We start from the raw sequence: 57,671 nt of genomic DNA, 5'->3' as shown, positions 1-57,671 counted from the left end.
ATGAGGTTTTTTTGTAAACTTTATTGTACGCTGCTTTTTCTGGTTTTTTCACCCACCCCATGCCTTTTTTCCCGTATCCGGGAACGAGGGCTTTTTTTGCTTTTCGCTTTAGCCTGCCAGTTGTTCGAGCTTTTACTGAGCGCTTTATACTTGGTTTTCTCCATCCGAACTTCATTATAATGACCCCCTAGTAGAGTTTCCATCTAAAGATAGATTTAAAGGTTTGAAGGAACTAACTATCTATTATAAATACTAACGGAATCACTTCTTTTTTAATAGTTAAATGAGTACATTTACAGAGAGGCATATAACCAGTATGGTGAAGGATTTTAAATACTAATCATAAAAATTGGAATATTATATTTAATTCTGAATTCAATGTGTTATACTATATTTTAAATTAGTAAATATAGTATACACTAATTGAATGGAGATATCCTCATCAATGATACTAGAAAACGAGAGTGGGTGAGTATTGGGCAGGAAAAAAAGGATATTTATTCTATCAGATTCAGTAGGGGAAACAGCAGAACACGTTGTAAACGCTGTCACTAGTCAATTTTCTTTAACGGATGTCGAGTTTCACCGGAATCCTTATGTGAACGGTGTAAAGGATATTGAGGAAGTGATCATGGAGGCGAAGGAGTACCAATCCATTCTCGCTTATACGATTGTGATTGATGAATTAAAGGAATATTTAGATCGTCGGGCAGCAGAAGAAAATATAAAAACAGTAGATCTGCTAAATCCGTTGACAAATGCGATAAGTCAATCATTTGGTAAGCAACCGGCTCATGAGGCTGGGAGAATCAGAAAACTGGATGATGACTATTTTCAAAGAGTCGCAGCCATTGAGTTTGCCGTGAAATATGATGATGCCAGAGATGCGAGGGGGATATTAAAAGCAGATTTAGTGATCATCGGTGTGTCGAGAACATCTAAGACTCCTCTATCTATGTATTTAGCTCATAAAAGATTCAAGGTGGCGAATATCCCGCTAGTGCCAGAAGTTGCTCCACCAGAGGAGCTTTTTCAGTTGCCTAGTAACCGTTGCGTTGGACTTGTAATCACTCCGGATAAATTAAATGAAATTCGTAAAGAACGACTAAAAGCAATGGGATTAACTTCAGGAGCGACTTATGCAAGACTGGAACGAATTGTTGAAGAACTAGAGTATGCAGATAAAATCATTAAACGGGTTGGATGCCCGGTGATAAATGTTTCTAATAAAGCTGTCGAAGAAACAGCTAACTATATTATGGAAGTACTGAAAATGGAGAGGGGAACCTAGCGATGGATAAGTTAGTTTATATGTTTGATGAAGGTAAAAGTGGTATGAAGGAAACTTTAGGTGGAAAAGGAGCTAACTTAGCGGAGATGACGCGCATTGGTTTACCGGTTCCATACGGATTTACGATTTCGACTCGAGCATGTAACGCTTATCACGACTCTGACAAGAAAGTAACGGATGACTTGGAGCACGAAGTACTTGAATCCCTGCACCATTTAGAGTCAGTGACAGGGAAAAAGCTCGGGGATGTATCGAACCCTTTGCTCGTTTCGGTGAGGTCAGGTTCGGTATTTTCCATGCCAGGGATGATGGATACAGTCTTGAATTTAGGGATGAATGATGACACGGTTGAGGCTATTGCTGGATTAACAAATAATCCTCGATTTGCTTTTGATTCCTACCGCAGGTTTATTCAAATGTTCAGCGATGTCGTGCTGGACGTAGATGCTTACTTTTTCGAGCGATTTCTTGAAGATTTTCGCGAGAAGAAGGATTATGCCACGGATCCGGAATTAACGGCAGGAGACTGGAAAGAAGTCATCGTAGGTTACAAAGAAATTGTCAAAAGACATACGAAGAGATTATTTCCGCAGGATCCAAAAGAACAGCTCTTTCTTGCGATTGAATCCGTGTTTGATTCGTGGAATAACCAAAGGGCAATTATTTATCGAACCTTAAATAAGATTCCTGGTCATCTTGGTACGGCGGTTAACATTCAAAGCATGGTTTTTGGCAATATGGGAGATGATTCCGGCACGGGGGTTGCTTTTACAAGAGATCCTTCTACTGGGGAATCGATTCTTTACGGAGAGTATTTGATAAATGCGCAAGGCGAAGATGTTGTTGCAGGAATTCGAACCCCACAACCGATTCAAACGTTAGAGGAAAATATGCCTGCTGTTTTTCAACAGTTTGTAGAAACATGCAATCGATTGGAAAGTCATTATGGAGATATGCAGGATATTGAATTCACGGTAGAACGAGGGAATTTATTTATCCTACAAACACGGAATGGCAAACGAACAGCGCAATCAGCTATCCGAATTGCTGTCGAGATGGTGAAGGAAGGAATCATTACAAAACAAGAAGCGCTCCTTCGGGTAGATCCCGAACAATTAAATCAGCTCTTACACCGACGGATTGACGAGTCGATCGAAATAAACCAGCTAGCCAAAGGGTTACCCGCATCTCCTGGAGCAGCTACCGGGCAAGTAGTGTTTGATTCCGATGATGCAGAGCTTTTAGCAAAAGAAGGAAAAAAAGTGATTCTTGTTCGTACAGAAACCACGCCCGATGATATCCACGGTATCGTGTCTTCTCAAGCAGTTGTTACGAGTCGTGGCGGGATGACAAGTCACGCCGCTGTCGTAGCGCGCGGGATGGGAAAAGCGTGTATTTGCGGTTGTGATCAGATAAGGATTGATAGTAAGAAAAAAGAATTCTATGTCGGTGATACAGTCGTTCACTACTTAGATACGATCACGATTGATGGTGGAACCGGGGAAATTATGCTGGGCGAAGTTTCGATGATTGATCCTCAATTATCTGAAGAGTTCCAGGAGATACTTTCTTGGGCAGATGACGAGCGAACACTAGGAGTTCGAGCGAATGCGGATAATCCAACGGATGCAAGAAAAGCATTGGAATTTGGTGCTGGCGGAATAGGGCTTTGCCGAACAGAGCACATGTTTATGGATCCAGCAAGAGTGCCAATCGTTCAAGAAATGATTTTGGCCGAGAATTTCGAGGATCGGATGATAGCCTTAACGAAACTTCTGCCGATGCAGCAAGAAGACTTTTCAAATATTTTTGAGGTGATGAATGGTCATCCTGTAACGATTCGATTGTTAGACCCGCCACTTCATGAATTTTTACCTGATAAAGAAGAGCTTATTGTAGAAGTTACGAAACTTCAAATCATGGATCCTCAATCGAAGGAGTTACCAGAGAAAGAACTGTTACTTCGAAAAATTCGTCAGTTAGATGAATTTAACCCGATGCTGGGCCACCGCGGTTGTCGTCTCGGTGTTGTTTATCCGGAAATCTATATGATGCAAGCAAAGGCGATATTTTACGCGGCTGCATCGCAATTAGAAAAAGGATTTGATGTCACCCCTGAAATCATGATTCCACTTGTAGGGCATGTCAATGAATTGAAACTGATGCGGATAGTTGTCGATGAGGCAGCGGAGTTAGTTGCAAATGAAACAGGGAGAAAGGTCGAATACACTGTAGGTACGATGATTGAAATCCCTCGAGCAGCGTTGACTGCCGATCAAATTGCTGAAGAGGCAGACTTCTTCTCCTTTGGAACAAATGATTTAACGCAGACTACGTTTGGATTCAGTCGGGATGATGCAGAAAGTAAATTTCTACAGCACTATATTGATGAACAAACATTACCGGATAACCCATTTATGATATTGGACCAAGATGGAGTTGGAAAGTTAATAGAAACTGGTGTAAATCTTGGTCGGAAAACAAAGCCGGCATTAAAAACAGGGATTTGCGGAGAACATGGCGGAGAAAAGAGTTCCATCGAGTTTTGCTTTGAAAAAGGGCTGGATTACGTAAGCTGCTCGCCATACCGTGTTCCGTTAGCGCGATTAGCTGCTGCACAAGCAACGATTCGCTCTAAGGTATTGATCCACTGAGTTAGTTGACTATATTTTTAAAAATGAAGACTGTTTCTATCAAATCAGTTAAGAATAATGATTTGGTAGAACAGTCTTTTTAGAGATGGTTGTTTTCTTTTAACTGAGAGCACTCGAATCCGCTCTAGGAGGCTCGCTTGATCATCCACGGAAAGCGAGCGGTAATCCTTCCAAACAACCTTCGATGATTATAAAGCAAAAAATAGAAAAAAAGACCCGAAGTATTTTAAGACTGCAATGCAATTATTCTAACTTTGGAGCTTTTCTCTTCATCGTTGCTTGTTCATATGCGTAAGCAAGTTTTAATAGCATTGGTTCAGAATAGGCTTTGCTGGTGAATGTAATTCCAACTGGATGACCTTCAGACGTATAGCCGGCAGGAACTGTTATTGATGGATAGCCAGCTTTAGCAGGAATCGCGGCACCAAGATTGTTAGGATAAACGATCGCATCCAGGTTATTTTCAGCTAATGTTAGATCGATACCTTTTTCTTTTGAATTTGTATAGTCAAAGGTTAATGCATGTAAATAAGCAGGTTCTGTTAACGTACCACTCGATAGCTCAGATTTTTCAAGGATTGTTTGTCCATACTTTAATCGAGTGGAAGGTTCAAGCCGATTGAACTGGATAATATCTGCTAACGTTTTTGGTGAAGTAGTTGATGCATACTCATGCAGATAGCTATTTAATGCTGTTTTGAATTCAAAAAGCATGACATCCATCGACCAAGGTGCATCCATTGTCTTTACAACGACGGAATCGATCACTTCTGCTCCAAGGTCTTTCAACTTCTGAATAGCTTCTTCCATTATAAGCTGTTCTTCCTCTGATATATTTTCAAAAATACCTTCCCGGGCAATTCCAATCCGCGAACCTTGTAAGGTGTCTTTTTCCAGACTGGAGGTGAAATTAAATTCAGTGAGTTCATGATTTGTTTTTGTGACTGGATCAGATGGGTCTTGAGCAACGAGTGCATTTAATAAGAGCGCAGCATCCTTCACCGTTCGTGTAATTGGACCCGCAGTATCTTGTGTAATAGATATCGGAATGATACCTGATCGGCTTAAAAGACCAACTGTCGGTTTCACCCCAACAACGGAGTTTTGACTGGCTGGACTCAGAATGGAACCCGATGTCTCTGTGCCGATGGCAACCATAGCAAGATTCGCTGCAATACCAGCTGCTGATCCTGAGCTTGATCCCCCGCAATCAATACCTGGTCCATAAGGATTTAAGACCTGCCCCCCACGGGAACTATAGCCATTTTTCATATTCTCTGTCATGAAGTTTGCCCACTCGGTCATATTCGCCTTACCAATAATGATCGCCCCAGCTTCGCGAAGTTGTTTCACAAGAAACGAATCCTTCATTGCATAGCTTTCGGCTAAGGCTAAAGAACCAGCACTCGTATGCAATTTATCGGCTGTTGCAAGGTTGTCCTTTATTAATACAGGAATGCCATGTAATGAGCTGCGAAAACCTGATTCTTTCCTTTCCATGTCCAACGCTTCTGCCAGTTGGATTGCCTCCGGATTTATTTCTAAAATAGCATTAACGCCGTTCTCTCCTTTATCAAACTCTGCTATTCGTTTGAGGTACAGCATGATCAACTCTTTTATGGTAATTAACTCTTTTTTAAAAGCGATCCGAATGTCGTCTATCGTCAATTCCTCTAATTGTTCTTCGTAAAACTTCTGTAAGCGTTCATTTAGCATAAGTAAGAATCTCCTTTTGTTATTAGTCTTTGTTAATTATAGCTCTCTTTCCCTGAGCTTTCATCTATTTGAAGTTATGTATTGTAAGGGAAAGCGAAAGCTAAATCTGTCAAAATAAAAAGCTGTCTATGAAGGAGTGAAAATAATTCCTTTCAAGACAGCTGCTATCGTTTTTAGAAATTAACGATCACGTTTTTTACTTTTCTTCGACTTTTTGATTTGTTGAGCATCATTTTCTGCCGCAAACTCAGTTTGTCCATTCCGTTTATCTAAGTAAATATTTTTATCAGTACTACGATTTTTTTTGTTATGCTGTTCGTTGCGTTTCTCATGATTATTCATCACACTCACCTCCACTACATAGTGTTTATGAAAAATCCAAATTTATGTATGAATCATAAGTAAACTCATGAATAAATGGTTCACTTAAACAATCCGAATAATTGTCATTAGCATTAATTGAAACTTAAAAAATTAGTGAGAATACTATTTACTTTAATTCCAATAATAGGATATGATCATAGTGCATTACAACACTAATGCACTATGTCTCGTGGAAGGAGGGGTGGTCTTGTTTTTAAATACAGAGGGCACGAAACCAATTTACGTACAAATTGCTGAATGGATTGAGACGGAAATCTTAAATGGAAACTTCAAGAAGGATGATAAGGTCAATTCCCAATATCAATTGGCAGAAATGTTTAATATTAATCCAGCCACTGCCGGCAAGGGACTGATGATATTAATGGATGAAAACGTCATTTATAAAAAGCGAGGATTAGGGATGTTTGTCTCGATAGATGCGAAAAAAAATATCATTAATAAACGTAAGGAACAGACGTTGAAGAGGTTAGTTCAAGAATTAGTTTTGGAAGCGAAATATTTAGATGTGGATGAAAAAGAACTTCTTGAAATGATTAGACAGGCAAACCTTGAAGGGAAGGGTGAAGAAAAATGACAGTGGTCCATTTTCAGGATGTATCGAAAAAGTTTGGACGTACAAAAGCGTTAAATAATGCGACATTCTCTATTGAGGAAAATAAAATAACGGGCTTGATTGGAAGAAATGGTGCCGGTAAAACAACGATATTAAATATTATATCCGGCTTGATTCAAGCAACTTCAGGAGAGGTAAAGGTATTTTCAGAAAAACCATTTAATAGCCTTTTGGTTTCCGCAAATTCTATCTTAGTCGATGACAAGATGAGTATGCCTTCCTTGAATTTAAACGGAATATTAATAGAAGCGGGAAGATTTTATGAAAAATGGGATGCATCGTTAGCTCAGCGTTTATTTGAATATTTTTCATTTAATGAAAACCAAAGTCATAATACGTTGTCGAAAGGTAAAAAGAGTACATTCAATATGATAATTGGTTTAGCTTCCCGTTGTCCATTAACTGTGTTTGATGAGCCGACGACTGGAATGGATGAAGCGGTACGAAAGGATTTTTACCGAGCTCTGTTAAAAGACTACCTCGCGCATCCGAGAACAATCCTGCTCTCGAGTCACCATTTAAATGAAATGGAAGATCTGCTAGAAGACGTCATGCTGATTAAGGACGGTGAGACTCATTTACACATGCCTATTGAAGATTTAAAAAACTATGCTATAGCCTTCAAAGGGAATGGTGATCAAGTTAAAACGTGGACGAAAGATCATTATATTTTGTATCGGAAATCTCTTGGCCCGGATCAAATGTATATTGTCTCCCGAAATACGTATTCAGATGAAACGATTCAACGAATAAAAAGAAATGGAATTGAGATTTCCAATGTTTCACCAAGTGAGGTTTGCGTTTATTTAACAAGCTCGTCAAAAGGAGGTATTGATGATGTCTTTAGCTAAAATTAACATGGATGATACGATTAAAAAATTATATTTATTTAAACTAAACTCATATTCAGGTGTATTTACCACGTTAATTTTTCTACAGATTATCTCTATTATCTTAGCATTTAATAGTGGTGAGATGAGTGTGGGTTTTGATATTTTTGAAGTGAAAATTAATTACTATTCCGCATCCAGTGTTTTTGTTCTAACTATGTTGTGGGGATTTATTACAGCGTTCTTATTAACTACAAAAGGGTATAGACATGCTGATTTTATGTTTGTAACAAATCGGCTAACCAGTCATTTAGCAAATGGATTATTTCTGCTGACAATGAGCTTTCTTGGCTCGTTAACGGCCTCTCTGTCTCCATTTCTAATCAGAGTAATTATTTTTATCTATCAAGATGAGGGACACATAACTGAGGATTTTCTAATGTCAGCCCAAGCTCATGAATTTATAATTGGATTTGCTGCAGCTTTTCTCTATTTACTAGTCTTTAGTGTACTAGGTTATTTATTTGGGATGCTAATTCAATCTAACAAAGCTCTGCAAGTAATCATTCTGGTTGTATTTTTAGGTGGATTGATGATCAATTCAGGTGAGCAAGGTATGATAATTTCGATAATTAATTTTTTCATGATGGAATCATCATTCGTATTATTTACTTTAAAAATGATAGTCTCGATATTGATGATCTATTTAAGCACGATTCTCCTTACGAATAAGATGGAGGTGATTCGCTAATGGGGATGCTCATTATTTTAGTTATTATTGGACTGATAGTGTATTTTATGAAAAAAGGAATCGATAATAAGATAATAAGAAGTAACTCTAAAGGTCTGAAGTGGTTGTTCTTAGGTTATTTAAGTATTTTAGTACTTTCAGTACCAGTTGCTTTTTTGCTTCCAATCGAAACAGAATCTTTGAAAGGTGAAATTGCTAAGGGCGATGTAGTGTATGAACAAGATATCTATATTGAAGATGCTCTTTTAAAAGGGGAGATCGAAGAGTTAGTAGATAAAAATAAAACGGAGTTATGGGCATTTGACTACGAGAATGATGTTTTGAATATTGAGCAGAAAGCTGAGGAGTTCTACGTTGCTGTTTATCTGGAGGAAACGTCAGAGTATACAGAAATGATAGAAGCTACTTTTTTTTATCCTAGATTAATTGTAGATGAGTGGGATTTTTCTAATGAAGTAAGTCCAATTAGAGTTGAACTGAAAAATAACTCGCTTAATATTTATGAACCTCTGTCGGTTACGATTAATCACGGAGAGTTCGAGATGGGATTTCCTATGAGTCAATTCTATGGAGAATCGAAGATGATGGGCCGCAGTTCATCATCATCGATGGGGGGACAAATCCTTTATCTCAAGGTGCCTGAAGGTTTAGAAATAGGTGATGATACTAATGTTGATATTATTAAAGTGGAATAGTTTTGTTATATATTTACATTTTGGGACAACTCTATTAAACTTGCTAAAGAGGCAGGTGTTTAGATGGCGATTGTAACAGTGGATTTTGACGGAACACTTTATCAAGGTAACTCATTTAAGGCGATGTTTTTAGTAGCTAAAAAAGAGTTTACAAGGAAAGAGTGGTTGTTAGTCAGTGGGGGAATGGTGAAAGCTGTAGGCCTTGGTGTATGGAAAGGGAAGCAGGTGTTCAGACACACTTTTTTTAAAGCTTTTGCCAAGTCGTTTAAAGGGAAAACAAAACAGGAATTAGATGAGTTTTTCAACCACCTCGTTCTAGCGGGATCAGACGAAGTCCATCAAGATTTAGTGCATACAATACGTGAGCATCAGTCAAAAGGAGATCAAGTGATCATATTGTCTGGAGCGCTAACCCCGTTTCTTGAAGCTTTTATTAGAGAGTTACAATTAGATGTGCCAGTGATAAGTACAGAGATCTTATTTGATGATCAAGGTTATTGTACGGGAGAAATAGGTACGATTGTAAACGGTCAAGAGAAGGTAAGAAAAATTGTTGACTGGATTGGAGAGAAGATGTCTCATGATGAGACTTCTCGTTCAGACGGCGATAATTTATGGGCGTATGCAGATAGTGAGAGCGATCTTCCTTTACTGGAGTTTGTCAATAAACCAGTAGTGGTCAATCCTAACTCTACTATGAAGCAAATTGCCGAAAAAAATCAGTGGCCGGTTTTTTGATATAAGAGTTTGTTCAAAAAGGTAGTCTTTTTTACCTTTTTGAACATCCTATTTAAGCTAGTTCTAACAGTAAAAATAGGTTGGAAAGACATGTTGTTGTATGACGGGACGGTTTACAAACAGCCATCCTTCACTTACAATAAAGGCAACAATATGATAACCGATTCGCACTAGGGGCGCTATAAAGCTGAGATTCAGGTGAAATTCCTGTTAACCCTTTGAACCCGAACTAGGTAATACTAGCGTGGGGAAGTGCAGGTAAGCAACATGTAGCCTGTTTTATTATTCTGCATGAAACTTCACTGCATCTTCCTTATGGGAGGTGCAGTTTTTTATATTTTGGGACTCCCTCCCTGTTATTGGTAGACATATTGAAAAAATGATGTAAGAGGAGGATGCAACATGGAAGGGTTAAGTTGTGGAACAAGTCGTATAGTTGGGTGCCGGTTTTCGGTGTATCCAATGACGGATAATTTTGTGGAAGTAATAAAAGGAGCATTAGAGGAAGTGGATACGTCCAAGGTATGGCAGTCTACAGATGATGTGAGCACGTGTATTCGAGGACGGAGTGAACATGTATTTGACGTGGCTAAAGCGATTTTTATCTATGCAGCAAAGACAGGGGTACATGTGGTCTTTAATGGGACTTTCTCTATTGGATGTCCAGGAGACTCTGACGCGGACACCTATATGTCAGAGGATGATGTCCGCTTAAATGAGAGTGGATCAAATAAAGAACGTGTGGAGGCAGCTTCTCAATTTGCGCTTTATCCGATGAACAACCCGGACTATATGCAAATCATCGCTGAACAGTGTGCTGTAGCTCAAGAACAAGGCACGTTTACGAAAGGCGTTCACTATGCCTCTCGACTTGATGGAGATGCGAATGCTGTTTTCAAAACATTAGAAGAAGTATTTGTGAATACTTCAAAATCGAAGGACCAAAGTCATGTGACAATGACGGCGGTTATTTCAGCAAACAGTCCATCTAAGAAAGATAAATAGGAGGGAGCAACCAAACATGTTGAAGCAATGGAAGTTAAAAGAAATCGTCTTAATGTCAATCTTCGGTGTTGTGTTCGCAGTTATTTATCTCATGTTTTATTTTTTCGGGCAAGGCTTACGTAATTTTCTTACGCCGTTTGGTCTGGCACCATTTGGCTATGAAATTATCTTTGGTATATGGTTCATCGTTTCAATCATTGCAGCATATGTGATTCGAAAACCTGGGGCGGCTTTCTGGTCGGAACTAATAGCTGGAACGGTCCAAGTACTCATAGGAAGTCCAGCAGGTCCACAGCTAATCATATCTGCGGCGATTCAAGGATTGGGAGCAGAAGTGGTTTTTGCTGCAACCAGGTACCGAAACTTTTCACTTTCTGTGCTTATTTTAGCAGGGATGTCGGCAGCTATTTTTAGTTATGCTTGGGGCTGGTTCCAATCTGGTTTAGCGGCGTTAACCCCAGAACTTATCGTTGCCACCTTGGCAGTCCGTATCATTAGTGGTGGATTGTTAGCGGGTCTATTAGGAAAATGGATTAGTGATCAGTTAGCTCAAACGGGAGTTCTTCGCGGATATGCATTAGGAAAGGAGTGGCAGGAAAAACGTGAAAAATCAGCTTAACTACCTAGATGGTTTGCGTGAAAATAGTCATCCTCTTATTCATGTAGAAAAGCTTTCGTTCGATTATGAGAGAATCAAAGAAAGATCGTTAATAGATCAGATTACTTTCTCATTAAAAGAAGGGGAAGTTACGCTGCTTATGGGTGCAAGCGGTTCAGGTAAGAGTACTGTAGCTCTATGTTTAAATGGTTTATTTCCAGAAGCTGTGGAAGGGTATGCGGATGGAGAAATCTATTATAAAGGAAAAAAGGTTCAGGGATTTGAACAAGGAGAGCTGAATCAAAAAATTGGGATCGTTTTTCAAGATCCTGAGAGTCAATTTTGCATGATTACTGTTGAAAATGAATTAGCTTTTACGATGGAAAACATTCGCGTTCCACGGGAAGATATGGTTAGGAGGATGGATAATGTTCTGGAGTCAGTAGGTTTAGAAGGATTCAAGGAAAGGTCTATTCACGAGTTATCGGGAGGACAAAAACAAAAAGTTGCTCTCGCGTCCGTTCTCCTTCTCAAACCAGAGCTTCTCATACTAGATGAGCCAACAGCGAACCTAGATCCATTATCTAGCTTGGAATTTATTAATCTTGTAAATAAATTGCATAAAGAAAGAGGAATGGCTGTTCTAATAATTGAACACCAATTAGATGATTGGCTTCCGTTAACGCAACACGTCCTTGCAATAAGTAAAGAAGGAAAGCTAATCGCCGACGATAGGCCGGAGATTGTCTTCAAGAAACAAAAACGTGAACTAGAGAATGAAGGAATTTATTTACCAAAAGTGGCCTCCAAAAATCTGTGGGGAAAGTCCCCCCAGATTTTTGGACCGTCTGAAGAGGTTATTTCTTTGAAAGGAGTCACATTCGAAAAAAAGAAAAAAATGATATTAAAAGATATTAGTCTCTCACTTGGTACGGGAGAATTTGTGGCGATCGTTGGAGAGAATGGCGCTGGTAAATCTACACTACTTCAACTGATGGCTGGAATTCTTTCAACCATGGAGGGGAGTGTTGATTTTCTTAAGAGGCCTTTAAAGGAGTGGAATGAACAACAACTTCGCCAAGAAATGGGCTTTGTTTTTCAAAATCCGGAACACCAATTTATTACTGATACGGTTTACGATGAGCTAGCCTTTGGTATGAAGTTAAACAACATTCCGATGAAAGAAATGGAAGCTAAAATAAAGGAACTCCTTCATCATTTCCAATTAGAACAAAACCAATGGAGTAATCCTTTTTCTCTAAGTGGGGGGCAGAAACGGCGTCTTAGTGTTGCAACGATGTTGGATGAAACACCGAAACTATTACTTTTTGATGAACCTACCTTTGGTCAGGACGCCCAGACAACCGAGGAACTTATGAAAATTATCCTAGATTTGAAGAATAAGGGAACGACGATTGTTTTCGTCACGCATGATATGGATTTGGTGGATAACTATTGTGAAAAGGTCTTTGTATTAGACCAAGGAGAAATCGCTTATCAGGGACACACACAATCATTTTGGGAGAATGAATCTTTGGTTAGAAAAGCTCATCTCAGACTTCCTTTTCGAATTAGGGCTCTAAAGGCTGGTGATGTCTATGATGTCGTCCATTAACCCAAGCGTTAAAGTTGTAGCTATCCTCATTCCCGGAGTTCTTCTTGGATTTAGTTTCGATATATTCACACCGCTTGCTTATTTGATTTTTATTGTTGCGTTCACCTTTCTTTTTAGCCAAATTTCGATCAAAAAATGGCTGCTAATTTTTGCTCCATTTGTATTCTTATCATTAGGGTTCGCCTGGATGACGATGCTTTATACGAGCAATTCCTTTTCAGGGGGGAGGGTTTTATTTGAATTTTGGTGGTTTGAAGTTACCACTGGTGGAGTGATGGTAGGGGTAAGTCTGGCACTCCGATCTTTATGTTTTGTTTCACTATCCCTTTTGTTTATCTTAACGACAGATTCCACGAAGTTTATGCTTAGTTTAATGCAACAATTTAAACTCCCCCCTAAGCTAACCTATGGTATTTTGGCAGGGTATAGGTTCCTGCCTACGTTCAAGCATGAGTTCGAAGTACTTCGTCACGCGCATCGAATAAGAGGAATAGGAAGAGCACAAGGGGTAAAGGGACGAATTCAGCAGTTTCGTCGCTATTCGATTCCCTTAATGGCCAATGCGATTCGTAAAGCAGAACGAGTAGCGATCGCGATGGAGTCAAAAGGATTCACAGGTTCGACAGATCGCACATATTATCACCTTATGACGGTAGGGAAAAAAGATTGGGCTTTTTTTGTCAGTATTGTAGGCATCTTTTTCATAGTAATATTCGCATCTTATCAGTTAGGATATCTTAATATTTTTGGGAGACAATTTTAACAGATTTAAGCTAGAGTTCTCCTTCCTCAAATATCCGGTAGAATTTTAGGTGGGAGATGAATGGCTCAGACCTAGATGATAACGCTGCAAAAACATAATCAAGGGAAAAGGCTACTCACCGAAACGAAAGTAGCATTTTTGTTATTTTGACCGCTACCGCTGGCACAGCGGGGGTAGCTCGATTAATTGGTTGGCTAGTAAAAGCGACTATTTTCCGAGAAGCCCCACTTCAAATTTTGAGAGAAGTGGTGGGCGGTAGTTCACAAACTGCATTATAAGTTGATAAAATTATGTTAATTTGTCACAATGGATGTTATTTTTTCACAGATTAGTGAGATTAGACTAGTTTTGATTGAAGTAATCTACTGCTATTTTCAAAGGATGTCCAAAAAATGGGTAAATAGAATGATTTTTCGTTCAGGAACATGTTCTTAGATGTCTAATGGGACTGTTTTCTTAGGGGGGGATCTAGATTAAAGGCAGTATTGCTAGGATTTATTCCTGTATATTCGAGCGTGTAATATCCATTTAGTTTCAGAAGTTTACTAGTTAAAACACCATTTATTAATAGGCAATGAAAATTTGTGCGAAAGGATTCGTACAAATTGAAATTTACTTATGTATCATAGACTTTATAAAGAATGATAGTGCAATTAGTTAGGATATTACTTTTTTGCATTAACTTATATATTTAAAGTGAATTCTAAAAATTGTTATTACATATTGCAGAATAAGAGTGGTTAGAGAGCTTTCTTTAGGTGTAAAAGCACCTTTATTTGTATATCAGGTGTTGGATAATGTGTAGTTCAATAGATATGACATCTAATGACCTATTTGCAAAATATAGCAAAATTTACGAAAATTCTACAAGGAATTATGTCGTATTATATAGAAAAGACTATATATAGAGACGTCTAAATTTCCGGGGGATAACGTGAATAAGAGAAGCTTGGAACTGATGGATATTGCTAAAAATTATATTTACGACAGTAATTGTAATATAAGTCACGCTTTTGTAAGTGGATCGGTGGCTAGAGGTGAAGCGGATGAATTTAGTGATGTGGATATAACACTTTATTCAAAAGATAGAGGTTTTATTGGATCGAAGAATATTGAATATAGGGATGAAATACTTCAAATAGACAAAAAACCTTTAAACAAGTTGCCAACAAAAAGGATGGTTATGGAGAGCCCGTGGGATTATCGGTTTTTAGTGGAGAGTATAGTTATTATAGATACTAATAATCAATTAAAAAATATACAAACTTGGGTGAAAGATTATTTATTCTCTGAGGAGGGCAGGCAAAAACAATTGGATCAGGTAACGGACATTGTGACATCACGGACAATGTTTGCGAAATCCTGTCTGAAAGAGAAGCGGAATTTTTCTGCGACATGTGCTGCGATGGGAGCTTGGTCGGAAGCGGCCTTGTTATATTTATTCTTTCAAAAGCATTCTGTTTCTAATGACCGAGTCATTCCTCATATTCATCAATTATGTGGACATTATCAAGAGTTTGAATCAGCAGTACCTTTTAATAGCGAAGTTAACGCAGCCGAGTTCCCCGAAAAAATGACAGAATTTCGAAAGTACTTACGAGTGAAAGGACATTCGTTTGAATTTGGCTTATCACCAATTCAAGATAGATTGTGCGGTCAAAAGGCGTTACGATTACTATACAAAGAGGAAACACTTAGTTTAAAGTGGCAATTATACGGAGAAGCGTTTTGGTTATTTATGGAGACCTCAAATGGATTAGCCCTTGAACCTTACTATCGGCGATTACCGCCGTCATTGCAGGATCATATGTCTGACATAGGGTTTCAGGCTTTGTCTGATAAAAAGGTGCTCGTATTGTGTAGTCTTAGCGGAGAATTATTACATTTATCGCAACGGAGACTTTTACAAATAAAGTAAAAGGACCAAAATCCGAAGTAATTGTTGTTGTTCACTATTTTGAACGAAGGTTGGCTCATTCCTGATAGATAGCTATGTTCTATGTTATAAGTAGCGGTATTTTAATCTGCTCTAGGCGGAAGCTTTCCCATGGCAATGCTTCCGCCTGCTCGTGAAGTAACGTTCGTTTCTGCTAATCTGTAGGGAGCCACCCCCTTCGCTTTTTCAAACTTTTCAATCATAAGTCAAACAGCTTTCATTTAAGAATAGATTTTCTCTCCTCAAGTTTCGGTAACAATCCTCTGCCATCTTGACTGCCAATTTTTAGATTTTACTCGTTGATTATAAACAGCAGCAAGATGCTTAGTGCTTTTAAAAAGAGGTGTTGGTCTAACTATAAAATTGATCACATCTTGTATCCCATGTGGTGCTGTAAGCACGACGTTTCCTTGTGTATCCAGTCGGACACCTAATGAAGTAGCTGTTTCGGGGAATTTAGCAATCCCGTCTTCGGCTGACTTATAAGGGGGGAGGTCATTAATGACATGCATTCTGGCTTGGTTTTTCACAGACCAGGGATAGGTAGGGGAGATGCGTCTTAACTCCTGTTCTAATTCCTTTTCTAAGTGCTCATCTGTTTGCATCCCATCAAAGTAGATGACATCGATGTCAGAAAGAGGAGTGCTTTCTTGAAATTCGTGCAAGGTGTCCCATATTTTAGACCTTACAAAACCGGCGCAAACCCACCAGTCAGGTAAATTCAAGAGTTGCACAGCTTTTAGTATTTCCATCATGTCATTATCTTGTTGGATAAGTTGCGCAATATCATGTTCGGATTTTAACATCATATTATCTGGTCGCCCATTCTTCTGCTAACAAACTGTATACAAAAGCATCGGAGTAATGATCATGAAGCCATTCGAACTGCCTGATACATCCTTCTTTCGTGAAGCCTAGGCGCTGTGGTATTGCCTGGCTTTTATAATTTTGGACAGCTGCACGAATTTCTATTCTGTTTAAATGCAAGTCACGAAATGCATACTGTATCATTGCATTGCCGGCTTGTGTCATTAATCCTAAACCTTCAAACTCTTCTCCTAGCCAATAGCCGATACTTGTTGCCCGGTTGTTCCAATTGATTTGATGAAAGCCAATAAGCCCGGCAATTTGACCTCTGTACCATATACTGGCCTGGAAACCGTTATTATCTGCATATTGCTTCATAGCAATGCGGATAAATTGTTGCGTGTCGGTAACTTCCTTCGTTCCTTCCACCCATGGCAACCACTGGTGTAAATTCTTTGATCGTTTTATCAAATTAAAAAGTGGCAAAGCATCATTCATATCTAAAAGTTTCATATAAGCCTCGTTGTTTATCCGATATGTAAACATAACAACACTCCTTTTTTAGTAGAAAATGTCAATAAAATAATACTAACATAATTATATACATGAAAGGAATCCTTCTCCGACAACAATTTAAACAATAAATACTTCAGTTTACCTATCGATAGCACAAAATAGAACCTCACGACTTTAAATAGGTCATGAGGACTTATAGGCTGTTTAGTGATCTACCAAACTAGGAAGACATCCATTGACCACCATTAACATGAAGTGTTTGGCCAGTAACGAATCGTGAATCCTCCGAAGCGAGATATACGTAAGTGGGAGCGAGTTCAAATGGTTGTGCTGCTCGCCCCATAGGGTTTTCACTTGCAAATATAGCTACTTCATCGGCTGAAAAACTGGAGGGAATAAGTGGTGTCCACGTTGCACCTGGCGCAACAGCATTAACCCTAATACCTTGATCAACCAAATTACTCGCTAATGCTCTTGTGAAACCAGTATTCGCTCCTTTTGTAGCAGTGTAGTCAATTAATGTTTTCATGCCTGCATAACTGACGACGGAAGAAGTGTTGATAATGGAGCACCCTTCGGATAAAAAAGGAAGGGCTGCTCTTGTGGTATAAAAATGAGAATAAACATTAACTTTGAAGGTATCATCAAATTGCTCATCTGTAATATCGAGCAAGTTTAATTGTTGCAGTTGAATGCCTACATGATTACAGAGGATTTCAAGGTGTCCGAAAACTTCGATTGTTTGAGTTACAATGTTTATACACTGTTGTTTTTCACGCAAGTCTCCAGGTAGTAACAGGCACTTCTGACCGAGTTGTTCGATCCTTGTTTTCGTTCTGTTCGCATCCTCGTGTTCATCTAAGTAGGAGATTGCGACATCTGCACCTTCTTTAGCGAATGCAATAGCTACAGCTGCCCCAATACCACTGTCTCCCCCTGAAATAAGGGCCACTCTATTTTTTAGCTTTCCAGTGCCTTTATATTGCGCATTTTCTATGATAGGTGGGGGCACCATTAACTTTTCCAATCCAGGCTGCTGAAATTGTCTTTGTTCAGGAAAATTTAAGGGAATTTCTTCGTAACGGGAGATTTTCCCGTAATGAGAGTGTAAAGGATAGTAATCGGTTGATTTTTGACCTTTTTTATTTTTTCGTTTCATGTGTACCTCCTGTCTTAAACTAGGAAGATGTCCACTCGCCACCGTTCACGTGAAGCGTTTGACCAGTAACAAATCGTGAGTCATCCGAAGCAAGATATACATAAGTCGGAGCAAGTTCAAATGGCTGGGCCATCCGTTCCATAGGATTGTCTTTGCCAAATACTGCAACGGCATCTGCAGAGAAGCTTGCTGGAATCAGTGGCGTCCAAGTACGTCCGGGGGCAACTGCGTTCACTCGTATTCCTTTGTCTATCAGATTGTTGGCAAGCGCACGTGTGAAACCGACATTTGCTCCTTTTGTAGCGGTGTAATCAATCATTTGCCCAAAACCTACATAGGCGACAATCGAGGCAGTGTTAATTATGGAACTAGCTGGTTCTAAATAGGGAAGTGCCGCTCGAGTAGTGTAAAAGTGAGAGTAAATATTCACCTTAAATGTGTCATCAAATTGCTCATCAGTAATATCTGTCAGGCTTTCTTGTTGAAATTGAATACCAACGTGATTACAAAGAATATGCAGAGAGCCAAATGTTTCGATTGTTTTTTCAACAATATAGATACACTGCTGCTTTTCACGAAGATCACCAGGCATTAGCAAACAACGTTGACCTAGTTGTTCGATTCTATCTTTTGTTCGGTTTGCATCCTCATGCTCATCTAAATAGGCGATAGCGACATCAGCACCTTCTTTCGCGAAAGCGATGGCAACAGCCGCACCTATCCCACTATCTCCACCGGAAATAAGAGCGACTTTTCCTGACAGTTTACCACTACCCGTATAGTTTGTATTCTCAATGATGGGGGCTGGAACCATCAGTTTTTCCAAACCAGGTTGACGAAGCTGACGTTGTTCAGGAACGTTGATCGGTATGTCTTCGTATTTCGTTATTTTCCCGTAATTTGGGTACATCGGATAGGTATCTTTTTTCGCTTGTGATTGTTCAGACGAATGATTTATTTTATTTTTCTTCATGCGTAACCTCCCAGTTTAGACAGAGCCAATTTAATTTTAATCTATGCTAGGTAGGCATTTGACGTGCAAATTTCAGCGTTGATTCAGAGACATATTAGACGAATGAGTACCTTCTTACAGTAAGCTGAATAGGTTAATGGCAGGGGTAAACAGAGGGGAGGATATCTAGTGGATTATTATTACAATCCAGAGGTAGAGCTACTGTTAGTCGATGCTTCTGAGAAAATGGTAGAGATGTTATATAACGACAATCCGTATACTTGGCCAATGCCAAATATAGGACCAAGACCACCATACTACACCAATCCTCGTTATGAGGAGAATTTCCCGCTAATATAAATAAATAATCACATCGGGGGTTTACCTGGTGTGATTATTTATGATTTAAAAAGTTGAGATTCCACTTGCTTCTTGTAATCGATAGAGCCAATAACGAAAAGAGGAAGCTTCTTCTTTAGACTCACTATATTCTTCCGTGAAATCAATCTCATCATTTTCCCACAAAGTCTTAAGATAGGTTTCTATATCTTCCAGTACAGCCTCCTTTGGACTTCCAGTAATTTTCAGATCCATTTCATAAACGCCATCTTCTAGATTCTTTTTAGTGAAATTTGCCGAACCACCTATCGCTGTAGAACGGTCCTTATCAACACTAAAAAATAGCTTGGTATGAAATTGCTCTCCATTAGCGTTATACCATTTTAAGTTTAGGTTCTCGTTAGACTTTTCAGCCAATTCATGTGCAACTGGCTGATTAGGAATTCCGTTTTTTTCTTTTCCATACGACTCCTTGTTTTTATCCAAAATAATATTAACGCGGGCACCTTTTTCGGATGCATGAAGGAGTCCATTGATAATATCTCGATCTGAGAGATTAAAAGCAGCAAGCCAAAGGGTGGTTTGTTTCCCGGCTCGGCGGCACTCTTCCAAAATGTTGGTTTTGATTTTTTGTTCAGAAAGAACACTCACACTTAAAGGGTGATTATTATGTGAGAGACCTTGGATAATAGTGATTGGCTGAATGAAGGAACCATCACCGCCTGCAAAGGAAATAACTTCTTTTTCTGTCTTCGCTATATCTTTAAGTACGTCCCCTTTGACGTGAAAAGCAATATTGGAGTGGTGAGCACTCGGACCGTGGAGATTTGCAGAAGTAATGATGGCTTCTTTTTCATTCATTACTATTTTTCTGTGATTAGCTGTTAATTTAAAGGCTTCAAGATAGGACCTTGCAGTGACTTTAACTTCCGAGTTTCCATGTTGAAAGGGTATAGGAATCCAACCACCTTCAGGAGTACCCGCCCATTGCAAAAAAGCGCGATAACCACTAGTGTATAACGGGTTACTATCCCTGAGTTTAGCCGTATCGGCAGTGAGAACTTGAATATCAGCAACCTTTAGTTTCTCTAATTCCGGAGAGGGGCGTGAGCCGTAAAGCGTATTAATTTCATCTGTTAAAACTGTGATGGAAATGTGCGGACTTTTTGTTTTTTTATCAATTAGTTTCTTGGTAAAGTTTTTAGCTAGTTCAGGTGTATGAATGATTTCAGGGTATTGATCATTAAACAAAAACATGTCCACTAATATAAATTCTTCGGTACGATCTACTAGTTGTTCTATTTCTTCTATTATTTCTTGGTTTTTCAATCTCTTATTATTCTTGGTATAAGTAATATCACGAAGAAAATAGACCTCGCTTTGATTATTGGTGCTTTCAAAGGAGAGACCTTCGGGAAGTTCTTTTAATTGACCGTACAGTAATGAACCACTGTATATGAAGACAAGAAGAAGGATACATAACCAGAAAACGTTTTTTTTTCGTTTTAAAAATGGTGCTGAGATATCTTTTTTTTTCGATCTCACAAAGCTCACCACTTTCTTACGTTTTACATTTATTTAGGATAAGTTGAATGAAGGAAAATGACTTCGGGTATACTCCCGAAGTCATTCATTAATAAAGACAGATATTTGAATTTACTTGGTGTTTTGTGCTTGTTGAAGCTGTTGAGTCGCTTGCTGCAACTGTTGCTGAACTTGTTGGAATTGTTGCTGTTGGTTCGGTTGTGCACTGCCTTGAGCTTGCTGCAATTGCTGCGTAGCTTGTTGTAAAGCTGTTTGAGCTTGTTGAATCGCCTGTGGATTAGCTTGTTGCTGTTTTTGTTGAATCACTGCTTGAGCCTGTTGAATTGCTTGCTGTGCTTGTTGAACTTGTTGCTGATTCTGCTGATTCTGTTGATTTTGTGGCATGTGGGATCTCCTCCTAATGCGTATTTTGTTACCTCTTATAGAGTGCCAAATAATAAGTAAGTCATACTTACTTTTTAAATTGAATTCAAAGGAAAGTTAGAATTCGCTTTAGTTGGATGTTTTCCGCGGCCAATACTTCAACCTTCTCTGACAAAGAGCGTCCTGCGGAGTCTTCAGTTTTTTCAATAAAACAAAGGAAGGGAACAAAAGGTAATTTCTGTTCCCAAGGCTATTATTCCTCTGCTTTTTTACGTTTGTTATGAAGCTTCATCCAAAAATATATTCCAAAAACAATACTTCCAAAAAAGAGGAAAAACAAAAACAATGAATCGGTTGCTATTTCCCAAAGCATCTTTACACCAAACCTTTCCAGCCAAAAACCTTAAGAGGGATTAATTGGTTCGCTATTGCTGTTTTCATTTGAGTTATCATCAGCGTTTTTCTTATAAAGAAAAACGAGTGGACAGAATCGAGTAATTCCTTCAGCAACTTTCATAGAACCGAGAAAAATCGTGATAAAAGATGTGTTGCTATGCGGTTTGCGATGAAGTCTAGAAGTTCCCCAACTAACCATCATAAGACCACAAGTGATTCGAATTAATGCATTGATTATGCCAATATTAGGCTTTACCATGTTAAATTCCTCCTTAGTTTTCAAATTTGTCACATTTCATTAGTGATGGAATGCACAAATATGATAGAATAGTGAAAGCGGTTACTTGAACTGCGTTTTTTAAAGATAAACTAAAATAATCTCATTGAGAATAAATAAGGTGATATAGATGATAAAAGGATTTTCACATTATTGGACAAAGAAGCAAATTCGTGATCAGCTGGCTGTGGTGCAAGGTAAAAAGGCACCGACAATGGTTGTGACAAATACAACATATTTGAATAGCTATCGGAAAACTTGGATGCAGGGGAATATCTGGATTCATCGTGATCGGATTGTATATGTTGGAGAAGCCATGCCGGCTACACAAAATGATACTGAATTCGTCGACGCAAGTGGAAAATACGTTGTACCAGGTTATATTGAACATCATGCTCATCCGTTTCAGTTATATAATCCCCTTAGCCTTGCAAAATATGCAGCAGAACGTGGGACAACGACATTAATAAATGACAACTTACCTTTCTTTTTTCATTCAACAAATAAGCAAGCGCTTTCATTATTGGATGATATCCAGAAAACGCCGGCTACAATGTTGTGGTGGGTCAGGTACGATGCGCAAACAGAGTTAAAGGATAATAACGATGGTTTTGATTATTCAAACATGAAGAAGTGGTTGGAGCATCCTTTTGTTGTTCAAGGTGGGGAATTGACGGATTGGCCATCTGTATTGAATGGAGATGACAGTATACTTCATTGGATGCAAGCAACAAAGGATGTAAGAAAGCCCATTGAAGGTCATTTTCCCGGTGCCGGTGAAAAAACATTAACACAAGCGGCAATCATTGGGGTTGACGGAGATCATGAATCTATGACAGCAGATGATGTCATAAAAAGACTTGATGTAGGTATGGTGGCATCACTTAGATATTCATCGATCCGACCAGATTTACCAAGGATTCTTAAAGAGCTTCATGAAAAAGACTTTTGTCAGTACGATCACTTAATGATGACAACAGATGGTTCACCACCACATTTTATGAAACATGGGTTTATGGAGCACCTCATTCAAATTGCTATGGATGAAGGTGTACCTATGATAGAAGCTATAAACATGGTGACAGTAAATGTCGCGACACACTTTCATATGGATGATGTGCTTGGGATGGTGGCGCCCGGAAGAATTGCGAACCTCAACTTTTTACAAAGCAAGGACAATCCGATGCCAACTGAAGTGCTTGCGAAAGGCAAGTGGGTTCGAAAAGATGATAAGCCGTGTTTCCCGGAAATACCTTTTGACTGGGGAGAGTATGGTTTAGGAGAAATGGAATTAGATTGGGATTTAACTAGAAATGATTTTCAATTTTCGATGCCTCTTGGAGTGGAGATGACGAATGATGTTATTATGAAACCTTATCAAATCGATAAGGACATAACCATGGAGGAACTTCCGGAAAACTCAGATGAATGTTTTATAATACTGGCCGACCGCTTTGGAAAATGGTTAGTAACAACCGTTGTAAGGGGATTTGCGAAGAACTTATATGGATTCGCGAGTTCTTTTTCCACAACAGGAGACATTTTATTGGTCGGAAAAAGCAAGCAAGGTCTTTTGGACGCATTTCAAGAGTTAAAAAAGATAAAAGGGGGTATTGTACTTTTAGATCGTGATCGGGTAGTGGCCACTGTACCATTAAAAATAGGAGGGGTGCTATCTTCAGCGAACTTGGATGAAGGACTAATTGATCAGGAGGAACAGTTAAGACTGGCATTAAAAGAACGCGGATATCCTCACGGTGATCCCATTTACAGCTTATTATTTTTCTCTTCTACACATCTGCCATACGTGAGAATTACACAAAAAGGGATATTTGATGTGAAGAAGAAAAGGGTACTCTTTCCTTCGTTAATGCGGTAAACTAGAACAAGCATAGAGAAGAGAGGTAGATACCTTTATGAAAGTTTTATATTCATGTTTAGCAATTATATTTGTCCTTATATTGACTGCCTGCAATAATGAGGAGGACTCCTCAGAGGTTGCTGAAACTAAAGATGCTGAGGAAGAAGTGGAAGAAACAGAAAAGGAAACAAATTCTGAACCAGAAAATACAGAAATAGAACCAAGCAATACTTTCCCATTAACTGGTGAGCCTACAGAGGAATCAACAGACCATCGTGCTTTCGGTGTGATGATAGAGAATTCCACTTCATCTAGGCCACACTCTGGATTGTACCAGGCTGATGTTGTATATGAACTTTTAACAGAAGGGCAAATAACACGATTATTAGCAATTTTTCATAGCGATCAACCAGAAAAAATTGGAAATGTACGAAGTGCACGAGAGTATTTTGTCCACTTGAATAATGGTTACGATGCTATTTATTCATCGGCTGGAGGAAGTCCCGGAGCATTTGACTTGATTAAAAGGGAACAAGTACCGTATATTAGTGGTCTTGACTATGATGGTCAATATTTTATGCGCACGTCTGACCGCTCTGCCCCACATAATATGTATACTACATATGAGGATTTAGTAGATGCTGCCAACGACCTTGGATTAACTGTGGAAGACCGTGAACCACCTGAATTACCTTTTTTTAATGAGGCAGACAGTGTGAAGGCTGATGGAACTGCACAAGGACTTGATATTAGTTATAATAGTGTGAATGATGTACGGTTTGATTATGACAAAGAGACCAATAGCTATATCCGCTCAGTCGGTGGAAATCGTGTAGATGACCTGGAGACAGGAGAGCCAGTTGCTTCTAAAAATGTGTTCATTGTAGCATCTGCTCATCAAGTGTTAGATAATCAAGGTCGCCGTTCTATCGATATCGAATCAGGTGGAGAAGCCTTTTTAGTTCAAGGTGGGGAATTCATCGAAGCAGAGTGGCGAAATGTAGATGGTCTTATCCTTCCTTTTAAAGATGACGAAGCACTGTCATTTTTACCAGGGCAAACATGGATTAACTTCGTAGACGGCGGTATTGAAAATAAAGTGTCGTTTGACGAATAATACCGTTATCACTACCTTGAATACGAGAGGATGAATTCATTACATGCAAATTGATAAATTACGAGGGAAAGAGCTAGATCAGCTGTTTAAATCAATATTAAGCTTGAAAGATGTAGAGGAATGCTATACATTCTTTGACGATCTTTGTACAATGAACGAAATTCAATCATTAGCTCAACGTTTAGAAGTAGCTCGTATGTTAATGGACGGTGACACCTATCAACGTATTGAAAAAGATACTGGTGCAAGTACAGCTACAATTTCACGTGTAAAGCGATGTATTAATTATGGAAATGACGGCTACCAATTTGCTTTGGCTCGCGTAGCCAAGGATTCAAAAGAATGATATGGGAAATTAGGAAAGACACTGAAAAAGTCGATTTTTACTTTTTTAGTGTCTTTTTTTTAACAAGATAACTTATAAATTTAAAACTTAGCGCAATCTGTTTTGAATTATTTTATCGGGAGGTATTCACTTGTCTATTAAAAAATCACTGGCTTATTTAGTCTACACTATTTTTTTGCTTGGATTGTTCATATATATTGGGGAACTTATACTGGATATTGAAGCAGAAGTCTCAACCTCTGCGGAACTTACACCGCTGTACTATTTTCCTTTAGTGTATTTTCCGCTTGGTTTACTATTAGGTTTACCTCCATTTATTCAACAATTTAAGCAAAGTGGAGGATGGAAAGTGAATATGGAGAAGTTGTTGTTTGTTGGTATTCCTTCTTTATATTTATGCTGTTATCCGATTTTTTATTTTCATGCACCTGTATTAACCCTTCCATTTGGCAAGTTAAATTTAATTTTACTAAGTCATAGCTTTACACAAATAGCTGGAATCATTTTCGGCTACATGTTGATAACAAGTTTTTATAAAGTTAGTAAGTATCCTGTTATTATAGGGCGGTAAAGAAGATTACCAGATCAACCCTAAGCGGCAGCTTCCCCTGGGCCATGCTTTAGCCTCCCGGGGAAAAAACCATGTCTTTCCTCTTTCAATTTTGGTAGTACAAGCATTTATGTCTTGATAACCGTTAATCCGTAATGACCAAACCTAATAAAGAAGAGAATTGAATGGCCTGGAAGGTAGACACTTTGCAGCCTTTTAAATCGGCTAAAGATATTATTAGTTTTTCAAAAGTTGAAGTACTGATATCTATCCCTTTGAGGGAAGTCTTTTCAAAGTTTGCACTATTGATATTACAACGAATAAATTCAACTTTTTTAAATCTGCAATCGTAAAAATCTGTAGATTCTAATGAATTTTCTTGAAAGTTTACTTTCTCAAATTTTGAATTTCCGAATGAAGCCAAGTTCAACAATGAATTATCAAACTGAACATTACCAAAGCGGGAATCGGTTAAATCAACACCTAGTAATTTGCAGTTTTTAAACATCGTTCTGTGAATGGAAGAACCTTTTAGAATCGCATTCGAGAAATCACAGTTATCAAATGAGACATCTGTAATATCGATATTACTAAAATCAGTATTGTTAAACTTACAACCTTTCATAACCAAATTTGATAGTCGAACCTTATTTAACACTTCATTATCAAATGTAGATTCCTTTATTTCACACATTTCCAATTCTAAATCCTCTTCGTAAAAAATATCGTGAAAATTCTTTGAAGGCAAATCTTTCGGCATCCTTGGTAAATCTATTTTCATCTATATTCCTCTTTTCAATAAGTGATGTCTCTCACTTATGAGTTATTTGTTACTCAAATATAGCAAACCATGATATTTAATAAAAGACTGTTATTTTGGGGAGAGTTGTGTGCAATGCAAGTTTAGTGGAGAGGCAGAAGCAATTCGTAATCATTGTTAATCCTTTAAAATCTCCTGTAAAAACCTTTCTCTATTTTGTAAAAAGTATTTTGTTATTTGATAATGGTCTGTATCCTCATAATCAATCTCTTTAATTGTGCCGTTATCAAAACTTAAAATTGTGGCATTTGGAAAACCTAAAAGAATTGGAGAATGTGTAGCGATAATAAATTGACTGTCACCGGATGAGACTAAATCATGGATGATTTTTAAAAATGAAAGCTGTCGTTGCGGTGATAATGCAACCTCTGGCTCGTCTAATAAATAAATTCCTTTTCCTTTGAATCGATTTAAAAAGAACGAAAAAAAGGATTCTCCATGTGACTGTTCATGCAAAGATCGTCCACCATAGGCATCATGAGCTCCTATTGTATCAATATGTGAAGCGAACTGATAAAAAGATTCTGCTCTAAGAAAGAAGCCATTCGTTACCTTAGGGAGCCAGGAAAGCCTTATATACTCTCCTAGTGCTGATTCGGAAGACTCCACATCATAATAGTTATTTCGCCCTCCGCCAGCTGTATTAAACTCGCATTTATCTGAAATGGCTTCTAAAAGCGTGGATTTTCCAGAACCATTTTCTCCAACAAAAAAAGTTACTTTATTTTGTAAATCCAATTGTCGAAAGTCTTTAATGGATGGAATAGAGAATGGATACGTATTAAAAGATGGAATACGTTCACGCTGAAGTTCAATTCTTTTTAAAAACATGTGACCACCTTTCATTTCGTTTATTAGTAATTGTATCATTTCATTATCGAAACAGTTGAATGAACTTGGTACTAAAAAGGCGTAAAAGTTAGACTAGGTGTAACTACTAGTGGAAGAAAGAATGTTTATTTTGTTAGACAAAATTATGTCCTTATCTAAATAGTCAGTATGTTCAAATTGTATTATACTTGAATGAAGTAACTTTAATGGAGAAAATAGTAAATTGCAGAATAATGAGGAGGTTAATTAAATGGAATCTACTCTCATAACGATAACCTTTTTCTTGGTTATATATTTAACAATTACGGTACTTAAGTTAGAAGGTCGTATAAGAGGTTTGAAATATTCGTTAGATCAATTAAAAAATCAAAAGGGTATGTCAGAAAATCCAGTAGACGGTGAATTGCGTGAATTAATAAAAGAAGGAAAAGATATCAATGCAGTAAAAAAGGCAAGAGAAACACTAGGTCTTTCACTACTAGAAGGAAAGAGATATATTGATAAATTAAAATTATTAGATCATTAATTGGGAGTCCTTTGAAAACTAGTACTTGGTTATTTATACATAGACTCGAAGTTTTGCAGAACAGAAATAGGATATTGATTCTGAGGAGGATTTGTTAGGATGGAAAATCGGATAAAAAATGACGAAGTAGAACTTCATTATATAGACAGTAATCCTCAGGATGATAAAAGTATCCCACTTTTAATTTGTCCAGGATTATCTGAATCAGCTGAGGACTATATTGAAGTAATGTCAGCATTGTTACCAAGAAGATGTATTACATTTTCCTATCGTGGACGGGGAAAAAGCAGTTCTCCCGATCATGGTTATTCATTAGATCATCACGTGAGAGATATTGAAACAGTCGTTAGGCATTTCGGTTTAAAAAACTTTCATCTAATGGGATATTCGAGAGGAGTTTCATATGCTTTGAGTTATGCAATTAACAATGCAGATTATTTAAAAAGCTTAATACTTGCCGAATACCCACCAGAACATAAAGAAATGCCAAAAGGATGGGCAAAGGAATACTTAGAAACATATTGGGGGGATAAATTAGGTTTTGATATTATGAAGCCACATGTAGTAATGGGTATTGAACAAGATTCAACGTTTATTAATTTCCGTCTCAAGTTACATCGAATTAAAAGTCCTGCTTTAATAATGAGAGGGCTGCTTGATGAATCCTTGCTCTCTGAGGAGCAAGCGAAAGCTTATGTAAATGAATTAATTGATGGAAAGGTAGAGGTTTTTGAAAAGTCAGGTCATACCCTGAAGGAATCAGAAACAGAAAAATTTATAGCTACATTAAAGCTGTTCTTAAACAACATAGATTGATTTTTAATGTATAGAAGTTAATACTAGAATTTATCTAAAGATTGAAAGTGTTTAAATCGAATTACAAGGAGAGAATCGTGGAAATCTCAATCATTAGACATGGCAAATCTCAGCTACCTGTAAATAATAAAATATCTTGTTTCGAGTTTAAGAATTGGGTTGAAAAATATGATAATCATGGAGTGTTTGCAGAATCAAGTTTTCCTTCCGAGACCATAGAAAAAGCAAAAACTGCAAATATCATTATTACGAGTGATTTAAATAGATCCGTAGAATCGGCAATGTTATTAAATTCAAAAATGAAAACCATCTCTGACTCATTGTTTCGTGAGACAGATTTGCCTGCATGTTCAATGAAGATTTTCAATATAAAATTAAAGCCAAATAGTTGGGCACTCATTTTTAGGTTACTATGGTTGTGTGGATATTCTAACGAGAGTGAATCTTTGAAAAGCGCTAAATTAAGAGCGGTAAATGGGGCGCAGCAATTAATTGATTATGCAAAGAAATATGGATCGGTAGTATTAGTAGGTCATGGGTTTTTTAATACGTTGATAGCGAGTGAATTGCGGAAAAAAGGTTGGGAAGGTAACAGAAAAGCTGGTGCAAAACATTGGAGTTGTATTACATATTCATTTTATACATAAAGATGGAAATTTCAATTATCTCCTGTTATTATTGATATTCCATTTTTCACAAAAGAAGGAGTAATAAGGAACTATTAATTTTTAAATGGTGAATACCTTGATAGAATGGTATATGGAATATTAAAAGATGAGTGGATAATGAACCATCATTAAATTGGATTTTTCGTCAACTTAAAATGGAATGAAAGGGGTGATGGAAATGGTAAAACCCAAAAGACTTAAAAGAGGTTCAAGAATAGCAATAATCTCCCCTTCAAACGGGTTGCCATTTTTGTTTCCGGAAATATATGAGCTTGGTTTAAAAAACCTTAAAGATATTTTAGGTCTTGAATATGTTGAAATGCCAACAGCGAGAATGGGACCGGAAGAGTTATATAATAACCCGCAGGCTCGAGCAAATGATATTAATAAATGCTTTGAGGACGATCGTATAGATGGGATTATTACTAGTATTGGAGGATACGAAGCCGTAAGAATTTTACTACAGAAATAATCATTCAAAACCCAAAACTAATCATGGGTTTTTTAGATGCGACAACATTTTTATCTTATTTGAATCAGTTAGGATTAATAACTTTTTACGGACCTTCTGTTATGGCAGGCCTAGCACAGATGGAAAGCCTTCCTCCTGCATATATAGCTCACTTAAAAGCAATATTATTATCAAGCCAATACCCTTACACCTATTCTCCTTATGATAAATGGAGCAATGGTTATAAAGATTGGAGTAATTTGGAGACTCTTGGAGAGTGCAAGGAGTTTCATGACAATGAGAATGGATGGACTTTTCTACAGGGGAATTCTGTTGAACAAGGAGAGTTATGGGGAGGGTGTATGGAAGTATTAGAGTTTATGAAATCAACAAAATACTGGCCAAATTAATCTTTCTGGAGTGGGAAAATTTTAATTTTCGAGACGTCAGAAGAGAAACCTTCGCCTATGGAGGTTGGTTACATGCTTCGAAACTATGGTATGCAAGAAATTTTTTCGCGGATAAAAGGAGTAATTTTTGGACGAGCTAAAGATTACTCATCGGAAGAGAAAAAAGAGCTAAATCAAATGATTGTCAAGATCATACGGGATGAGTTTGGACAAGATAGAATACCAATAGTGACAGATGTTGATTTTGGTCACACAGATCCAAAACTTATCATGCCTCTCGGAGGAAAAGTAGAATTAAACCCCCTAACCAATGAAATTAGATTAATAGAAAGTCCATTTCAAAATTAGCAAAATAACACCTGTGTGTAACCAGGTGTTATCTCATAAGACTACTATTATACTATTTGCTCGCTATTAGTCCTTACCTCAGTGTTAGATTTACGAGTGAATACAATCAGAATCAGCAATATCAGCTGCAATCCAGTAAAAATCCATATTGTTATCCCAGTAGAGAAGATATCCATACTCCACCCTGTCAAAAGCGGTAAGAGAGCTCCACCGATTCCTCCAGAGGCAATCATCGTACTAGTGATTTTTTCTGTTTTTCCGATAATACGCGCATTAGCATAAGTAATTGCAATTGCGAATGTACCGGACATAAAGAGACCAATGATCATGATCACAATGAAAAGAAAAATAGTTCCGCTAATAAAAGAAAAAGCAATTAACGTTAAAAGAATAGCGATATTCGACCAGACGAGATATGTAAAATAATTTACTTTTTTGAGCAATTACTCCAGCGAAAATGCGACCGATAGACATTGCAATCCAGAAAAATGTGACACTTAATGAAGCAATGGCTGTACTTGAACCGCTGAGTTCGATAAGGATAGCCGGAAGAAAGTTCGCAATGCTCATTTCGAGACCTACATAAACAGCGAACAGGACTGTAAACAAACTATAAATGAAAACCTGTTTATTTCGTTTAAAGGCAGGATTATCCAACACAGCCTGATCGATCACTTGCTCCCTTTTAGGGGAAGATTCCTTAGAATCACTTATAAATTCCTCTAAATTATTAGTCGACATCCAAACGAAAATCATGATTAATGAAAAGAAAGCTAAAACAAAAAAAGCTAGATGCCAGTATTGAATTACGATAAAAACACTGACAATTAAAGGCATTAGCATGGCACCAATACCGAAGAAAACCTCAACTCTGCTCATGACGATTGCTTTTTTCTCTTTAATCGAGTCGAGTATTAACGCTCCGATTATAGCTTCAATCATTCCGAAGCCAAATCCAGAAAAAGGTGCAGCGCCAACGATCCATTGCCAAGGAAGTAAAAAGCCGTTGATGGTTTGAGAAAGAAACAGCATGGTGAAAGCCATCAACAAAGCATTTCGACGACCCAGCTTGGTGATCCAAAGTGGTGTTGTAATCACACCAATTAGAAATCCACCAAATTGAATAGAAATGAGGAGACCACCCTCACTGTAATCTCGGTTGTAATAGTTTAAGAGTTCAGGGAGTGTTGCTCCAATAATAACGGTAGCCAGGCCAATAAGAAAATAAGAGGCATAAAATAACTTGATTAAACGTTTCATTGAGTTACCTCCAATATCTTAAAGTGCTGCTTCCAATAAATATGTCGAAAAAATACTAATAGAGGATGTTCAAAAAGGTAGTTTTTTTCCTTTTGAACATCCTATGATACTTAAGCTTTTTAGAAGACAACTGTCTTATTATTGTGCGAGATAATTCGATCCTCTAAGTGCCAACCAACTGCTCTTGCTAAAACAGAGCGTTCAATTTGTCCGCCAATGCGTTTTAGATCATCAACACGATGATGATGGTTTACACGATGGATGTCCTGTTCGATGATCGGGCCTTCGTCCAAGTCATTCGTGACATAGTGAGAGGTAGCACCAATTAATTTAACGCCTCTTTCGTAAGCACGTTCATACGGCTTGGCACCAACAAAAGCTGGAAGGAAAGAGTGATGGATGTTAATGATTTTCCCTGGATGCTGAGAAACGAATTCGGGTGAGAGAATTTGCATATAACGTGCTAAGACAATCACATCAACTTTATCTTTTAGTAGAGCAAGTTGTTCGGCTTCCGCTTCTTTTTTCGTATCTTTTGTAACCGGGATATGATAAAAAGGAATGTTAAAAGATTCTACTAATTCGCGATGATCAGGATGATTACTAATTACCATAGGTACCTCGGCAGTTAAATCACCTGATTGCAATTGCCACAGCAGTTCCAGCAAACAATGTTCCTGCTGGGACACGAAGATAGCGACTCTTTTTAACTCATCAGCAAAAGAGATACGCCAATCCATATCAAATTTTTCAGCTATCGTTTTAAAATCTTCTCTTAGATTCTCATCATGTTTAATGTCGAGTACATCGAATGCGACACGCATAAAAAATTGTCCACCCTCTGGATCTGTTGAGTATTGATCAGATTGCACAATATTAGCATGACGATCGAATAAAAACTTCGATACAGCTGCAACGATACCTGGTTGATCCAAGCAAGTGATTAAAAGTCGGGCGTGGTTTTGATTCCGCTCAAAATATGCCTGTAAGCGGTGATTCATTTTCGCGTTCATAATTTCCTCCAATCATATTTAAAAGTGAATCTTTACCGATTCACGTGATTATAAAATTGCACACGGAGGTTATTATACCACGGCTTGAATGAACTAAGCATTAAAAAAAGTCGAATATTTTATGGTGAATTGGGAACATTTGAAAACTAAATGGATAGTCATATTCAGATAAACAGTGATCATCTGGCAAAAACGCATGATATATCCAATTGCGGCTATATCATGCGTTTTTTATATTAATTTAGCGGTGGTCTTGATGGCTAAACGCATGATTCACATTTCATCATTCTAAAATCATCACTCCATAGCCCTCTAAGGCAACAGAACCAGAAAGCGTTTTGTTAGTTAACAACTCTTCTCGAGTCGAATCTAATTCAAACGTTATCTCCTCAGAATTATGGTTCATGACGAATGTGTATGCCTTGCCATCTTTCCATCGTTCAGTAACTTCAACCCCATGAGGGACATCCAATAAAGCTTGAATTCCTTTCTCCTCAGATAAGTTAGATAGAAGATCTTGCAAAAAGGAGGCTTCAGGACTTGTTCCAACATAGACTGCTTTTCCGCTGCCTACTTTATTTGAGGTGACGACTGGCGTTCCCTTGTAGAAATCAGAGCCATACTCTGCGATAACATCGGCACCTTCAGAATGAATAATGTCAAACAGCAAATTACATTCATAGCTTCCTTCAAGTTTTCCAAGCTTATCTTTTACGACGATCTGGTTTTTATGTTCAGGGGCTAATGCATCAATTTCTTCTACCCAAATGCCAAGCATATCCCTAAGTTCACCTGGGTAACCACCTGTAGTCACGAGATCATTTTCGTTTACGATTCCACTGAAAAAAGTCGTGACAAATGTTCCACCATTAGTGGTAAACTCCTCAATCTTTTTTGCATAGCCGGGTTTTACCATGTATAAAACAGGGGCAATGACAATGTCATATTGACTCAAATCCTCGTCCACGCTGATCATATCTGCAGCGATGTTTTGCTGATAGAGAGCATCGTAATATTTGTGGACTTCATTCACGTAATCAGGGGCTACGGAAGGTCCACTTGACAGCTCAATGGCCCAACGATTATCCCAATCAAACACAATGGCGACTTTTGCATGCACTCTTGCGTCGAGAAGTTTATCAGACAGTTGCGCCAGTTCTTGACCAACATGAGCGGACTCCTTGAAAACTCTCGTGTGTTCGTGACCGACGTGTTCAATCACTGCACCGTGGTATTTTTCACAAGCCCCAACGGATCTTCTAAGTTGGAAAAATAGGACTGTATCTGCGCCTCTAGCTACAGCCTGGTAGCTCCATAACCGCATGACGCCTGGTCGTTTCAATGAGTTATAAGGCTGCCAGTTTTGCTGACTAGGTGTTTGCTCCATTAACATAAATGGCAGTCCGCTTTTTAGCCCGCGCATTAGATCATGTCGCATCGCAGTTAAACTATGTGGTGTGTCATAAGCTGGATAGTTATCCCATGAAACAACGTCCATTTCCTTTGCCCATTTAAAATAATCCAGTTCCGGATAGGTACCCATTAGATTCGTCGTAATCGGCAGGTCAGGGGTATGTTTCTTCAAGGCATTGTGTTCTAATTTATAGCATTCCAGTAAACTATCTGACTGGAAGCGGCGGTAATCCAACGAGATCCCTTGAAAACTCGTATTATTAGCCCCCCACTCCTCACTTAGAGCGTTGGGAGGAACAATTTCATCCCACTCATAAAAAGTATGTCCCCAGAATTTCGTACTCCACGTTTTATTTAATACGTCGATCGTTTCGTATTTTTCCTTTAACCATTCTCGGAACCCGGTTGCACAATGATCACAATAGCAATAACCACCATACTCATTGGATACGTGCCAAATTAATACGGCAGGATGATCCTTGTAACGTTCTCCGAGTTTATCGGCAATCCGTTCCGAATACTTGCGGTAGGTTGGACTGTTAGGACATGAATTATGTCTTCCGCCAAATGCGCGTTTCCGGCCTTGGAAATCAACTCGTAAAACATCCGGGTACTTTTTCGCCATCCAAGCGGGGTGTGCTGCAGTACTCGTTGCTAAACATGTATAAATGCCATTTTTGTAAAGTCGATCAATGTGCTCATCAAGCCACACAAAATCATATGTGTCTTCATTAGGTTGATTCGTTGCCCATGAGAACACATTCAGAGTCGCCACATCTATACCAGCAAGCTTGAACATTCTCACATCTTCGTCCCATTCTTCCTCTCCCCATTGTTCAGGATTGTAATCTCCTCCGTACCAAATCTTCGGTAATTTATCATTTATCATCTGTTACCACTCCATTCCTGATATAATTATAGTTACATTGTATACCGTTATAATAGCAGATGAAATATAACAAAATTGACATAGATATAATAATAAAGAAGTAAAACTTGTTTTTTACATTTGAAATGACAGCTATCTTTACGCCACACGTATCAAGGGAAACCCACCTCCTTTCGAGTAGCACCTACACGCACTACGTAGGTGCTACTCGGGGGGGCTAAAAAGATCACGCTGTAATTAATAAAAGACGGCTATGCCGTTTTTCTTAGGAGAAGTGGGAGAATGTTTTATCGAAGAGAATTTCATATTCCTATGCAAGATAGTCAAATGCCGTTATTTACAGAGACGATTGGCTATAACCCTGCACAAGAAAAGATCAGTCGGCCGGATGGGTACTCTGCCTATCATTGGATTCAAACGGTGCGAGGAAAAGGTGTCGTTACCTATCAAAATAAGGAGATCATTCTTCCACCAAATCATGGCGTGTTATTTTTACCTGATGTGCCACATTTTTATGAAAGATCTAAGGATACGGAAAACTGGGAAACAACCTATTTTACTTTCGGAGGATCGATGGTAAGAGAGCTGCTTGGAAACTTGGAAATAAATCGTACAGCTTTTTATAATTGGGAAACGAATACACCATTTTCCTCGTTTATTGAAGATGTGATTAAGCGAGGAGAGTCTTCTGCGGATGTCTTTAGTGTCAAGGCTTCTGCTGATGTATATGAATTTTTAATTTCGCTGTACAAATATGGCAAGGTTCAAAAGAACACCACTGAGGCTAGCCACTTGTCCAAACTTTATCCGCTGCTGGAATGGATGAAACAAAATGTTTCTAATGAAGAGATTGGAATTGAGGAAATGGCAACATACTTAAAGATGTCCAAGAGGCATTTAAATTCTCTTTTTCAACAAACTTTTAATCTCACACCGTACACTTATTTTTTAAATCTAAGAATACAAAAAGCAAAAAAACTTCTGTTAAATGACAGTAGTTCGGAAACAATCAAACAGATAGCAGCAGAAGTAGGGTTCAGATCCCCAAGTCATTTTATTGCGACCTTCCGGAAAAAGGTTGGGGTTTCCCCGGAGAAATATCGTCAATTACATTAAACTTGAACTATTATGGAGGTGAGGATTTTGTGAAAGGGCTAGAAAACTGAGAAGGAATTGCACTTTAAGAATAATTTCCATTATGCTCAGATGATTACTGTCGAGACTGGCCCTTTTTTTTGATATACTATTCCTCAGACAAGAATGTTTAGAATGGTTAGGAGACTGTAAATTATGTTAGCGTATCACGAGTGGAAACACGTTTTTAAATTAGATCCAAACAAGCTAATTTCAGATAAAGCAATTGAGCAACTTTGTGAATCGGGGACGGATGCTATTATTGTAGGCGGCAGCGACGGTGTCACGGAGGAAAATACATTAGATTTATTAATGAGAGTCCGGCGATACAGCGTAGCCTGTGTGCTGGAGGTTAGTAATCTTCATTCTGTTATTCCTGGATTTGACTACTACCTTATCCCATCTGTACTGAATACTCGACATGTGACATGGTTAAACGGGCTGCATCATCGTGCCCTGAAAGAGTTCGGACATTTAATGAATTGGGAGCAGGTTCTTTCTGAAGGTTACTGTGTATTGAATGAAGAGTCAAAAGTAGCTCAGCTCACCGATGCGAAAACAGATCTGGAGAACGATGATATTTTAGCTTATGCCCGAATGACGGATCAACTTTTTCACATGCCAATTTTTTACTTGGAATACAGTGGTACATACGGGGATCCTGCCATCGTAAAAGAAGTGAGTGATATTTTAGAAAAAGCACAATTGTTTTACGGCGGTGGAATCGAGTCGTTAGAACAAGCAAGGGAAATGGCAGAACACGCGGATACCATTGTTATTGGTGATGCGATTTATAAAGATTTGAAGGCCGCATTAAAAACAGTAAAAGCGACGGAAACAGTCAAAAAATAAGTGTACAAGCTTCCTGTAAAGAGGTAATATAGATATAAACAGAACGTACGTTTGGATGGTGGTAGGATGAGTAATGAATTACTTCAGGGGCTCAACCCTGAACAACAAGAAGCGGTGAAACATGCAGAAGGACCTCTCCTTATTATGGCTGGTGCCGGTAGTGGAAAGACGAGGGTTTTAACGCATCGCATTGCATATATGATTGGAGAAAAAGAAGTTCCGCATTGGTCTATTCTTGCGATCACTTTTACAAATAAAGCTGCAAGAGAAATGAAAAACCGTGTCTCCCGAATCATTGGCGGACAAGCGGAGGAAATGTGGATTTCCACGTTCCACTCCATGTGTGTCCGGATTCTTCGACGTGATATTGACAGGATCGGTTTTAACCGTAACTTTACAATCCTTGATTCGACTGATCAAAAAACGGTCATTAAACGTCTTGTAAAGGAAATGAATATCGATCCGAAGAAATTTGATCCAAGGTCGATTCTTGGCTCCATTAGTTCTGCTAAAAATGAGTTGAAAACACCTCAGGATTTCGCAAAAAATGCGTCTGGTTATTATGAAGAAACGGTTCATAAAGTTTATGAAGCATACCAGAAAGAGTTGAGACGTAATCAATCGTTGGATTTTGATGACTTGATTATGACGACGATTAAACTTTTTAAACAAGTACCTGAAGTTTTAGAGTATTACCAGCGCAGGTTTCGTTACGTCATGGTAGATGAGTATCAGGATACAAACAGGGCACAATATTTATTAGTAAAAATGATTGCGGATAAGCATAAAAACATTTGTGTGGTTGGGGACTCAGATCAATCTATTTACAGGTGGCGCGGTGCCGACATAAAAAATATTTTATCCTTCGAGACCGATTATTCAAATGCGACTGTCGTGATGTTAGAGCAAAACTACCGATCTACAAAGCGAATTCTTCAAGCAGCCAATAAAGTCATTGATAACAACGCAGGTCGTAAAGCAAAGAACCTTTGGACAGATAACATTGATGGTGACAAACTCAGTTATTATGAAGCCGATAATGAACACGGGGAAGCCCAATTTGTGATAGGAAAAGTGCAGGAGCATACCAAGTCAGGGAAGTACAAAACGTCTGATATGGCCGTGCTTTACCGGACGAATGCCCAGTCACGGGTTATTGAGGAACTACTGGTCAAGTCAAACCTGCCCTATACGATCGTTGGTGGAACAAAGTTCTATGACAGAAAAGAGATTAAAGATTTATTGGCATATTTAAGACTGGTTGCAAACCCGGACGATGATATCAGTTTTCGGCGCATTGTCAATATTCCTAAACGAGGGATCGGTAATACAACGGTAGACAAGCTTCAGGCTTATGCGAATGAACATGAGCTTTCTCTGTTCAAAACATTATTGGAAATTGATCAAGTCGGATTGAGTGCTCGTTTCACAAAAACGTTACGCGAGTTTGGTGAACAGCTTCGTGGATGGATTCAAATGCAGGAGTACCTGCCAGTGATGGAGCTTGTGGAAGAACTATTAGAAAAAACAGGCTATCGTGACATGCTCAAAAATGATAAAAGTTTAGAAGCAGAAGGCCGTTTAGAGAATATTAACGAATTTCTAACTGTTACTAAAGAGTTTGAAGAGGTAAGTGAGGATAAAACACTTGTGGCCTTTTTAACTGACTTGGCTCTTATTGCTGATATCGATAAAGTGGAAGATGAAGAAGATTCAGAAGAAAAAATTCTGTTAATGACTCTTCACTCTGCAAAAGGTCTGGAATTTCCGATAGTCTTTTTAATAGGATTAGAAGAAGGAGTTTTCCCGCACAGTCGGTCGCTTATGGAAGAGATGGAAATGGAAGAAGAACGACGCTTGGCCTATGTCGGAATTACTCGTGCAGAGAGGCATCTTTATATTAGTCGTGCAAGGATGCGTACGTTATACGGTCGCACGAATATGAACCCGAAATCACGGTTTTTAAATGAAATTCCTGAAGAGTTAATGGAAACGGTTGGTGGAGATAAAACGGAAGCTATGCCACCATGGATGCAAGGATCAAAAGGCAAGCAAGCGGTCGGATCAGGCTCAATGAATCGATCTTCTGGAGGAGCGGCTGCATCTCCGCAGCGAAGAACATCAACCACTAGAACGCAAACAACGACGACGGAAGGTGCATCTTTTGCTTGGGCTGTGGGAGACAAAGCACTGCATAAAAAGTGGGGAACAGGCACCGTCGTAAGTTTAAAAGGGGAAAGCGAAAACGTGGAACTTGATATTGCATTCCCGGAAGTAGGGGTCAAACGTTTAGCTGCTAAATTTGCTCCAATTACGAAAGGATAAGGTGAGGCAACGATGTCAAACAAGCAATTGAAAGAACAAATCGATCAGTTAACCGATCGATTAAATGACTATGCTCATCATTATTACGTCTTAGACACTCCAAAAATCCCTGATTCTGAATATGATAAGCAACTTCATGAACTAATGGAATTAGAAGAGAAGCATCCTGATCTAAAACGAGAAGACTCCCCTACTGAACGAGTAGGCGGAGAAATTCTCGATTATTTCCGCAAGGTTCAACATGATGTACCGATGCTAAGTTTATCAAATGCGTTTGATGATCAAGAGTTGCGCGATTTTGATCGTCGTGTTCAGCAGGGGCTTGGACATGAACCAATATATATGTGTGAACTGAAAATTGACGGACTTGCAGTTAACCTAAAGTATGAAGATGGAAAGTTCGTGCAAGGGGCCACTCGAGGAGATGGAACCACCGGAGAAGATATTACAAGTAACCTACGTACGATCCAATCGATCCCTTTGCGTTTAAAGGAAGAAATCACTATTGAAGTTCGTGGAGAAGCTTTTATGCCTAAAAAATCATTTAATGCCTTGAATGAGGAGAAGGAGAGATCGGAAGAAGCATTATTTGCTAATCCGCGGAATGCGGCAGCCGGATCGCTTCGTCAGTTAAATCCGAAAATTGCTTCGAAACGTCACCTGGATGTTTTCATTTATTCGGTTGGTCAAATTCAAGGTCAAACATTGGACTCACATTCGGAGTCTCTTGAATTTGTACGTAAGCGAGGGTTTAAAACAAATGATCAGACAAAGAAATGCGCTAATATTGAAGAAGTGATTGCGTATTGTAATGGATGGTTGGAAAAGCGGGCGAATCTTCCGTACGAAATTGATGGGATTGTTATTAAAGTGGATAGCTTACAGGATCAAGAGACACTTGGCTTTACAGCGAAGAGTCCAAGGTGGGCAACCGCTTTTAAATTTCCGGCAGAAGAAGTTGTCACACGATTACGCAGTATTGAATTAAGTATCGGTAGAACAGGCGTTGTCACACCAACAGCTATACTCGATCCCGTGTCCGTTGCCGGAACTACGGTTCGACGTGCCTCTCTACATAATGAAGATTTAATCCGCGAGCAGGACGTGAAAATCGGTGACAAAGTAACCATCAAAAAAGCGGGAGATATCATTCCTAAAGTAGTGAATGTACTAGTAGATGAACGAACTGGTGAAGAAGAAGACTTTCATATGCCTACAGAATGTCCGGAGTGCGAAAGTGAACTTGTTCGGATTGAAGGGGAAGTAGCACTTCGTTGTGTGAATCCTAAATGCCCGGCGCAAATTCGTGAAGGGTTGATTCATTTTGTTTCTCGAAACGCTATGAATATCGATGGATTAGGAGAAAAGGTAATTACACAGCTGTTTGCGCATGATTTAATAGAAGACGTAGCAGATATTTATCGATTGGAGAGGGATGAACTCCTGAAGCTTGAAAGAATGGGCGAAAAATCTGTCGATAATTTATTGCAGGCAATTGAAGTAACAAAAACAAATTCTTTGGAAAAGCTGCTGTTTGGTTTAGGCATTCGGTATGTAGGTGCGAAAGCCGCGAAAACTTTAGCAATGAATTTCGAAACGATGGATAAACTGCAAGAGGCATCAGTCGAAGAACTTGAAGCGGTCGATGAGATAGGCACAAAGATGGCTGATGCGATCCATACGTATTTTAACCAAGAACAAGTGCTTGAACTTCTTCATGAATTAGCAGAATTAAAGATAAACATGACATATACAGGGCCTAAACTTCAGGCTATGGAGGAACTAGATTCTGTTTTTGCAGGTAAATCGGTTGTTCTGACTGGTTCAATGGATATAATGTCACGAAGTGATGCAAAGGCTGAAATTGAATCCCGCGGTGGAAAGGTGACTGGAAGCGTGACTACTAAAACAGATTTATTAGTAGCTGGTGAGAAAGCAGGCTCAAAATTAAAAAAAGCAGAAGACCTTGGCATCGAAGTTTGGGATGAAAAACGGTTTCTTGCAGAACTAGGCTAAATCTCACAGGAGAAATTTAGATAAGAGAGGTCTGGACCGCGCCATTGGATTATGAGAAAATGACTAAGGGAGTATGTGAGTTAATTGCTGACTGCTTTTGTTCAAAGGCGAGGGAGAGTGAATGATGAGGAAAAAAATAAGTATTATAGGTCTTGGATTCGTGATACTTCTATCTGGGTGTATGCCATCCGTGGAGCGCTCCGAAGAAGACGTGATTGTTATAGAGGAAACGGAAGAAGAAGAGGAGCAGGAATACATTATTACTCCTACGATCGATACTGCAGAAAACTATTACCGTAATGTTTTAAAAGATGGTGTATACCACCGAAGCGAGGCAAGAGGAATCGTCAATGATGCAATGAACAACAGATTAGACATTAACCAATTTGAATTAGGGTTAATTGAAATAGCAACAGGTATTTTTGACCAGGAAACCTATTATTTCCAAGAGGGTCAATTCCTTGATGGTGAGCTTATTAATAGCTGGTTAAGTCGCTATAAAGAACCTGAGGAAAATGAAGATGGAGACATGGTGGGGGGGAATCTTGAAGGACTTAATCCGGCACTTGCTGAAGTTGATAACAAAGAGGAACAAATGCGTGAGAATCCACTGGTTCTATCTCACGTTATGGAACACAATTATTACTCTGGAAATGAAGAGGACGGTGTGAACTTAGGTGGAGTCGTTATTGGTTTATCTCTAAGAGACGTTTACTACTTTCGGACAGAGGATGAAGATGGCGGTCTCTACTTCCACGAAGAAGATTTAGATGCGGAAGAAACAGTACAAGCGGGAAAAGAAATCGCTCAGGAAATTTTAGTCCGTCTTCGTGAAATGGAAGGATTGGAAGAAGTTCCAATCACATTTGCTCTTTATCAAGAAGAGAAACGCGGTTCTGTGGAACCAGGAACGTTTGTTACCATGACCGAAGTCGGAGAAGGGGAAGCCGACATTCAAGATTGGAATGCTGTCAGTGAGGACTTTATTGTTTTTCCATCTAGCGAGGCAAGTGAAACTCAACCGGAATTATCCAGTGCATTTTCGCAATTTAGAGAAGATGTAGAAGAATTTTTTGATCGAAGTGTTGGAGTAGTTGGAAGAGGTCGTTATAAAGATGAAAGGCTAGAGGAGTTAACAATTGAATTGAACTTGCAATCACATGGGAAAGCTGAAATCGTTGCATTAACACAATTTATCAGTGGTAGATTAGAGTCGACATTTGCGACACAATCGCCCATATATGTCTACTTAAAATCGGTCAACGGAACGGAGTCCATCATTATTCTGTACCCTGATCAAGAACCGTATGTACACATTTATAAGTAACTTTTGAAAGATTAAAACTCTTGGACCTACGTCGGTCTGGGAGTTTATTTTTAGTGTTTTAAGTAGTTGCATAATTTCAATAGGTAATATTAGGTAATACAGCCTAATAAATCGATATTTTCTAGGAAAGCTATAATACTTATCAATTTTTTTTGTGAATATATATGTCCATACAGCGGTATAATAATGGTAATAGATAATATTCACGAATAATTATTCAAAATAAATGAATAAAAACATTATTTAAAATGTTCTGTTAATAATAATATGATATAGTTTTCTTATCGCTATTACCCTCGGGATTTTGTTCAGAATATTGAAAAATTTATAGAGGTGTATTACCTACTACAAACAAGTAATTTTAAAAATCAAAGTTACTTTTTAAAGGAGGTGAACTCAACTTATGGAACATGCATTAACGACCGCAACCTGGTTTTGGTTATTCGTTCCAATGCCGATTTTAGTAATTCTATCAGTAATAACATTTTTTACAGAGAGGAGAGGATAACTAATGGATACTTCAACACTTGTAACGTTTATAATTTATTTAGTAGGGATGCTGGCAATAGGACTCGTTGCTTATAAAATGACTAGTAATTTATCTGATTATGTATTAGGAGGACGCCGATTAGGTGGAGGAGTTGCCGCCCTTAGTGCTGGTGCATCCGACATGAGTAGTTGGCTCTTGCTTGGATTACCGGGAGCAATCTATTTAAACGGGATGACAGAAATTTGGATTGGTATTGGGTTAGCGATTGGTGCTTACTTGAACTGGCAGTTTATTGCAACGAGACTTCGTATGTATACAGAAATTGCTGGTGACTCAATAACATTACCCGACTATTTTGAAAATCGATTCAAGGACACTTCGAAAATATTACGAATTGTTTCCGCATTAGTAATCTTAACATTTTTTGCTTTTTACACTTCCTCCGGACTAGTTGGTGGAGCGATACTTTTTGAGAGTTCATTTGGACTCAGTTATACACAATCGTTATGGATAGGTGCAATTGTAATTATTTCCTATACTTTTTTAGGGGGATTCCTCGCAGTCTCCTGGACAGACTTTGTGCAAGGTATATTAATGTTCTTAGCACTTGTGATTGTGCCGTTTGTTGCTATTAGAGATATGGGCGGCTGGAATGAAACGGTTAACCGAGTGGGAGAGATTGATCCTCTTTATTTGGACGTATTCACAGGAACAACTGCTTTAGGAATTATTTCCCTTTTAGCGTGGGGACTAGGATACTTTGGACAACCACATATTATCGCCCGTTTTATGGCTGTTAAATCCAAGGCTGAGATTCCAAAAGCTCGTTTGGTTGGAATGACTTGGATGGTATTTGCTTTGTTTGGTGCTATATTTACAGGTTTTGTTGGTATCGCATTTTTTGCAGATACACCTCTAGATAATTCGGAAACTGTTTTTATTGAATTTACACAAGTTTTATTTAATCCAGTTGTATCCGGGTTTTTACTTGCAGCGATATTAGCTGCCATTATGAGTACAATTGACTCACAGTTACTCGTTTCTTCAAGTGCTTTAGCAGAGGATTTTTATAAAGCTATTTTCCGTAAAAAAGCTTCGCAAAAAGAACTTGTATTGGTAGGACGTTTAGGAGTAGTCGTCATAGCCTTGTTCGCTATTATGCTTGCTTACAATCCAGAAGCTTCTGTTTTAGAGCTCGTTGGATATGCTTGGGCAGGATTTGGTGCTGCTTTTGGTCCCGTGGTCATCTTATCTCTATTCTGGGATCGAATGACGAAATGGGGAGCACTTGCAGGTATGGTCGTAGGTGGCGTTACTGTCATCCTATGGGCGGAGCTAACGACGGCAGGAATTATTCCGTTTTACTTATATGAAATTGTTCCCGGTTTTATCTTAGCATGGGTAGCAATTTATGTTGTATCCTTGCTTGATAAAGAACCAGTGAAAGAAATTAAAGATGAGTTCCTACGAGTAAAGGATAGTCTGTAAAGTTAATTTTAAAGTTTAATAATGAAAGGAAGCTACCTGGATATCATTGTATCCAGGTAGCTTTTGTTAATATGAACATTGAAAGTTGAATTACTGCCCCGCAGAGCGTTCGTGATGCGGCATAGAAATTAGTCTAATATTTTGAGTTACATCGGCTCTATCGTTGATTGTACTGGGGATCTTTGGTATGATCGTACTATTGTGAAGTCAGGATAGACAAGATTTTCAGATAAAATTCGGAGGTGTAAAAGATGGATAGAATTTCAAAAGATCAAGTGAAACACGTGGCACATTTAGCGAAGCTTGATTTTTCAGAAGAGGAAATCGAGCATTACGGGTATCAGCTCGATCAGATGATTAACTATGCTGAGAAGTTAAACGAGATTGATACAGAGAATGTAGAAGCAACTTCTCATGTTTTAGACGTAAGAAATGTTTTACGTGAAGATGAAGCGCGAGAGTCTTTACCGCGGGAAAAAGCATTGAAGAATGCACCGGATCAGAAGGACGGGCAATTCAAAGTACCGTCTGTGCTTGAATAGGAGGAGAATGCATGAAATTATTTGATCATCAATTAAAAGATATTCATGAGCTTTTACATAAAAAAGAAGTTAGTCCCACCGATCTTGTGGAAGAATCATATAAGAGAATTGCTGAGGTAGATGATAAAGTAGGTGCTTTTCTAAGATTAGATGAAGAAAATGCTCGTAATAAGGCAAAAAGTCTTGAGGAAAAACTCGCAAACGGAAATGCTTCAGCAAGTGAGATTCTTTTCGGCATGCCGGTCGGAATCAAAGATAATATTGTGACAAAAGGGTTACTTACAACTTGTGCAAGTCAGATTCTAGCAAATTTTGATCCGCAGCATAATGCGACAGTTATGGAAAAACTAAATAGCTTAAATACGATAACAATTGGGAAGTTAAATATGGACGAGTTTGCCATGGGCTCTTCTAACGAAAATTCAAGCTATAAAAATGTGAAAAACCCTTGGGATCTTTCAAGAGTTCCTGGTGGATCCAGTGGTGGTTCCGCAGCAACCGTTGCAGCGGGAGAAGTTCCTTTTTCCTTAGGTTCCGATACAGGCGGATCGATTCGACAACCAGCAGCTTTCTGCGGTGTAGTTGGTATGAAGCCTACATACGGTCGTGTTTCCCGATTTGGTTTAGTTGCCTTTGCATCTTCGTTAGATCAAATTGGACCTATTACACGAACAGTGGAAGACAATGCTTACGTACTGCAGAAAATTGCTGGAAAGGATGTTCTTGACTCTACTAGTGCAAATATTGGTGTTGCAGATTATGTTTCTCAGTTAAGTGGAGATGTAAAAGGTCTTAAAATTGGCGTACCTAAAGAATATCTTGGAGAAGGTGTTTCTGAGGAAGTAAGAGAGACTGTGAAGGAAGCGTTAAAGGTGCTTGAATCACTAGGAGCAGAATGGGACGAGGTTTCTTTACCTCATTCAAAGTACGCGGTACCGACATATTATCTTCTGTCATCATCAGAGGCATCAGCGAACCTTGCTCGTTTTGATGGGATTCGTTATGGTGTTCGTCAAGAGGAACCTTCTCTTGGTGAAACGTACAAGCAAACACGCACAAAAGGTTTCGGGGATGAAGTGAAACGACGTATTATGCTTGGAACGTTTGCTTTAAGTTCTGGGTTCTACGATGCTTACTATAAAAAGGCTCAAAAAGTCCGGACGTTAATCAAACAAGACTTTGAAGATCTTTTCTTGAAATATGATGTCATTATTGGACCGACAGCGCCAACAACAGCTTTTAAAATAGGCGAAAATGTCGATGACCCGTTAACAATGTACGCGAATGATATTTTAACTATCCCGGTGAATTTAGCTGGTGTTCCGGCAATTAGTGTTCCTTGTGGTCTAGTAAATGGATTACCGGTAGGATTACAGATTATCGGGAAACATTTTGACGAATCAACTGTTTATAAAGTGGCTCACGCGTATGAGCAGGCAACAGAACATCATAAATTAAAGCCAAACTTGTAGAAAGGAGGGAAACCATAATGAGTTATGAAACAGTAATAGGGTTAGAAGTACACGTAGAATTAAAAACAAATTCCAAGATTTTTTGCGGGTGTTCAACCGAATTCGGTGCTCCAGCAAATTCACAAACTTGTCCTATCTGCTTAGGCCATCCAGGAGTATTGCCTGTGCTGAATAAACAAGCAGTAGAATTTGCAATGAAAGCTTCTCTTGCGTTGAATTGTGAGATAGCAGAAGTGACGAAGTTTGATCGGAAAAATTATTTTTATCCGGATAATCCGAAAGCTTACCAAATTTCACAATTTGATAAACCGATTGGCGAAAATGGATGGATTGATATAGAGGTTAATGGAGAGAAAAAGCGTATTGGTATTACAAGGCTTCATCTAGAAGAGGATGCAGGAAAACTGACACATGTTGATGAAGAAGGTTACTCGCTTGTCGACTATAACCGAGTTGGTACACCTCTTGTAGAGATCGTTTCAGAACCGGATATTGAATCCCCGGAAGAGGCATATGCCTATTTAGAGAAGCTCAAGGCAATTATGCAATATACGGAAGTTTCAGATTGCAAAATGGAAGAAGGCTCATTACGCTGTGACGCCAATGTCTCCCTCAAACCTAAAGGACAGGTAGAGTTTGGAACGAAAGCAGAGATTAAAAACCTAAACTCCTTTACTCATGTTCAAAAAGGACTAGAGTACGAGGAAAAACGCCAGGAAGAAGTACTCTCTTCAGGAGGAGAAATTCTCCAGGAAACTAGAAGATGGGACGACGGCGGTAAGAAAACGATTTTGATGCGGGTGAAGGAAGGATCGGATGATTATCGCTATTTTCCTGAGCCGGATCTTGTCAATTTATATATTGACAAAGAATGGACAGATAAAATACGTGATCTTATTCCAGAATTACCGGATGCAAGACAAAAACGTTATGTTAAACAATTTGATTTACCGGTCTATGATGCAGCAGTTATTACACAGCAAAAAGCGATGAGTGATTACTTTGAAGCAGCTGTAGAGCTTGGTGGTCCGGAAAAGGCAAAATCCGTGTCTAACTGGTTGATGGGGGAAGTTAATGCCCATTTGAAACAACAGAATCAAGAGATTAGTGATATTCCGATGACTCCTGAAGCATTAGTAAAAATGATTCTGCTTATTGATAAGGGTACGATTTCATCAAAAATTGCGAAAAAAGTATTCAAAGAGCTTATTGAAAAAGGTGGAGATCCTGAACAAATTGTGAAGGATAAAGGTCTTGTTCAAATTAGCGATGAAGGCGAAATCCGCAAAATGGTGAATGAAACCTTGGATGGAAACGCGCAGTCGATTGAAGATTATAAAAACGGGAAAGACAAAGCGATTGGCTTCCTCGTTGGTCAAATCATGAAGGCTTCAAAAGGAAAAGCAAATCCACAACTTGTGAATCAGTTACTAGTGGAAGAAATTAAAAAACGCTAAATGTAAAAGTGCACGGAAAAAGTCAATTTGAACTTTTTCCGTGCACTTTTTTTATAGTTTTTTATTAGTAAGAAAGTATCGAATCGGACCATGTTTTTTCAATGGGAGCAGAAGTCTTATTTCAATGCTGTTATTCCGAATAAGACGATATAAATAATAAACGAACTGAAACTAAGAATACCAGTAACAATTGCCATCGTAACATGCTTCTGAGTCTGCCTGTGAATGTTATTCCAAACGAAAAACCAAAGTGTTATCCCAATCAGTGCGATCAAGAGAGAAATCAATTGGTTTGGAGTGGGAGAGGAAAACAAAAAGTAAATAAAATAAGACTGGTAGCCAATGAGGAAAATAAATAAGTAGTCAAAGTATTTAGACACAGAGTAAACTCCTTTATTTTCATCTTTCAACGATTACTGTTGAGATAAAAAGTCATCTGAAATAGAGAGTGTCATTGCAGCAAAAGGTACTTCGGTATTTCCGACGGAAGAAGTAAAAACATCTACTTCTTTAAACCCCATTCCTTTGTAAAGCTGTATGGCACGGTCGTTAAAAAAGGCTACTACGAGGCGATAGTGGGATAGGGATTTTTTTCCATGGGCCCATCTTAGTATTGTCATCAAAAAAATTTTCCCCAGGCCTTTTCCAGTGAAATTAGGGCATGCCTAAACCTAAGTCAACATATGCATCGTCATCATAGAGGCCGATATGATAGCCTCCAGGAACACGAGCTTCTTTTCCTAAACAAAAATACCCGAAGAGGTCTTTATCAGATATAACAGCATAATACTCTTCAGATAAAAGTGATTGAATGGTTTCCGGTGAGCCATCCATGCTGTACATCTCATATGGGTACTCATACTTCCAGTTGGATATTTCATGTGCGTCGGACAATGACATTTTATTTATATGTAATGGAGTTTTTTTCATTTCGAGCACCTTTCTAATTGCTTTGATGTTCGCAGCTAAAACTAAATAATCCGTTGTTTACTTGAGGTTGGCCACCTACATCCTTACATAGCTCGACTGCCTGTTGAATACTAAACACATTCATAAACAAAAATGAGATAGAAATAAACACGAAACTAAAAGCAACAATAAAATACAATTTACGCGTGATTTTCATGGCCAACACCTCCTTACTCCTGTATTTTACAGGCTTGGTTACTAAATGTCATTGGTATAATGAGCAAAATGTTATAAAAGATTGTTTGATGAACTATACGGGAGAAATTTGGCGATAAAGAAAGAAAAAGTTTTTTTGAAGAGGAGAGAGAATGAACAATTTAAGAGAAACGAGCACCAAGGAAAGAAAAATGCGCAACTAAACGAAATAAATGCACCACCACACCGCCGACATGAGCAATATAAGGAGTTTATATGCGCATCATAATAAAAGCGGCCATCCTACAAAGACAACTTCAGTAAATAAACGAACAATAAACCTTAAATACTGAGAAAAACCGAGTTATAGCTAGAATTAGGCAGAAACACAGGTGATAACCCCTTAAAATTGAATAATCAGAACATTTACAATATATAAATAATTTATTAAGCTATTATTAAGCAAAACGAATTGCTAATCAAAAGAAAGGAGACCTGCAAGTAAGATTTAGCATTTTATGTTGAAAGATCCTAAAGCATGCTCTATAAAGGGGTTGAAATCCGATGACGTAGGTGAGCGAAGTGTATGTATTTTCATACATGGGAATCTTAAAGGATGAAAAATGAATGCTAAAAAGTAGGTAATGAAAATACATGAATGAAAATAATGAAATATAAATGACCCTTTGTATCCATAATTGGACAGAGGGTCATTTTAATATCTCTTTAACAGCATCGCTTTTATCGCTAAAGTTAGAATCATAGCAACCTATCTCCTCCTCGGACAATCGCGCCGCAGAATCTTCAGCTACTGATAGTTTAGAGAATTTGACACCCTTTCCTTTCTTCAATCACCATTCCCAAATACAACAGGATTTACAAAAATAACCTATATATATGTAGTAATATTTCTATTATTACGGGAAAATGGTATACTATTTAGAGAAGCTCGGTAAATTATGGAGGATACAAAGACATGAAAAAAGCAAGGTTAATATATAATCCTTCTTCAGGAAGGGAACAAATAAAAAAACATTTACCTTATATATTAGAAACGCTTGAAGAAGCGGGATATGAGGCATCTGCTCATGCGACAACAGGACTAGATTCAGCGAAACATGCGGCTGCATTAGCTTGTGAAAGAGGTTTTGATTTAATTATAGCTGCCGGTGGGGATGGCACAATTCATGAAGTCGTAAATGGGATGTCTGAACAGGAAAATCGACCAGTATTAGGAGTATTACCTGGAGGTACCACAAACGACTTTGCAAGGGCCTTACATATACCGAAAAGCATAGAAGAGGCAACTAAGATATTAGTCAATGGCAGAGAACAAACAGTGGACATAGGGAAAGTAGGCAGTAAGTATTTTATTAACATCGCTGGGGCTGGATCATTGACGGAATTAACGTATGAAGTACCAAGTCGCTTGAAAACAATGATGGGACAGGTAGCTTATTACGTAAAGGGATTTGAAAAGTTGCCAAGAATCAAGCCGACGCAAGTGACGATTGAATATGATGGAAAATGGTTTGAAGGAGAAATCATGCTGTTCCTTGTCTCCAATACGAATTCGGTTGGTGGATTTGAAAAATTGGCACCTGATGCCTACTTAAACGATGGAATGTTTGATCTGTTGATTGTGAAGAAAACGAATTTAGCGGATGTTGTCCGAATTACCTCGGCTGCATTACGAGGAGACCACATTAATGATGATAAAGTCATTTATGTACAAGCTAGCAGAATCAAGGTTCGGTCAGAAGATGATATGCAGTTAAACCTAGATGGAGAATTTGGTGGAAGTTTACCTGATGAATTTGTTAATTTGCATAATCATATTAACATGATCGTGCCAAACAAAAAATTGAGTTGTTTTCAAGAATTATATTAACAAACCGGCTGGGGACTAATGATCCTCGGTTTTTTTGTTATTTATGAAACTTCTAGTTTGGTAATACGTATTTCTATTTAGGAAGTTTTACAATATAATGATAATAAAGTATAAAATGTAAAACTTTAACAAACGTAAGTAAAAACAATACTTTATGTCGGAGGATAGCTTATGAGTAAAATTGTTCTAGAAGTTAAGAATTTGACGAAGCAAGTACAAGGTGGAAAGAAAATTGTTGACGAGGTCAACTTTCAAATGAAGAAAGGGGAAATACTAGGACTACTAGGACCGAATGGAGCAGGAAAAACGACTACCATTCGAATGATTGTCGGCTTAATAAAAAAGACTTCAGGCAGTGTTTCCATCAATGGAAAAGATCTGGACGAAAATGGGCAAGCTTGTAAATCGGATATTGGGGCGATTGTAGAAAACCCAACTTTTTATGACTACATGAGTGGCTATAAGAATCTTCAGCAATATGGGCGCATGGCTAAGGAAAGAATGACAGATGAGCGTATTAGAGAAGTGGTAGAGTTAGTAAAACTGGAAGATGCGATTAAAGATAAAGTGAAAAAGTATAGTCTTGGCATGAAACAAAGATTGGGAGTGGCTCAAGCAATTTTGCATCGGCCTGCGCTTTTAATTTTAGATGAACCTACGAACGGACTTGATCCTAAAGGGATTAGAGAACTAAGGAACTACCTTCGCAAACTTGCAGATGAAGGAATATCGACGCTGGTTTCCTCACATTTATTAACAGAAATGCAGCTTATGTGTGACCGTGTCGTAATTATGGAGCAAGGGAAAGTCATTGACGTCTCTGATATATCTTCCTTAGATAATGATAACGTCACAGATAAGTTGATGGTCTTATTGCATGTGAAAAAAGGACAGGGACAATCGTCCGAAGAAGTTATTCAACGGCTTGAATCTATAAATCTAGTAAAACGTGAAAAGGAAAATGAATTCCTTCTAGAAATGGACTACGATCAAATTCCTATCATGAACCGAGATTTTGTTCAATCTAAAATTGATGTTTACGGAATTGAATCGAAGCGTACATCTTTAGAAGAAAAGTTTCTTCAGCTCACATCAGCTGAAGGCAAGCAATTACAGAAGGAGGCCAGATAAGCATGCAATCATTAATACATAATGAGTGGATTAAATTGTGGAATAAAAAACAGCCATGGTTTTTTCTAGGGGCCATTGTTGTTCTCATCATTGGTATGGTAGTTATTTATGATAATTTTTTAATAGACTCCAACAATCAATCGACAGGAGAATGGGAAGTAACGCTGGAAACGGAAATCGCAGAGCAAGAGGAAATAATCGAAATGAATAATGGAGACGAAGTGGATATCGAATTTGCCGAGCAAATAATCCAAGAAAATAAAGCAATGCTTGAAGCGGGTGTGAATCCAAATGAGATGTACAACGCTAAGTTTTTAAATGATTCAATTTTTGCCATCACCGCTTTCGTTACGTTATTTAGTGTCATTATAGCAAGCACGATCGTTTCCTCGGAGCAGGATAATGGAACACTAAAGCAATTATTTATCCGTCCATTTGAGCGCTGGCAGTTCTTATTGGCAAAATTTATTACAGTCGTTTTGTTTTCAATGATTTTGCTGGCTACTTTAATCATCACAAATTTAACGGTTGGAACGATATTCTTTGGAAGTGGGAGCTTTTCAACCCCTATCATAGAAATTACTATGCAAGGTGGTAAAATCATTACTACTGTTGAAGAAGTACTTCCGGCCAAAATAGGTCTGTATTTTTTGAACATGCTCATGTTCCTAATTATCTCATTTTCAGTGTCAATTCTGTTTAAAAGTCAGACCTTGGCGGTAGGAATAGGTATTTTCATTTTATTTGCAACGAATGTGATGCAGGCTTTAACAGGTTTATTAGGAGACTACATGTGGTATAAATTGCTCTTTTTACCTCATTTAAGTCTACCTTCTTATGTATTAGTGGATGAGCTACTACCTGGTGTAGGATTAGGATTTTCACTAGCCGTACTAGCAGTTTATGCGATCCTATTTTTAGGTTCAGCAACGATTTTCTTTCAGAAACGAGATCTTTCCTCTTAAAACACGGAAAAGACAAAAAGGGATGGAAAAAGTAGAAATCGACTTTTTCCATCCCTTTACTCGTTATTTTTTACGTATCTTATGTCGTTTCATATACGTGCCATTTCTCCATAACCACTCTATTGGTCCAAAACGATAGTGGATCAGCCACCATTTACTGAGGATCATTTGTAAGATAAATATAGCGACAACGAGAACTATTCCTAATGTTGTGCCGAGTTCTCCTAAAAGGCCAAAACCATAGCCGTAAAAGAGAGTGGTCATCACGATAGATTGAGAGATATAATTGGTTAACGCCATACGTCCGACGTACCTAAAACTGTCAAAGACGATGGAAGTGCTGAATTTCATAAAAAGAAGGGAGAAGGCTGCAATATATCCAATCCCTAAAACAGGACCTCCAAAAATATATCCAATGTAATCTAGCTGAGTGGTAGGTGTATAAACCATGACTCCTTTAAGGATTATCCCAACGGATAAGCCACTTGCCATTAGCAAAACTAGTGTTTGTTTATGCTCTTTTAGATCATGTAGCCATCGTTTTTTAGCTATAATTGCACCAACTATAAACAGCCATAATGTTTGCATAAATAATGTGACTGCATTAATAATCGAAATCAAAAAGCCAAATTCCACTTCCTCAAACGGGTCAGAAGTTAAACGAAACTCCACCGTATCCAGATAGCTTCCATCGGTTAAGACTACTTGTTCTTGCTCAGCGATCGAGGATAGCATAGTAGACGCTTCGTTCGTACTTGCATCATCGGTAGGGAGCAGACCAGGAGCGGTATTCAGAAAAACAAGAGTTATTGCCCATATGAGTAGCGTTTTTGGTTTGCATTTTAGAAACAAGACAAAGATGAATCCGGTTATTGCATAGGTAAGGAGGATATCGCCATCCCAGATAAGATAAAGATGTGCCGTTCCCATCATTGCTAAAATGACTAAACGACGCAGAAAGACAAGATAAAATGGACGGTCCTCCTGTCCGGCTCGTTGCCACATGAGTGTTGCTCCAAAACCGAATAGAATGGAAAAAATCGGATAAAAGCTTCCCTGAAAGAGAAACTCTATCATATTGTGAGAAGCCTGATCTGTTGAATTTAAGTCCGGATAAATATACTCATACCCAAACGTACCATATTGAAAGGCAAGCATATTCACAAGGAAAATGCCAAACAAAGCAAACCCTCGTAAGCTATCAATGTGATGAAGCCTATTAGCTGAATCCAAGGGGCTTAGCGCTGCGGGGACCGAATCTTTTTTCGAAGTAATAGTTTTATTGGTAAGTTTATCGCTCATTATGAACCCCCTGTCAATATTCGTTAAGAAAAACCCCAAAAGCCATAGCCTTTGAGGTTTTATAATCGTTCTAAATAATGTTTAACTTCTAAGCATTTTTATGGTCGTAATCTTTTTTTGCCTGGCGTAAGTAATAAATAAAAGCGGCACCGCGCAGTATGCCTTCCAAATCATTTCGGTCAAGAATGTCTGTTCCAGCTTGAGCATGGTCTGCTTTTTTAGAAGTGAATTTCACCATTGTTGATGTCAAGTGATGAGCAGATTCCCCCGTATCATGAACGATCTTAAACAACGGGTTTAACTGTGCAATTTTTTCATTCACATCCATTAATGTTTCATTCACATTATGAAGAATGACAGTTGCTTCACCGGAGACTTCACCAACCGTTTTATTAACAGACTCTACTGTTTCTGCAGTATGACCTAATGTTTCGGTTAATTTTTTAAAGACCGGGATGAGTAAAATGACCAACGCTGTAAATGCTAATGATAGAATAAAAACTCCAATACCTAACCAATCCATATGTACCACCTCTTTTAAAGTTATAGTTATGATTTCTTAAACCGCAATTATTGGTTGCGGTATGATTCGATCATGTCTAAAAATGAAGCAATGTAATCGCCAACTAAAGGCAAGGAAACGGTGTTAGCAAGTATAAGGAAAAAGATACCGAGAAAAATTGCTGTCCCAAGTGTTAGTCCAACACCCCTTGCTACGCCTGCAATTAAATTCACTTTAATGACTTCCTTTTTATTCGTGAAATGATACGCCATGTCTTTTAGCCGTCCGTTAGTTGTTATATCCTCGAACTTATCAAGGAGTTTCTCAAAGCGTTCATTTTCGTCCTGTTTTTTTTCATCTTCAGGATTACGCCCACCACGATTTTTCGGTGGTATTTTACGGTTTTTTTGATCAGTTGTTAAAGGCAATGAGTACACTCCTTTCTATTTTTTAGATGAAACGAATGCTTTTCAATTACCCTTTCCTCCTATATTGTAAACCATTGGCAGGATTGATGCTAGGAAATTGAGCAGCTGGGTGTTATTAAAAACTAATTTTTATAATTGTAGTTATTGTATACCAGATAAAAATAAACTATGATGAAATTAAGTGATAATGATATTGAAATTTATTTCAGTTTCATTAAATTAGAAGGAAGTAATTAAGAGACATTCATTTCGAAGGGAGGGGAAACAGTGGAGAAAAGTAAAAAGTCTCAACTTATTGAAGCGGCTAAAATGTATTATTTGTATGACTACAACCAGAGTAAAATAGCAGAAAAACTTAATGTGTCACGGCCTACTGTATCAAGACTCTTGTATCGAGCAAAAGCAGAGGGAATTGTGGAAATCAAGGTAAATGACACAGAAGAAGACAGTGATCAACTTGCTGAAATCATTCAACGTAGATATAACTTAAAACGAGTGATTGTTGTGGATACTCCTGAAGAGGATGATCAAAGGATCAAACAGTATTTAGGGCAACAAGCAGCGGACTTTCTAGATTCAATCATCGAAGACGACGATATTATCGGTGTAACATGGGGGACAACGATGTATCAGGTTGCCAAAGAACTAAAGCCAAAGAAAATGAATAATGTGAGAATTGTTCAGATGAAAGGTGGAGTCAGCCACTCGGAAACGAATACGCATGCAAATGAGATTCTGTATATGTTTGGACAAGCTTTTCATACAATCCCTCATCATTTACCACTCCCGGCGATCGTTGATCATGTCGTTGTAAAGCAGGCAATGGAGGCGGACAGGTATATTAAAAACATTCTGGAATTAGGTCAAAAGGCCACTATTGCTATGTACACTGTTGGAACGGTGAAAACAGAATCTCTTTTATTTCAATTAGGATATTTTAAGGGAGAAGACACACAACTTATTTCTGAGAAATCGGTAGGCGATATTAGCTCGAGATTTTTTGATGGAACTGGAGAAATATGCAGTAAGGAACTGAACTCTCGAACAGTAGGGATTGAGCTAAGTGAACTTCGTAAGAAGAAATATTCTATCTTGATTGCAGGAGGGGCTCATAAACTGGTAGGAATTCGGGGAGCACTAACAGGAAAGTACGCGAATGTTCTGGTGACAGATGTCCACACAGCGAAGGAATTAGCAATGGAAAATAAAGGATGATAGATTTATGAAATAATGTCCATGAAAGTGTTTACATTTGTTCATAACTTCTGCTATAGTCTAAGTTGTAAAGGATGTTAGACGTCTGAACAATAGCGTGTGCATGCAACGAAATCTTAACAGAGGTGATTTAGATGAATATTATATGGGGGTTATTTGGTGTTTTTATCGTATTATCCATTGCTTTTTTGTTTTCCAGTAATCGAAAAGCAATTAAACCAAGAACCATTATTGGTGGACTTGCGATACAATTTGCGTTTGCTTTTATTGTTTTGCGGTGGGAGACAGGACAGGCTGGATTAGAATGGTTATCGTTTCGCATAAATGATATTATTAGCTATGCGGATGAAGGGATTAACTTTCTTTTCGGCGGTATATTTGAAGCGGAAGGCGTAGGCATGATTTTTGCCTTTCAAGTATTGACCGTTGTAATTTTCTTTTCTTCACTGATTTCTGTATTATATTATTTAGGTATTATGCAAAAGGTTATTAAAATTATTGGTGGAGGATTGGCTCGGTTGTTAGGTACCAGCAAGCCGGAATCTTTGTCGGCTGCTGCGAATATCTTTGTTGGTCAAACTGAAGCCCCATTAGTGGTCAAGCCGTTTCTTGACCGTATGACAAAATCTGAACTGTTTGCAGTGATGACTGGGGGATTGGCATCTGTTGCAGGGTCGGTCCTTATTGGTTATTCGTTGTTAGGAGTTCCTCTAGAGTATTTGCTTGCAGCAAGTTTTATGGCAGCTCCATCTGGTTTAGTCATGGCAA

The 57,671-nt window shown here is 38.3% G+C and carries 60 protein-coding genes and 1 riboswitch (2 of these 61 cut by a window edge); of the genes, 37 read left to right on the top strand and 23 right to left on the bottom strand.

The genetic code is table 11. The annotated features are described in order from the left end of the window. Nucleotides 1–175: the 5' portion of a hypothetical protein gene (locus tag ACHABW_RS04515; protein ID WP_435754248.1), read on the bottom strand. It extends 35 nt beyond the left edge of the window; the window shows 175 of its 210 coding nt (coding positions 1–175); its start codon is at nucleotides 173–175; its stop codon lies beyond the left edge, outside the window. Nucleotides 176–475: 300 nt separating this feature from the next. On the opposite strand from ACHABW_RS04515, the gene ACHABW_RS04510 reads away from it, so the two are divergent. After that, entirely contained in the window at nucleotides 476–1,291 is an 816-nt protein-coding gene (locus ACHABW_RS04510) for a pyruvate, water dikinase regulatory protein (protein ID WP_435754247.1), read from the top strand. A gap of 2 nt (nucleotides 1,292–1,293) precedes the next feature. Continuing rightward, nucleotides 1,294–3,945, top strand: coding sequence for a pyruvate, phosphate dikinase (ppdK, locus tag ACHABW_RS04505; RefSeq protein ID WP_435754246.1), 2,652 nt, complete (start codon nucleotides 1,294–1,296; stop codon nucleotides 3,943–3,945). A 243-nt stretch (nucleotides 3,946–4,188) separates the two neighbouring features. Here the strand turns inward: ppdK and ACHABW_RS04500 are convergent, their stop codons facing one another. After that, nucleotides 4,189–5,661: an amidase family protein gene (locus ACHABW_RS04500; protein WP_435754245.1), complete on the bottom strand. Its 1,473-nt coding sequence runs from the start codon at nucleotides 5,659–5,661 to the stop codon at nucleotides 4,189–4,191. Between the two features lie 180 nt (nucleotides 5,662–5,841). Continuing rightward, a complete protein-coding gene (locus tag ACHABW_RS04495) occupies nucleotides 5,842–6,003 on the bottom strand; it encodes a hypothetical protein (protein WP_435754244.1) in 162 nt (53 codons plus the stop codon). A gap of 229 nt (nucleotides 6,004–6,232) precedes the next feature. Here ACHABW_RS04495 and ACHABW_RS04490 point away from each other — a divergent pair, with 229 nt between their 5' ends. The 10 genes from ACHABW_RS04490 to ACHABW_RS04445 all read left to right on the top strand — a co-directional run bounded on the left by ACHABW_RS04490 (nucleotide 6,233) and on the right by ACHABW_RS04445 (nucleotide 15,571). Further along, nucleotides 6,233–6,619: a GntR family transcriptional regulator gene (locus tag ACHABW_RS04490; protein ID WP_110937313.1), complete on the top strand. Its 387-nt coding sequence runs from the start codon at nucleotides 6,233–6,235 to the stop codon at nucleotides 6,617–6,619. Beyond that, entirely contained in the window at nucleotides 6,616–7,509 is an 894-nt protein-coding gene (locus ACHABW_RS04485; protein WP_435754243.1) for an ATP-binding cassette domain-containing protein, read from the top strand. The genes ACHABW_RS04490 and ACHABW_RS04485 overlap by 4 nt, the downstream gene beginning before the upstream one ends. Continuing rightward, a complete protein-coding gene (locus ACHABW_RS04480; protein ID WP_435754242.1) occupies nucleotides 7,493–8,239 on the top strand; it encodes a hypothetical protein in 747 nt (248 codons plus the stop codon). Before ACHABW_RS04485 ends, ACHABW_RS04480 begins: the two co-directional genes overlap by 17 nt. After that, the gene (locus tag ACHABW_RS04475) at nucleotides 8,239–8,934 is read left to right on the top strand and encodes a hypothetical protein (protein WP_435754241.1); all 696 of its coding nucleotides are present in this window, start codon (nucleotides 8,239–8,241) and stop codon (nucleotides 8,932–8,934) included. Before ACHABW_RS04480 ends, ACHABW_RS04475 begins: the two co-directional genes overlap by 1 nt. A gap of 63 nt (nucleotides 8,935–8,997) precedes the next feature. Continuing rightward, the gene (locus ACHABW_RS04470) at nucleotides 8,998–9,672 is read left to right on the top strand and encodes an HAD family hydrolase (RefSeq protein WP_435754240.1); all 675 of its coding nucleotides are present in this window, start codon (nucleotides 8,998–9,000) and stop codon (nucleotides 9,670–9,672) included. A 162-nt stretch (nucleotides 9,673–9,834) separates the two neighbouring features. Next, a riboswitch (TPP riboswitch) is annotated at nucleotides 9,835–9,940 on the top strand. 134 nt (nucleotides 9,941–10,074) lie between these two features. Then, entirely contained in the window at nucleotides 10,075–10,677 is a 603-nt protein-coding gene (locus ACHABW_RS04465) for a YkoF family thiamine/hydroxymethylpyrimidine-binding protein (protein ID WP_435754239.1), read from the top strand. Between the two features lie 16 nt (nucleotides 10,678–10,693). Further along, nucleotides 10,694–11,296, top strand: coding sequence for an ECF transporter S component (locus ACHABW_RS04460; RefSeq protein ID WP_435754238.1), 603 nt, complete (start codon nucleotides 10,694–10,696; stop codon nucleotides 11,294–11,296). Further along, complete coding sequence (locus ACHABW_RS04455; protein ID WP_435754237.1) at nucleotides 11,280–12,890, top strand: ABC transporter ATP-binding protein; 1,611 nt, start codon at nucleotides 11,280–11,282, stop codon at nucleotides 12,888–12,890. The genes ACHABW_RS04460 and ACHABW_RS04455 overlap by 17 nt, the downstream gene beginning before the upstream one ends. Further along, nucleotides 12,874–13,653 carry an energy-coupling factor transporter transmembrane component T family protein gene (locus ACHABW_RS04450; RefSeq protein ID WP_435754236.1) on the top strand — a complete coding sequence of 260 codons (780 nt, stop codon included), beginning with the start codon at nucleotides 12,874–12,876 and terminating at the stop codon, nucleotides 13,651–13,653. The genes ACHABW_RS04455 and ACHABW_RS04450 overlap by 17 nt, the downstream gene beginning before the upstream one ends. A 934-nt stretch (nucleotides 13,654–14,587) precedes the next feature. Further along, nucleotides 14,588–15,571, top strand: coding sequence for a nucleotidyltransferase domain-containing protein (locus ACHABW_RS04445; RefSeq protein WP_435754235.1), 984 nt, complete (start codon nucleotides 14,588–14,590; stop codon nucleotides 15,569–15,571). 260 nt (nucleotides 15,572–15,831) lie between these two features. Here ACHABW_RS04445 and ACHABW_RS04440 read toward each other — a convergent pair whose 3' ends face one another. The 4 genes from ACHABW_RS04440 to ACHABW_RS04425 form a co-directional block, all read right to left on the bottom strand. Then, nucleotides 15,832–16,398 carry a nucleotidyltransferase family protein gene (locus ACHABW_RS04440; RefSeq protein WP_435754234.1) on the bottom strand — a complete coding sequence of 189 codons (567 nt, stop codon included), beginning with the start codon at nucleotides 16,396–16,398 and terminating at the stop codon, nucleotides 15,832–15,834. A gap of 1 nt (nucleotide 16,399) precedes the next feature. Next, complete coding sequence (locus ACHABW_RS04435) at nucleotides 16,400–16,942, bottom strand: GNAT family N-acetyltransferase (RefSeq protein ID WP_435754233.1); 543 nt, start codon at nucleotides 16,940–16,942, stop codon at nucleotides 16,400–16,402. Nucleotides 16,943–17,132: 190 nt separating this feature from the next. Beyond that, on the bottom strand, nucleotides 17,133–18,071 hold the full coding sequence (locus ACHABW_RS04430; protein WP_435754232.1) for an SDR family oxidoreductase: 939 nt from the start codon (nucleotides 18,069–18,071) through the stop codon (nucleotides 17,133–17,135). A 19-nt stretch (nucleotides 18,072–18,090) separates the two neighbouring features. Beyond that, entirely contained in the window at nucleotides 18,091–19,044 is a 954-nt protein-coding gene (locus ACHABW_RS04425) for an SDR family oxidoreductase (protein WP_435754231.1), read from the bottom strand. Between the two features lie 168 nt (nucleotides 19,045–19,212). Here ACHABW_RS04425 and ACHABW_RS04420 point away from each other — a divergent pair, with 168 nt between their 5' ends. After that, nucleotides 19,213–19,383 (top strand): hypothetical protein, encoded by a 171-nt coding sequence (locus tag ACHABW_RS04420; protein ID WP_183041072.1) that lies wholly within the window; start codon nucleotides 19,213–19,215, stop codon nucleotides 19,381–19,383. Nucleotides 19,384–19,428: 45 nt separating this feature from the next. On the opposite strand, the gene ACHABW_RS04415 is transcribed toward ACHABW_RS04420, so the two are convergent. The 3 genes from ACHABW_RS04415 to ACHABW_RS04405 form a co-directional block, all read right to left on the bottom strand. Continuing rightward, complete coding sequence (locus ACHABW_RS04415) at nucleotides 19,429–20,907, bottom strand: phospholipase D-like domain-containing protein (RefSeq protein ID WP_435754230.1); 1,479 nt, start codon at nucleotides 20,905–20,907, stop codon at nucleotides 19,429–19,431. A 111-nt stretch (nucleotides 20,908–21,018) separates the two neighbouring features. Further along, nucleotides 21,019–21,291 carry a hypothetical protein gene (locus ACHABW_RS04410; RefSeq protein ID WP_435754229.1) on the bottom strand — a complete coding sequence of 91 codons (273 nt, stop codon included), beginning with the start codon at nucleotides 21,289–21,291 and terminating at the stop codon, nucleotides 21,019–21,021. Nucleotides 21,292–21,673: 382 nt separating this feature from the next. Then, on the bottom strand, nucleotides 21,674–21,925 hold the full coding sequence (locus tag ACHABW_RS04405; RefSeq protein ID WP_435754228.1) for a YgaP family membrane protein: 252 nt from the start codon (nucleotides 21,923–21,925) through the stop codon (nucleotides 21,674–21,676). Between the two features lie 148 nt (nucleotides 21,926–22,073). On the opposite strand from ACHABW_RS04405, the gene ACHABW_RS04400 reads away from it, so the two are divergent. The 4 genes from ACHABW_RS04400 (at nucleotide 22,074) to ACHABW_RS04385 (ending at nucleotide 25,838) form a co-directional block, all read left to right on the top strand. Beyond that, nucleotides 22,074–23,822: an adenine deaminase C-terminal domain-containing protein gene (locus tag ACHABW_RS04400; protein ID WP_435754227.1), complete on the top strand. Its 1,749-nt coding sequence runs from the start codon at nucleotides 22,074–22,076 to the stop codon at nucleotides 23,820–23,822. A gap of 37 nt (nucleotides 23,823–23,859) precedes the next feature. Further along, nucleotides 23,860–24,921, top strand: coding sequence for a DUF3048 domain-containing protein (locus tag ACHABW_RS04395; protein WP_435754226.1), 1,062 nt, complete (start codon nucleotides 23,860–23,862; stop codon nucleotides 24,919–24,921). 43 nt (nucleotides 24,922–24,964) lie between these two features. Further along, nucleotides 24,965–25,267: a YerC/YecD family TrpR-related protein gene (locus ACHABW_RS04390; RefSeq protein ID WP_110937297.1), complete on the top strand. Its 303-nt coding sequence runs from the start codon at nucleotides 24,965–24,967 to the stop codon at nucleotides 25,265–25,267. A gap of 130 nt (nucleotides 25,268–25,397) precedes the next feature. After that, the gene (locus tag ACHABW_RS04385; protein WP_435754225.1) at nucleotides 25,398–25,838 is read left to right on the top strand and encodes a hypothetical protein; all 441 of its coding nucleotides are present in this window, start codon (nucleotides 25,398–25,400) and stop codon (nucleotides 25,836–25,838) included. A 124-nt stretch (nucleotides 25,839–25,962) separates the two neighbouring features. Here ACHABW_RS04385 and ACHABW_RS04380 read toward each other — a convergent pair whose 3' ends face one another. Then, nucleotides 25,963–26,598, bottom strand: coding sequence for a pentapeptide repeat-containing protein (locus ACHABW_RS04380; protein WP_435754224.1), 636 nt, complete (start codon nucleotides 26,596–26,598; stop codon nucleotides 25,963–25,965). A gap of 156 nt (nucleotides 26,599–26,754) precedes the next feature. Then, on the bottom strand, nucleotides 26,755–27,468 hold the full coding sequence (locus ACHABW_RS04375) for an AAA family ATPase (protein WP_435754223.1): 714 nt from the start codon (nucleotides 27,466–27,468) through the stop codon (nucleotides 26,755–26,757). A 250-nt stretch (nucleotides 27,469–27,718) separates the two neighbouring features. On the opposite strand from ACHABW_RS04375, the gene ACHABW_RS04370 reads away from it, so the two are divergent. From ACHABW_RS04370 to ACHABW_RS04345, 6 genes are all read left to right on the top strand, one after another. Beyond that, complete coding sequence (locus tag ACHABW_RS04370) at nucleotides 27,719–27,994, top strand: hypothetical protein (protein ID WP_435754222.1); 276 nt, start codon at nucleotides 27,719–27,721, stop codon at nucleotides 27,992–27,994. Nucleotides 27,995–28,093: 99 nt separating this feature from the next. Beyond that, entirely contained in the window at nucleotides 28,094–28,810 is a 717-nt protein-coding gene (locus ACHABW_RS04365) for an alpha/beta fold hydrolase (RefSeq protein WP_435754221.1), read from the top strand. A gap of 77 nt (nucleotides 28,811–28,887) precedes the next feature. After that, the gene (locus ACHABW_RS04360) at nucleotides 28,888–29,457 is read left to right on the top strand and encodes a histidine phosphatase family protein (RefSeq protein WP_435754220.1); all 570 of its coding nucleotides are present in this window, start codon (nucleotides 28,888–28,890) and stop codon (nucleotides 29,455–29,457) included. Nucleotides 29,458–29,656: 199 nt separating this feature from the next. Further along, nucleotides 29,657–29,950: an LD-carboxypeptidase gene (locus tag ACHABW_RS04355; RefSeq protein ID WP_435754219.1), complete on the top strand. Its 294-nt coding sequence runs from the start codon at nucleotides 29,657–29,659 to the stop codon at nucleotides 29,948–29,950. Between the two features lie 101 nt (nucleotides 29,951–30,051). Further along, a complete protein-coding gene (locus ACHABW_RS04350) occupies nucleotides 30,052–30,339 on the top strand; it encodes a hypothetical protein (protein WP_435754218.1) in 288 nt (95 codons plus the stop codon). A gap of 57 nt (nucleotides 30,340–30,396) precedes the next feature. Next, nucleotides 30,397–30,687, top strand: coding sequence for a hypothetical protein (locus ACHABW_RS04345; protein WP_435754217.1), 291 nt, complete (start codon nucleotides 30,397–30,399; stop codon nucleotides 30,685–30,687). Between the two features lie 47 nt (nucleotides 30,688–30,734). Here ACHABW_RS04345 and ACHABW_RS04340 read toward each other — a convergent pair whose 3' ends face one another. The 4 genes from ACHABW_RS04340 to ACHABW_RS04325 form a co-directional block, all read right to left on the bottom strand. Then, a complete protein-coding gene (locus ACHABW_RS04340; protein ID WP_435754216.1) occupies nucleotides 30,735–31,130 on the bottom strand; it encodes an MFS transporter in 396 nt (131 codons plus the stop codon). After that, nucleotides 31,045–31,947: an MFS transporter gene (locus ACHABW_RS04335; RefSeq protein ID WP_435754215.1), complete on the bottom strand. Its 903-nt coding sequence runs from the start codon at nucleotides 31,945–31,947 to the stop codon at nucleotides 31,045–31,047. The genes ACHABW_RS04340 and ACHABW_RS04335 overlap by 86 nt, the downstream gene beginning before the upstream one ends. Nucleotides 31,948–32,066: 119 nt before the next feature. Then, nucleotides 32,067–32,960, bottom strand: coding sequence for a formyltetrahydrofolate deformylase (gene purU / locus ACHABW_RS04330; RefSeq protein WP_435754214.1), 894 nt, complete (start codon nucleotides 32,958–32,960; stop codon nucleotides 32,067–32,069). 283 nt (nucleotides 32,961–33,243) lie between these two features. Continuing rightward, nucleotides 33,244–35,262, bottom strand: coding sequence for a beta-galactosidase (locus ACHABW_RS04325; protein ID WP_435754213.1), 2,019 nt, complete (start codon nucleotides 35,260–35,262; stop codon nucleotides 33,244–33,246). A gap of 282 nt (nucleotides 35,263–35,544) precedes the next feature. On the opposite strand from ACHABW_RS04325, the gene ACHABW_RS04320 reads away from it, so the two are divergent. The 9 genes from ACHABW_RS04320 to gatB all read left to right on the top strand — a co-directional run bounded on the left by ACHABW_RS04320 (nucleotide 35,545) and on the right by gatB (nucleotide 48,365). Beyond that, a complete protein-coding gene (locus ACHABW_RS04320; RefSeq protein ID WP_435754212.1) occupies nucleotides 35,545–36,378 on the top strand; it encodes an AraC family transcriptional regulator in 834 nt (277 codons plus the stop codon). Nucleotides 36,379–36,552: 174 nt separating this feature from the next. Continuing rightward, a complete protein-coding gene (locus ACHABW_RS04315) occupies nucleotides 36,553–37,248 on the top strand; it encodes a heptaprenylglyceryl phosphate synthase (RefSeq protein ID WP_435754211.1) in 696 nt (231 codons plus the stop codon). Nucleotides 37,249–37,314: 66 nt separating this feature from the next. After that, nucleotides 37,315–39,573 carry a DNA helicase PcrA gene (pcrA, locus tag ACHABW_RS04310; RefSeq protein ID WP_435754210.1) on the top strand — a complete coding sequence of 753 codons (2,259 nt, stop codon included), beginning with the start codon at nucleotides 37,315–37,317 and terminating at the stop codon, nucleotides 39,571–39,573. A 12-nt stretch (nucleotides 39,574–39,585) separates the two neighbouring features. Then, nucleotides 39,586–41,589 (top strand): NAD-dependent DNA ligase LigA, encoded by a 2,004-nt coding sequence (gene ligA, locus ACHABW_RS04305; RefSeq protein WP_435754209.1) that lies wholly within the window; start codon nucleotides 39,586–39,588, stop codon nucleotides 41,587–41,589. A gap of 121 nt (nucleotides 41,590–41,710) precedes the next feature. Next, nucleotides 41,711–42,916 carry a CamS family sex pheromone protein gene (locus ACHABW_RS04300; RefSeq protein WP_435754208.1) on the top strand — a complete coding sequence of 402 codons (1,206 nt, stop codon included), beginning with the start codon at nucleotides 41,711–41,713 and terminating at the stop codon, nucleotides 42,914–42,916. A gap of 511 nt (nucleotides 42,917–43,427) precedes the next feature. Further along, the gene (gene putP, locus ACHABW_RS04295) at nucleotides 43,428–44,894 is read left to right on the top strand and encodes a sodium/proline symporter PutP (protein WP_435754207.1); all 1,467 of its coding nucleotides are present in this window, start codon (nucleotides 43,428–43,430) and stop codon (nucleotides 44,892–44,894) included. A 251-nt stretch (nucleotides 44,895–45,145) separates the two neighbouring features. After that, on the top strand, nucleotides 45,146–45,436 hold the full coding sequence (gene gatC / locus ACHABW_RS04290) for an Asp-tRNA(Asn)/Glu-tRNA(Gln) amidotransferase subunit GatC (RefSeq protein WP_435754206.1): 291 nt from the start codon (nucleotides 45,146–45,148) through the stop codon (nucleotides 45,434–45,436). Between the two features lie 11 nt (nucleotides 45,437–45,447). Beyond that, nucleotides 45,448–46,908, top strand: a complete 1,461-nt coding sequence (gene gatA / locus ACHABW_RS04285; RefSeq protein WP_435754205.1) for an Asp-tRNA(Asn)/Glu-tRNA(Gln) amidotransferase subunit GatA — start codon at nucleotides 45,448–45,450, stop codon at nucleotides 46,906–46,908. Nucleotides 46,909–46,925: 17 nt separating this feature from the next. Next, complete coding sequence (gene gatB, locus ACHABW_RS04280; RefSeq protein ID WP_435754204.1) at nucleotides 46,926–48,365, top strand: Asp-tRNA(Asn)/Glu-tRNA(Gln) amidotransferase subunit GatB; 1,440 nt, start codon at nucleotides 46,926–46,928, stop codon at nucleotides 48,363–48,365. Nucleotides 48,366–48,481: 116 nt separating this feature from the next. Here gatB and ACHABW_RS04275 read toward each other — a convergent pair whose 3' ends face one another. From ACHABW_RS04275 to ACHABW_RS04260, 4 genes are read right to left on the bottom strand one after another with little or no spacing between them, the layout of a single operon-like run. Continuing rightward, nucleotides 48,482–48,745 (bottom strand): hypothetical protein, encoded by a 264-nt coding sequence (locus ACHABW_RS04275; protein ID WP_435754203.1) that lies wholly within the window; start codon nucleotides 48,743–48,745, stop codon nucleotides 48,482–48,484. A gap of 33 nt (nucleotides 48,746–48,778) precedes the next feature. Further along, on the bottom strand, nucleotides 48,779–48,985 hold the full coding sequence (locus tag ACHABW_RS04270; protein ID WP_435754327.1) for a hypothetical protein: 207 nt from the start codon (nucleotides 48,983–48,985) through the stop codon (nucleotides 48,779–48,781). Nucleotides 48,986–49,019: 34 nt separating this feature from the next. Then, entirely contained in the window at nucleotides 49,020–49,295 is a 276-nt protein-coding gene (locus ACHABW_RS04265) for a hypothetical protein (protein ID WP_435754202.1), read from the bottom strand. Nucleotides 49,296–49,308: 13 nt separating this feature from the next. After that, nucleotides 49,309–49,491 (bottom strand): hypothetical protein, encoded by a 183-nt coding sequence (locus ACHABW_RS04260; RefSeq protein ID WP_435754201.1) that lies wholly within the window; start codon nucleotides 49,489–49,491, stop codon nucleotides 49,309–49,311. Nucleotides 49,492–50,445: 954 nt separating this feature from the next. Here ACHABW_RS04260 and ACHABW_RS04255 point away from each other — a divergent pair. The 3 genes from ACHABW_RS04255 (at nucleotide 50,446) to ACHABW_RS04245 (ending at nucleotide 53,456) form a co-directional block, all read left to right on the top strand. Continuing rightward, entirely contained in the window at nucleotides 50,446–51,360 is a 915-nt protein-coding gene (locus ACHABW_RS04255; protein WP_435754200.1) for a diacylglycerol kinase, read from the top strand. 171 nt (nucleotides 51,361–51,531) lie between these two features. Beyond that, nucleotides 51,532–52,491, top strand: coding sequence for an ABC transporter ATP-binding protein (locus ACHABW_RS04250; RefSeq protein WP_435754199.1), 960 nt, complete (start codon nucleotides 51,532–51,534; stop codon nucleotides 52,489–52,491). 2 nt (nucleotides 52,492–52,493) lie between these two features. Beyond that, nucleotides 52,494–53,456 carry an ABC transporter permease gene (locus tag ACHABW_RS04245; RefSeq protein ID WP_435754198.1) on the top strand — a complete coding sequence of 321 codons (963 nt, stop codon included), beginning with the start codon at nucleotides 52,494–52,496 and terminating at the stop codon, nucleotides 53,454–53,456. A 63-nt stretch (nucleotides 53,457–53,519) separates the two neighbouring features. Here the strand turns inward: ACHABW_RS04245 and ACHABW_RS04240 are convergent, their stop codons facing one another. The 3 genes from ACHABW_RS04240 to ACHABW_RS04230 all read right to left on the bottom strand — a co-directional run bounded on the left by ACHABW_RS04240 (nucleotide 53,520) and on the right by ACHABW_RS04230 (nucleotide 55,688). Then, nucleotides 53,520–54,758, bottom strand: a complete 1,239-nt coding sequence (locus ACHABW_RS04240) for a DUF418 domain-containing protein (RefSeq protein ID WP_435754197.1) — start codon at nucleotides 54,756–54,758, stop codon at nucleotides 53,520–53,522. 88 nt (nucleotides 54,759–54,846) lie between these two features. Further along, nucleotides 54,847–55,281 (bottom strand): DUF948 domain-containing protein, encoded by a 435-nt coding sequence (locus ACHABW_RS04235; RefSeq protein ID WP_435754196.1) that lies wholly within the window; start codon nucleotides 55,279–55,281, stop codon nucleotides 54,847–54,849. Between the two features lie 47 nt (nucleotides 55,282–55,328). Then, nucleotides 55,329–55,688, bottom strand: coding sequence for a DUF5665 domain-containing protein (locus ACHABW_RS04230; protein ID WP_435754195.1), 360 nt, complete (start codon nucleotides 55,686–55,688; stop codon nucleotides 55,329–55,331). Between the two features lie 267 nt (nucleotides 55,689–55,955). On the opposite strand from ACHABW_RS04230, the gene ACHABW_RS04225 reads away from it, so the two are divergent. Together ACHABW_RS04225 and ACHABW_RS04220 are read left to right on the top strand one after the other, a co-directional pair. Next, nucleotides 55,956–56,903 (top strand): sugar-binding transcriptional regulator, encoded by a 948-nt coding sequence (locus ACHABW_RS04225; RefSeq protein ID WP_435754194.1) that lies wholly within the window; start codon nucleotides 55,956–55,958, stop codon nucleotides 56,901–56,903. A gap of 134 nt (nucleotides 56,904–57,037) precedes the next feature. After that, nucleotides 57,038–57,671 carry the beginning of a NupC/NupG family nucleoside CNT transporter gene (locus tag ACHABW_RS04220; RefSeq protein ID WP_435754193.1) on the top strand. 638 nt of this gene lie beyond the right edge of the window, so 634 of the gene's 1,272 nt are visible here — the first part of the coding sequence; the start codon lies at nucleotides 57,038–57,040; its stop codon lies off the right edge, out of view.

It is taken from the genome of Salipaludibacillus sp. CF4.18, from assembly GCF_051262595.1.
GTDB lineage: Bacteria > Bacillota > Bacilli > Bacillales > Salisediminibacteriaceae > Salipaludibacillus > Salipaludibacillus neizhouensis.
Note: the sequence above shows the minus strand (reverse complement) of the source record. Positions and strands in the feature narration are given on the sequence as shown.

Bases quoted from the DNA above. Each gene is read 5' to 3' on its own strand.
- ppdK (WP_435754246.1), top strand. From the start codon at position 1,294: ATGGATAAGTTAGTTTATATGTTTGATGAAGGTAAAAGTGGTATGAAG.
- ACHABW_RS04500 (WP_435754245.1), bottom strand. From the start codon at position 5,661: ATGCTAAATGAACGCTTACAGAAGTTTTACGAAGAACAATTAGAGGAA.
- ACHABW_RS04495 (WP_435754244.1), bottom strand. From the start codon at position 6,003: ATGAATAATCATGAGAAACGCAACGAACAGCATAACAAAAAAAATCGT.
- ACHABW_RS04485 (WP_435754243.1), top strand. From the start codon at position 6,616: ATGACAGTGGTCCATTTTCAGGATGTATCGAAAAAGTTTGGACGTACA.
- ACHABW_RS04480 (WP_435754242.1), top strand. From the start codon at position 7,493: ATGATGTCTTTAGCTAAAATTAACATGGATGATACGATTAAAAAATTA.
- ACHABW_RS04475 (WP_435754241.1), top strand. From the start codon at position 8,239: ATGGGGATGCTCATTATTTTAGTTATTATTGGACTGATAGTGTATTTT.
- ACHABW_RS04470 (WP_435754240.1), top strand. From the start codon at position 8,998: ATGGCGATTGTAACAGTGGATTTTGACGGAACACTTTATCAAGGTAAC.
- ACHABW_RS04465 (WP_435754239.1), top strand. From the start codon at position 10,075: ATGGAAGGGTTAAGTTGTGGAACAAGTCGTATAGTTGGGTGCCGGTTT.
- ACHABW_RS04460 (WP_435754238.1), top strand. From the start codon at position 10,694: ATGTTGAAGCAATGGAAGTTAAAAGAAATCGTCTTAATGTCAATCTTC.
- ACHABW_RS04450 (WP_435754236.1), top strand. From the start codon at position 12,874: ATGATGTCGTCCATTAACCCAAGCGTTAAAGTTGTAGCTATCCTCATT.
- ACHABW_RS04440 (WP_435754234.1), bottom strand. From the start codon at position 16,398: ATGATGTTAAAATCCGAACATGATATTGCGCAACTTATCCAACAAGAT.
- ACHABW_RS04435 (WP_435754233.1), bottom strand. From the start codon at position 16,942: ATGTTTACATATCGGATAAACAACGAGGCTTATATGAAACTTTTAGAT.
- ACHABW_RS04430 (WP_435754232.1), bottom strand. From the start codon at position 18,071: ATGAAACGAAAAAATAAAAAAGGTCAAAAATCAACCGATTACTATCCT.
- ACHABW_RS04425 (WP_435754231.1), bottom strand. From the start codon at position 19,044: ATGAAGAAAAATAAAATAAATCATTCGTCTGAACAATCACAAGCGAAA.
- ACHABW_RS04410 (WP_435754229.1), bottom strand. From the start codon at position 21,291: ATGCCACAAAATCAACAGAATCAGCAGAATCAGCAACAAGTTCAACAA.
- ACHABW_RS04405 (WP_435754228.1), bottom strand. From the start codon at position 21,925: ATGGTAAAGCCTAATATTGGCATAATCAATGCATTAATTCGAATCACT.
- ACHABW_RS04400 (WP_435754227.1), top strand. From the start codon at position 22,074: ATGATAAAAGGATTTTCACATTATTGGACAAAGAAGCAAATTCGTGAT.
- ACHABW_RS04395 (WP_435754226.1), top strand. From the start codon at position 23,860: ATGAAAGTTTTATATTCATGTTTAGCAATTATATTTGTCCTTATATTG.
- ACHABW_RS04390 (WP_110937297.1), top strand. From the start codon at position 24,965: ATGCAAATTGATAAATTACGAGGGAAAGAGCTAGATCAGCTGTTTAAA.
- ACHABW_RS04380 (WP_435754224.1), bottom strand. From the start codon at position 26,598: ATGAAAATAGATTTACCAAGGATGCCGAAAGATTTGCCTTCAAAGAAT.
- ACHABW_RS04375 (WP_435754223.1), bottom strand. From the start codon at position 27,468: ATGTTTTTAAAAAGAATTGAACTTCAGCGTGAACGTATTCCATCTTTT.
- ACHABW_RS04370 (WP_435754222.1), top strand. From the start codon at position 27,719: ATGGAATCTACTCTCATAACGATAACCTTTTTCTTGGTTATATATTTA.
- ACHABW_RS04365 (WP_435754221.1), top strand. From the start codon at position 28,094: ATGGAAAATCGGATAAAAAATGACGAAGTAGAACTTCATTATATAGAC.
- ACHABW_RS04355 (WP_435754219.1), top strand. From the start codon at position 29,657: ATGGTAAAACCCAAAAGACTTAAAAGAGGTTCAAGAATAGCAATAATC.
- ACHABW_RS04350 (WP_435754218.1), top strand. From the start codon at position 30,052: ATGGCAGGCCTAGCACAGATGGAAAGCCTTCCTCCTGCATATATAGCT.
- ACHABW_RS04345 (WP_435754217.1), top strand. From the start codon at position 30,397: ATGGAGGTTGGTTACATGCTTCGAAACTATGGTATGCAAGAAATTTTT.
- ACHABW_RS04335 (WP_435754215.1), bottom strand. From the start codon at position 31,947: ATGAAACGTTTAATCAAGTTATTTTATGCCTCTTATTTTCTTATTGGC.
- purU (WP_435754214.1), bottom strand. From the start codon at position 32,960: ATGAACGCGAAAATGAATCACCGCTTACAGGCATATTTTGAGCGGAAT.
- ACHABW_RS04325 (WP_435754213.1), bottom strand. From the start codon at position 35,262: ATGATAAATGATAAATTACCGAAGATTTGGTACGGAGGAGATTACAAT.
- ACHABW_RS04320 (WP_435754212.1), top strand. From the start codon at position 35,545: ATGTTTTATCGAAGAGAATTTCATATTCCTATGCAAGATAGTCAAATG.
- ACHABW_RS04315 (WP_435754211.1), top strand. From the start codon at position 36,553: ATGTTAGCGTATCACGAGTGGAAACACGTTTTTAAATTAGATCCAAAC.
- pcrA (WP_435754210.1), top strand. From the start codon at position 37,315: ATGAGTAATGAATTACTTCAGGGGCTCAACCCTGAACAACAAGAAGCG.
- ligA (WP_435754209.1), top strand. From the start codon at position 39,586: ATGTCAAACAAGCAATTGAAAGAACAAATCGATCAGTTAACCGATCGA.
- ACHABW_RS04300 (WP_435754208.1), top strand. From the start codon at position 41,711: ATGATGAGGAAAAAAATAAGTATTATAGGTCTTGGATTCGTGATACTT.
- putP (WP_435754207.1), top strand. From the start codon at position 43,428: ATGGATACTTCAACACTTGTAACGTTTATAATTTATTTAGTAGGGATG.
- gatC (WP_435754206.1), top strand. From the start codon at position 45,146: ATGGATAGAATTTCAAAAGATCAAGTGAAACACGTGGCACATTTAGCG.
- gatA (WP_435754205.1), top strand. From the start codon at position 45,448: ATGAAATTATTTGATCATCAATTAAAAGATATTCATGAGCTTTTACAT.
- gatB (WP_435754204.1), top strand. From the start codon at position 46,926: ATGAGTTATGAAACAGTAATAGGGTTAGAAGTACACGTAGAATTAAAA.
- ACHABW_RS04270 (WP_435754327.1), bottom strand. From the start codon at position 48,985: ATGACAATACTAAGATGGGCCCATGGAAAAAAATCCCTATCCCACTAT.
- ACHABW_RS04265 (WP_435754202.1), bottom strand. From the start codon at position 49,295: ATGAAAAAAACTCCATTACATATAAATAAAATGTCATTGTCCGACGCA.
- ACHABW_RS04260 (WP_435754201.1), bottom strand. From the start codon at position 49,491: ATGAAAATCACGCGTAAATTGTATTTTATTGTTGCTTTTAGTTTCGTG.
- ACHABW_RS04255 (WP_435754200.1), top strand. From the start codon at position 50,446: ATGAAAAAAGCAAGGTTAATATATAATCCTTCTTCAGGAAGGGAACAA.
- ACHABW_RS04250 (WP_435754199.1), top strand. From the start codon at position 51,532: ATGAGTAAAATTGTTCTAGAAGTTAAGAATTTGACGAAGCAAGTACAA.
- ACHABW_RS04245 (WP_435754198.1), top strand. From the start codon at position 52,494: ATGCAATCATTAATACATAATGAGTGGATTAAATTGTGGAATAAAAAA.
- ACHABW_RS04240 (WP_435754197.1), bottom strand. From the start codon at position 54,758: ATGAGCGATAAACTTACCAATAAAACTATTACTTCGAAAAAAGATTCG.
- ACHABW_RS04235 (WP_435754196.1), bottom strand. From the start codon at position 55,281: ATGGATTGGTTAGGTATTGGAGTTTTTATTCTATCATTAGCATTTACA.